Source organism: Anaerovibrio lipolyticus DSM 3074 (assembly GCF_900141865.1).
GTDB lineage: Bacteria > Bacillota > Negativicutes > Selenomonadales > Selenomonadaceae > Anaerovibrio > Anaerovibrio lipolyticus.
This window is the reverse complement of record NZ_FQYW01000012.1, coordinates 57,672-114,509: the sequence shown is the minus strand read 5'-3', so window position 1 is coordinate 114,509 and position 56,838 is coordinate 57,672. Positions and strand designations below refer to the sequence as shown.

Genomic DNA, 56,838 nt, shown 5'->3' with positions numbered 1-56,838 from the left:
GGCAATTGTACAAACTCGGTTTCTGTAGTTTGGGGCTGAGTAATGTATTCCCTGATTTTTCGCAGCCAATAGTAATAGGCGTGCCAACTGATATTTCTGTCTTCACAGAATTCAGCTACCGTCATGCCGGATTCCTTGCACTCTTTAATTATTGACTGCCATTGAGCCATGCGGACCCTGGTTCGTATTTCTAACGAATTATCCGCCAAAGAAAACACCTCCAATTTGAAGTTTTCCCGAAACACGAAGACATTCGGCAAAACTTTAATTTGTTAGTGTTATTATCCCACGAGAATGGGCTGGCGGGAAGACGACTTAAACTTTGACGCTTACCATATTATATCATAAATGGTAAATTTAATATAGGTTTTGCATGTATACATGTAATATTTAGGCAATTATATTCTAATTTTCCCACCAAAAAATCGGACTGCAATACGCAGCCCGATTCATGTAAATTAATTATTTCATTTTTTCCTTTAGCATATCAGCAGCCGCCAACAATCCCATAATCATGGCTGTTGGTCTTGGAGGACAGCCCGGTACATATAAATCAACCGGCACCACCTTATCAGCGGCTCCTACAACTGCGTATGTGTCACCATAGGTTTCGCCACCAGCTGCACAGGCACCACAGGCCATTACCAGCCTTGGCTCTGGAAGAGCCTCATAGGACATCTTAAGGGCCTGCTCCAGATTGCGGGTAACAACCCCCGTAACCATCAGCATATCTGCGTGACGTGGCGACGCCACAAAATGAACACCATAACGATGCAAATCGTAAACAGGATTGCTCATGGCACCCATTTCAAAGTCACAGGCATTACAAGAACCAGCATCTAAATGACGAACATGGAGAGAACGCCCCAGCTTCTCCTTTAAAACGTCCTGTAAAACCTCCTGGCCGCTTTCAAGCAATACTGGCAGAGCATCCTCATGCTTATGGTGAAGGCCGGACTCATTTATGGCCTTCTTGGCGCAGGCCTCCACACAACGACCACAGAAGATACATTTCTTGTAGTCAATGGTATAGCCGTCACCAGATACGGCAAAGGCCTTTACTGGACAAGCAGCGGCACATTCCTTAAGTACATCACCATCAGCACTGCCCTCTATTGGCCCTCTATATCTATCACTGCCTGCCAGAGAGATTTTCTCGGTAGCCAGCTTGTCTTTAAAAATACGTTCCAAAACCTTAAACATAGCTTTTACTCATCTCTCCTTATCTGTCAATGCAGGCATAGCAAAGCTCGAAGCTCTTGTTAATAAGCGGAAAATCAGGAATAATATCACCCTGAACCGCAATAGGCAGGGCTGGCCAGTTGGCATAGGAAGCACTGCGGACAAAGAGTCTGTCAATGCGGCCATCACCATCAAGAGCCACATACTGGAAATTACTGCCACGGGCAGATTCACTGATGCCCCAGCCAAAACCTTCATTATATTCCATTGCCACGGAAAGCTCCTGCTCCCCGCAGCTATTCAGCAATTCAATAAGCTTATCCACCATTTCAAAGGAAGCAGACAGCTCACCGATGCGAACCAGCAGACGAGCTGCCACATCCCCCATGGTCTTGGTATATGGCTTAAAGTCCAGCTCATCATAGACTCCATAAGTAAAGTCACTACGACTGTCATGGCTATAGCCACTGGCTCTGGCACCAACGCCCACCATGGCCAAATCCATGGCAGTCTGGTTGCGTACAATACCAGTGGTCTGAATACGATTCTGGAAATTCTCCTGCTCACGGAACATGGTGGCCATATCCTCCACTCCATCAGCCACCTCATCCATCACTTGATGAATATGGTCACAAAGCTCAGGAGTAATATCCATGGAAACACCGCCCGGGATAATCATGCCCCTGAGGAAACGATTCCCCGCCACGGCCTCGCAGAGACGCATCAGCTTTTCCTTCAGGCGGCCACCAAGGCTGATGGCTGGATTGAAGCCCACGCCTGCGGGAATATTGCCGATATCACCCACATGATTGGTGATACGTTCCAGCTCCATTAACAGGGTACGGATAATTTCAGCACGTCTTGGAACCTTAACATTTACAGCCTTTTCCACCGCCTGACAGAAGCTCCAGGTGTTGGAAACACTGCAGGCCCCGCAAATGCGCTCCACTATAGGCAGAGCCTCATAAGGAGTCTTGCCCTCCACTGCCTTTTCTATGCCACGATGGGTGTAAAAGAGCTTGGCATCCAGCTGAAGCATGGCTTCACCGGCCTGACTGAAGCGGAAATGCCCTGGCTCAATGATACCAGCATGAATTGGTCCAACCGGCACCTCAAAAAGTCCTTCACCCTTGGCAGTACGCACCTTAAACTGGCGTTCCCCCCGCACCTTGGCATTAACCTTTACGTTCTTACGGAGAGGGTAAAAATCCTCCGGGAAGGTTTCATGAAGCACCAATGGGCGAAGATCAGGATGACCCTTTGGCACCAAGCCAAACATATCCTTAATTTCCCTTTCATACCAAGCAGCCGCCGGGATAATATGAGTGATACTATCATACTCCAAAGAACCGTTTGGATTAAATACTACCTTAAATCCATCTACGGTCTTATTTTCGGGAATTTCAAAATAACAATATATAACATAGCCCACACCATTGGCTGTTTCATCCCGACCAAACATGGCTGTGAGAGGATGCTTGCCACCTGCGGACATCTTTTCAGCTGCCATAAGGATGGCCTCTGGCATAATAGTTGTCATCATTATGCGACACCTCCCAATACAATCTTGGCCGCAGCCTCCAACAGGCGGTTAAGGACAGTAATTTCACTTAACCCGGCACTGGCAATTCCACTAAAGATTAGCAATCCGGCAATGGTCAAGGAATCAATAACACCAAAAAGCTCTCCGGAGGATTTCTTTTTCGACTGACCACCCATCATGCGGAGAATATGATACAGGATACCAATCAGCATACCAGCCAACAATATCAGGGTGATAACGCCCAACCAAGGATGCTCGGCAGTAAAGAAGCCATAGATCATGTAAAATTTACTGAAAAATACACCAAATGGTGGCATACCAAGGATAGCAACAATACTTAGAAGTAAAAAGCAGGCTGTCCGAGGCACCTGAACCATCATGCCATGAATCCGCATCATATTTTTCGTGCCGTACTCCTCCATAATAGTACCAGCTGTATAAAACAGTGAATATTTTACCAGTGCATGGTTAAACATGTGCAGCAGCATGGCCTGAGCGGCAATTGGTACAAATAAACCAAGTCCTGCAACCATAAGGCCGAAGTTTTCCATGGAGGAATAGGCCAGCATGCGCTTGATGTCGCGCTGCACCACCACAAACGGTACAGCCACAGCAATGGTAAATATACCAAAAAACAGGCATAAGCCGCTGATGAAATCTATGCCAATAGATGGCATGAGAATAACGATGTTACGGATAAGCACATAAATGGCACAAATACATAATGAGCCGGATAACAGACCACTGGTCAAGGCCGGGGCCTCGGAGTGGGCATCAGGCAACCAGGCATGCATTGGTGCCAAACCAATCTTGGTACCATAGCCCACAAAGAGAAAGCAAAAGGCGAACTTAGCCATAACCGGATCAATATTTTTACTGTGCTCTACCATATATAGCCAGTTCAAAGGACTATCACTGCCCATGGTAGTAAGCTGAATATAGTAAACAATAATAGTACCCAAAAGAGCCAGACAGATACCTACTGTACATACCATTACATACTTCCATGTAGCCTCCAATGAAGTACGGGTAAACTTAAAGGCCACCAGCAAAGCGGAAACCAGGGTGGTCGCCTCTATGGTAACCCACATAAGACCAAGATTATTGACCAACACCACCAGGAACATTATCCACACAAATATATGGGACAGGGCATAGAAACGCCCCTCCAAATAGCCAAAGCGTCTAAGGTATCCATAGCGCTTATTGGTATCTCTATCCAAGTACGCCTTACTGGTCCAGGCAAAGGCAAAATACAGAGTACCAATTATCATAAGCATCCACATACTGAGGGCATCTAAATAGATGTATTGACCAGCAAATGGGATATTGGCATCAAAGGTCATCAGCAGCATAACAATAGCTGCCCCAACTCCGGTTGCCACCAAACGGTTCAACCAATGAAGTACATTCCTGCCCAGAAAATTTGCCGCCGAGATAGCGCTGAAAACCAATGGCAGGGCAAGTATTATATATATTAATTCTCGTATATCCAAATTCATAAATTACCCCTTCAATTTTTTCATTACGCTTGTATCAGTTGTCATAAAGGACAGACGCATTCTGGAGGTAAGTATAACCAGAACCACTACGGCAATCAGCACATCCAGGAAAACGCCAAGCTCCACCACCAGAGGCAAGCCTTCAGTCATGAGAAGGCCTAACAGATAGATGCCATTTTCCAAGGTTATAAGACCGCAAATCTGAATAATGGCACGCTTTCGGAGCACCATCAGTGAAAGGCCGGTCATAATCATCAAAATAGACGCTGCCACTATATCACGGCCAACAGAACCAGGCATAAGACGCTCAACCAAGGCATAGCCCATTACCAAAAAGAGGGCTGCCGCCATGGTGGAATAATTTACATTACTGGCAGAAACGATTTCCCGCTCGTTTTTCAATTTGTTTACCAGACGATATACAGCACCTGGAATGAAGATAACCTTTACAATAAGAGTCAATACACCAGGCATTACCGCATGGATATCATTGCCATGGGAAAAACCGATAACAAAGCAAGCAATTGCAATGATTACCGACTGACTAGCCAAACAGATAACTGCTCTTTTCAAGTCCGTAACTCTGGTTTGCAGGAAAACCACAAGAACTAAGAACACTACTAAATAATCCATATTTCTGTGACCTCCTTATTCTGCAATAATAGCCAGCAATAAGAGAACTATTGCGGCACCAAGATATACCCGGACCTTGAAAAGGCGCATTTTGTTATTGAGTGTTTCCACAATACCAATAAGTACTGCCCCCAACAGTACCTTCAGTGCCAAAGGAATTTCCACCGGCACATAAAGGGCACCAAACAAAGCCAGAAAAACGACAATTTTAAGATAGCTGCCCAAATGAATAAGGGACAACAGCTTTCCGGAATACTCCAGAGTCATGCACTCGTGAATCATGGTTAGCTCCAGATGGGTGTCCGGATTGTCCACCGGAAGACGGCTGTTTTCTGCCAGCATAACCAGGAAAAAGGCAACACAAGCCAAAACAGCAGACACGGTAAAGAACGCCTCATTGTAGTCAATTACCATGGCAGAAAGGGTCGTGGAATGATAGCGGATGCTGTTAATGAGAATAGCCAGCATAACCGCAGGCTCCACCAATACGGAAATGTAGATTTCACGGGAACCACCCATGCCGCCAAAGGAAGTGGCCGCATCCATTGAAGAAAGGGTCATAAAGAAACGGCCCAGGGCTAAAATATACACGAAAATGAAGGCATCACCCATGCTGAACTGACCAGTCAGAAAGCCTGGAACCATGGTGGCTGCCATAAAAGAGGTCATAAAATAAACCACTGGAGCCAGCACAAAGATAACCCCGGTATATGGAGTCAAAATTGTGGCCTTCTTCCACCACTTGCAGATATCAAAATACTCCTGAAAAATGCTGGCACCCTGACGCTTCTGGAGCCGTGCCTTAACCTTGTTAATTATACCAGCCACCAATGGGGCAATCAGCAATAACACAAATCCTTGTACCAAACTGAGGCCGATACTTGTCACTATATATTCCATTACAACAGTACCCCCCAAATCAATACAACAATCATGGCCACCATGGTGTAGCCAATATAAATACTAACACTTCCCTCCTGAATTCTGTGGAAGGATGAGGATGAATTTATCAGCATCTGCTGAAGTGGCTTGTACAGCTTATCATTAAAGAGGTCCGGAATAGACAGCTCATAATGGAGCTTACGACCGAAATAAGCATGCTCCTTGCGGAGATATGTGGTACGGCGCTTTGGATTGAGAATACCGTCAAAGGCGCGGCGCAGTGGCTTACTGAAGCCAGTGGCAGAATACTGTTGACGGGATGTAGGCACAGTACCGCAGTTCCATGTAACCTCCTTTGCCTGGAAGGTGCTGGAACGATAAACGGCAGCAACCATAAATACACCAATAAAAGCAAAGACAATAAAGATAAGAGCAGGACTATACAGTGCATAGTAGCCGCTTCCACCCCACATTATTCCCAGTGGATTGCCCATAAGGATAATGCCACTGCCGGAAACGACACGCTGCATAAGATTTACCAGAAAATCTGGCATTACACCAACAAAAACAATCAAAACAGCTTCAAGGGCCAGACCAGCCAGCATGAAGAACGGCATTTCGTGAGCTTTTTCCACAATATGGGTACGGGCACGGCCCAAAAAGGCAATGCCATACATGCGCACAAAGCACCCTAAAGCAGTGGCCCCGGTAAGTCCCAGCATAATAAAGGCAAATACCACCAGCAAACGTAATTCCGGTGATCCAGCCTGCTGAGCAAAGGTAATAAAGCTCTGTAAAGTAAGCCACTCCCCTACCAAGCCACTGGTGAATGGCATGGAAGACAGGGCCATAGAGCCAATCAGGGTAAATAAAGCGGTATAAGGCATTTTTCTTGCCAGTCCACCCATGTGTTCAATATTTTTACTGCCAGTAGCATGCATTACACATCCGGCACTCATAAAGAGCAGTCCCTTCATAAGGCTATGGCTGGCAGCATGCACCAGGGCCGCAGTAAAGGCAACCACGGAGAGCATAGGGAATTTCATGGAATAAAGCACCATACCACAACCAAAGGCTGAGAAAATAATACCCATATTTTCCACGGAGGAATAGGCCAAAATACGCTTCATGTCCACCTCCATAGTGGCATAAAGTACACCTAAAAAGGCGGAAATCAAGCCCACAACCATTACAATAAGTCCATACCAGAATACATCCATACCAATAAACTGGAAAGCAAAGCGACCAAAGCCATAAAGAGCCACCTTTAACATAACACCACTCATAAGAGCAGATACGTGACTAGGTGCTGCCGGGTGAGCATTTGGCAGCCATATATGAAGTGGCATAAGACCTGACTTTAAAGCGAAGCCGCCAAAGGCAAACAAAAAAGCCACATTTTTCATGTAACCGGATAAATTATTGTTGGCCATATCCATAAAGGAAAAGCTCTCTGCGGCACTGGCTACCAAGTAAAAGGCTACCATAATAGCCGCTGTTCCAATATGGGTCATCACCATATACTGATAAGCTGCACTAACAGTCTTTTTCTTTTCCGACTCATGATTTACCAGCAAGAAGGAAACCAAGGCCATGATTTCCCAGGCAATAATAAAGGTAAAGGCATCACCGGCAATTAGTACCAAAACGATTGACATAAGGAATAAATTCCATAGGCCACCCAATGCCCTAATTCGACTGCCTAAATATCCCTTGCCATAATCAATGGCATAAATACTGATGATTACACCAGCTACACCAGTAATCAAAAGAAAAGCCCCGCTCCAGCCATCGGCCTGCAGGGTATATTGCCCCCAAGCCATATCAATAAGCCATACGCTGTCAGAGGAAAGAAGATAGCTCAATGATGAAAAAGCCACCAATCCGCTGGCTGCAATGGAGCAAAGCATACCAAAATAATGTGCCACTAATTCAGCCTTTTTCGGCCAAATAAATGTCACAGCTCCCAACAGATAAACCAGAAGGGAAAGTACCATAAAATCCATTTTTTCAACTCCAAATCAACTAATATCTATTTGTATTCCCTTATCAAACTCTTTTCGCCAAAAGCTCCTGACGAATATCCTCAGGCACCATTCCACCACCGGTGGCCCAGATAATGTGGGTTGCGTTTTCCATATAACGATGAAGATTATTATCCTCCAGATAATCATCCATCTCCTTGGAATGGCTCCAGCAAACAGGACCATGAATGGCTGAACAGGAGCTAGGCTCTATGAAAATCTTTTCTGACTCCCACAAAATGCGCAAATAATCGAAAAGTCTTTTGTCCTTGACAGTAATAATTCCAGTCAAAAATGGCTTGATGAAATCACCGATAACCGCCGACGGTCTGCCCACTGCCAGCCCATCAGCATGGGTTTTCCCGGAAAGTCCAATATCTTGTACAGTAATATTATTGTACAGGCCAGTAACCATACCCAAAAGCACACAAGGAGCCTGGGTTGGCTCTATAAAAAAGCAGTGTACATTGTCGCCCAAAAACTGTCTAAGGCCAAAGGTAATGCCGCCAGGAGCACCACCTACACCACATGGAATATATACAAACAGAGGATGCTTATCATCCACTACTATGCCCTGCTGTCGCATCTGCTTTTTAAGCCTCTTGCCGGCAACAGCGTAGCCCAAAAACATTTCTTTGGAATCCTCATCATCAACAAAATGGCCATTGGCATCAACCTCTGATTCGGCCCTTGCCTTGGAAACAGCCTCAACGTAATCACCCTCATAGGCCTTTATGATTACCCCTTTACTGCGAAGCAGCTCTTTTTTCCATTCCGCTGCGTCAGAGGACATGTGCACAATTATTTCGTAACCTATGGCCTTTCCCATAAGACCTACACTAAGCCCCAAATTACCAGTGGAGCCTATATGCAATTTTTTTGTACTAAAAAAGGCCTTGGCGGCAGGACTGGCCAGCTTGCAATAATCATCCTCATAGCTTTCCAGTACACCGTTTTTCACAGCCAAATCCTCGGTATATTTCAGCACCTCATAGATGCCGCCTCTATCCTTTACGGAGCCTCCTATAGGTAACATACTGTCCATCTTCATATAGAGCTTACCTGCCAAATTGGCACCTATTTTTTCACGGTTAAGAGCTTTTCTTAGCTCTGGCACCTCCACCAATGGAGATTCAATTATTCCCTTTGACTCTACAGTTTCTGGAAATATCATCTTGATAAATGGTGCAAAGCGTCTCAAGCGTGCCTCAGCGGAATCAATATCTGACAAGTTGAGAACAGAACGAATAATAGCATCATTGTTGGGCAGCTTGGAATTGTTGATCCAGTTGACCTCAATGGCATTTTTTATATCAGTAAATAAAATCTCACGTTTTTCAAGCGAAGAAAGGCTATCCAGTTCCATATATTATAACTTCCTTTCCTTGGGTAAAATAACCATCCATATTTTTTTGCACACAAAAAATGTGGCGTAAAAACCACCTAGAATATTATACATATAATGCCATAACAGTTCAATAATAAATCACTACAATAAGAAAAGGCTGCCTGACAGATGAATAACTCACCTGGCAAGCAGCCTTTATGTGTTTAATGATGGGTTCTTTTATGTAAGCAAATGCTTATTTTTTGAAATCCTTGGCAGTATCAAAATCACGGGTAGGAGTCTTGGTTACGTTATAACCATAGATAGTCTTCCAGTCTTTGGCCATGGAAATTGGAGTAATGCCATACTTCTCACAGAAAGCCTTGAACTTGTCGCCCTTAGCCTGAGTACCCCAATCGCGAACGCTATCATCGCAGCATACGCCCATAGCGAAGCTCTTATACTTAGGGTTAGCAAGTGCATAGTTCAGCATGGAACCATCGGAAGTGGAGTTGCCAAGAGCAATAACTGGCTGAATACCGATTTCCTTGGCAATATTCTGAACCTTACCAGCCTTGTTATCAGTGAACTGGAATGGGCCACGCATTACCTTATCTTTAGCGCCATCTTCATTGAAGAGGAAATACTGAGAACCAGCCCAGCCCTGACGCTCCATAACAGGCAAGCTGTCAGTACCGATTACATGGTCAGCATTGATGGAAGGCATTGGAGCCTTCAGTGCCTGACGAACCAGCTGACGGTCAGTACCGGTTACAACGTAGAAGTTGAAGCCGTTGTTCTGGAGATAAGTAATAACCTCTACCATTGGCAGATAGTAAGCCTCTGCAAAGGTGCAGTTGGTAAGGCCATCCAGTGGAGCATTGGAGAAGTAGTTATCAACATACTTGTCGAAGTCCTCCATGGACATACCCTGGAAAGCATAGGACTGAGCACGGTCTTCACCTTCATCCATGTCAGCGGAAATCTTACCAGCCTTAGCTGCCTTCAAGCACTCCAAAGCATAAGCCTTTTCAGTTGGAGTTGGGTTGTAAGTTGGGTCATTGAACATACGATGGAAATACAGATACCACTCAGAATAAGTAGGTGCCAACTCACCATAGAAAGTACCATCCATGTCAGATACGCATACACGATCCTTTACAGGAATGAAGTTAGGGCTGCTAGGATTGGTAACATCCTCAACATAAGCCTTCAGTGCCTTGAAGGAAGCGGAATCCTGATTCCAATACTGGAAGTTGGAGCCATCCTTCTTTACGTTAATCTGAGCAATCTCGCTAACAGAAGCAGCCTCAGTAGTAGCCATGTCTGCCCCTACAGCACCAAAAGCCAGGCCCAAAGCGATCAATGCGGATGCTAATTTCTTACTTGTCTTCATAAATAAACTTACCCCTTTCGTTTCACATGCGCACCCCTCAGTGCACAATATTAAACTTTTAATTTGTTCAGGTATTCTGAACATAATTTAGTATTTCTACATGCACTCCATAATTCCTGCTAATATTAAAAAAAAATTAAAATTTTTTAATAAAGACAAAATGAACCCATCTCATACAGGCGAGATGGGTTCACTATTTTTTATGCTGATGACAACCAGCAATTATTCATTTATTTATTCAATGGTCTTTTCAGTACTGACATCATAATGCATCCTACTACTGCACCACCCAGAATTGCAGCAAGGTGCATACCAGCATTACCAATGGTAGGTACTACAAAAATACCACCATGAGGGGCTTGCAATGTGCAATCGAATGCCATGGACAGTGCCCCAGCAGTAGCCGCACCGACACATACTGAAGGAATTACCCGCAATGGATCACTGGCAGCAAATGGAATGGCACCTTCCGTGATAAAGGACATACCCATAACGTAGTTGGTGATACCAGCCTTCCGCTCGCTTTCAGTAAAGCGGTTAGGGAAGATAGTAGTACACAGGGCAATAGCAAGAGGTGGTACCATACCACCAGCCATTACAGCAGCCATAACATGATATTCGCCGGAGGCCAACAGTCCTGTACCAGTAACATAAGCCGCCTTGTTGATAGGACCACCCATGTCAATAGCCATCATACCACCCATAACAATACCCAAAAGAATTCGGGCATTTGGATCCATGTTTTTCAGCGTATCAACCAGCCAGGTGTTAATTGCACTTACAGGTGGTGCAATTATAAACATGCTGATAAAGCCAATAAGGAGAATTCCAAAGAAAGGATACAGAAGAACTGGTTTGATACCCTCCAGAGATTCAGGCAAGGCGGCGAAAACCTTCTTCAACAGGTTTACACTATAGCCTGCCACGAAGCCTGCCAGCAAAGCTCCCAAAAATCCGGAGCCAGTGGTACTAGCCAATGCACCACCTACAAAGCCTACGGCCAGACCTGGACGATCCGCAATGGACATTGCAATAAAGCCCGCAAGGATAGGAAGCATAAAGCCGAATGAAGCACCGCCAATATCCTTAAGGAACTTCGCCAATGGAGTATTGGAACCGAAGTTGCTTGGATTAATGGAATAATCATCAAAGAGGAAGGCCAAAGCGATTAGAATACCGCCACCTACTACAAATGGAAGCATGTGGCTGACACCATTCATCAAATGCTTGTAAATCTGACGACCCAGGCTTTCACCCTCCACATCAGCAGCCCCCTCTGTACCTTCGGCACCAGTGGCATGATATATTGGAGTATTGCCGGACAAGGCGCGGTCAATAAGGTCATCAGCCTTGTTAATACCATCGGCCACCTTGGCAATAATGACAGGCTTTCCATCAAAACGTGCCATGGCCACATTCTTATCAGCTGCCACGATAATGGCATCGGCCTTGCTGATTTCTTCTGCCGTCAGCACGTTCTTGGCACCGCTGGAGCCATTGGTCTCAACCTTTATGGTGATGCCACGCTTCTTGGCGTGTTGTTCCAGACTTTCCGCTGCCATAAAGGTATGGGCAATACCAGTAGGACAGGCAGTTACAGCCAAAATCTGAATGTAATCAGAAGGAGCCGCTACCCCATCTGAAGCAACAACGCACTTGTCATCTTCCTTTTCATCTATGATGCGCAAAAATTCTTCTTTGGTTTTGGCAGCCACCAGGGCTTCTTTGAAATCTGAATCCATAAGCATGGTAGCCAGCTTGGACAATATTTCCAAGTGGGCATCATAAGCCGATTCCGGAGCAGCAATCATGAAGAACAAACGGCTAGGCTCTCCATCCTCGGAATCAAAATCCACACCGTCAGGCACTGTCATGGCAGACAGGCCGGCTGTTTTTACGCCAACACTCTTGGCATGAGGTGTTGCAATGCCGTCACCCAGTCCTGTGGAGCTGGAAGCTTCACGGGCCAGCACATCCTTCACATACTGCGCCTTATCGGACAAATTGCCACTGGCCTCCATAAGGTCGGCCAACTGATTGATAGCGGCATTTTTATCCGCCGGCTGTGCACCCAATACAATGCTCTCTTGCTTGAGCAAATCCCTAATACGCATAATTTTCTCTCCCCTTATAAAAATTATATAAATAAAAATTATATAAATAATGCCTAAAGGCTATTACCCAATTCCTTTGAGCAGTTCTTCCACTTCCGGTCTGGTGGCAAGATTTTCACTGAAGGCCGAAGCCGACCCAGTGGCCACTCCCATGTGGAAGGCCCTCTCAAAATCCCCATTTGATTCCATGAAACCAGTGATAAACCCAGCCACCATGGAATCCCCTGCACCAACGGAATTTACCAGAGTTCCTTGAGGTGCCGGACACCTATAAGATACCCCTGCTGCCGTCAGCAGAATAGCTCCATCCCCAGCCATGGATATCAGGACATTTTGTGCCCCCTTGTCCTGCAGCTTCTTGGCATAGGTTATTATTTCATCATGGTCGGTGAGCTTCACGCCGAACATATCACCAAGCTCGTGATTATTTGGCTTGATGAGAAACGGATGATACTGCAAAACATTCAAAAGCAGCTTCTTTTCCGCATCAACCACGATTCGAATCCCCTTGCCTTCAAGTCGTGCCATAATGCGCTGATAAATATCATCCGGCAGTGCCTTTGGAATTGAACCGGCCAATACCAGGGTATCCCATGCCACCAATTTATCCAATTTTGAAAAAAGCTCCCCTTGTTTGTTTTCGCTAATGTCCGGTCCCTGTCCGTTTATCTCTGTTTCCTTGTCAGCCTTAACCTTCACATTGATACGGCTGAATCCCTGCTCCAGCTGAACAAAATCGCTTTTTACGCCAAACTCCTGCAGCTGCCTCTTGATTTCCTCACCAGTGAAGCCAGCCACAAAACCAAGGGCGGTACTATCATGGCCAAGATTTTTCAGCACAATGGATACATTTATTCCCTTGCCACCACCTAAAATCTGTTCATAGTTCACCCGATTTATTTCGCCGGCAGCAAAATGATCAAGTCGCAGAATATAATCCAGCGACGGATTAAAGGTTACGGTATAAATCATGTACTCACTCTCCTTCCAAGACGGTGGTGTAATCACGATACTTCTTATCCTCCAGCCGTCCTGTAATTATGGTGGCACTGGAAATTCCAGCAAAGGTAATGGGGGATATCTTGTTGAACTTTGAGCTGTCGGCCAGCACAAAGGCACTCTTACATCGCGCCATTGCCTCACTTTTGACAGCCCCCTCATCGGCATCCGGAGTAGAAAAGCCAGACTTGGGGCTTATTCCATTTGTACCGAAAAAGCCCTTGGTAAAATTGTAATTCTCCAGGCTTTTCAAGGCTTCTGTACCAACCACGGCTTCAGTTACGGCCTTTACCGCTCCACCGATAATGAAGACCTTGAAGCCCTTGGCTAACAGACGCACTGCGTGTTGCATACCGTTAGTTACGAAGGTAGCACCATTGTCCGTCAAAAAATCAATAAGGTGCAAGGTGGTGGAACCAGCATCAATGTAAACAAAATCCTCACCTGTTATAAGCTCTGCAGCTTTGCGGCCAATAGCAACCTTTTCCTCAGGATACAAATCCCACTTGGTCTGCATATCTTCCTCTGAGCTTGAATAATTGTTATCAATGGTAGTAGCACCGCCGTAAACCTTGTACAATCTGCCACTACGATGCAGAGCGGTCAAATCCCGGCGTACTGTGGACTCCGAAGTCTGTAACGCTTTGGTCAGCTCAAGAACCGTCACCGCCTTTTTTTCCGCTAAAATCTTCAATATAGCTGCGTACCTCTCCTCGGTAAGCACGGCTATCACTCTCCTAAAATTGATTTCTGTATTTATAATACAGCCAAACTCAGTCAAAGTCAACCAATATCAGTCATAAATAATCAAAATTAATCATAAATAAGAAAGAGCAATTACATAAAAAAAGCGGAGCACTGCCTCCAAGCAGTGTTCCGCCATTCCATCAGGCTTCAGTATAATCTTTGTTGTTTAGCTGGGTCTCCTCCTCATCATCCTCACGGCCCGGAGTCTTGAAATCAAACCTCTTGATAAGGAAATAGAAGGAAAAGTAATACAGGAAAAAGTAAATAATACCAACCGGGATAATCAGCATCCAGCTAGTCTTATCATTTCCCTGCATAATACCAAAGATTAACAATTCCAGAAAACCTCCGGAGAAGGTAAGACCAACTGCGATATTAAGTATATGAGCAATCATGTAGGCTGCACCGGCCAGAATAACCTGTACACCGAAAAGCAACGGAGCTACAAACAGGAAGGAAAACTCAATCGGTTCTGTAATACCGGTCAGCATGGAAGTCAGGGCTGCAGAGAGCAATAAACCGCCCACAGCCTTCTTCTTTTCAGGACGGGCGCAACGGTACATAGCTAAAGCGGCCCCTGGAAGACCAAAAATCATAAAAATAAACTCACCAGAAAAATAACGGGTAGCATCAGAACTGAAATGTTCAACATTAGTGGAAGCCACCTGAGCGAAGAAGATGTTCTGACCACCCTGGATAAGCTGGCCATCCACCATCATGGTTCCTCCCACGCCGGTCTGCCAAAATGGCAAATAAAATACGTGATGTAAACCGAATGGAATCAATGCGCGTTTTACGATACCGAAAATCAGGGTACCGATATAACCTGTTCCCGTAACCACATTGCCAAGACAAAAGATGATATCCTGGGCAAAGGGCCAGATAAAGGTCATTATAATACCTACAAACAGAAATACCACCGTTGATATAATCGGAATAAATCTGGAGCCCCCAAAGAAGGAAAGGGCAGACGGCAGAACAATCTTATAATAGCGATTGTGCAGCACGGAAACGCCAATTCCCACGATGATACCGCCAAATACCCCCATCTGCAGTGACATAATGCCACAGCTTGGTGCAATGGTTCCTTCCAGTACCCCAGGTGCAATAGAGCCGTCAGTCAGAATTCTCCCTGTTATTCGCAACATTGCGTTACATGAAACATGCATAACGAAAAAGGAAATCATGGCAGCCAGGGCCGCAACTTCCTTCTCAGCCTTTGCCATACCAATGGCCACACCTACGGCAAAGATAATAGGAAGGTTGCCGAAAATGGCTCCCCCTGCAGCACTCATAACCATCAACAGTGAATGCAGCACCGTGCCATCGCCAAGTATAGGTTCAAGTCCATAGCTCCTGATGGTGGTCGGATTTGTAAAAGATGCACCAATACCTAACAGAATACCAGCAATTGGCATAACTGCAACTGGAAGCATAAAACTTTGCCCAATCCGTCGCAACGTACTAAGAATTTTATTTTTCATTTTACACACACTCTCATAAAAAAGGAGCTGTATCACAAGAAACAGCTCCGAAAAAACAAATTGTCCCGAATAATATTAACTTATTCAGCCAAAGGCTTCATAGTTGGGAACAGCAGGACATCTCGAATAGATGCACTGTCTGTGAGGAACATTACCAGACGATCCACACCGATGCCCAAGCCGCCTGTTGGTGGCAGACCATATTCAAGGGCAGTAATGAAGTCACGGTCCATCATGTGAGCCTCATCATCACCATCTTCACGGGCCTTAAGCTGATCCATGAAGCGGCCCTCCTGGTCAATAGGGTCATTGAGCTCAGTAAAGCCATTAGCCAGCTCACGACCATATACGAAGCACTCAAAGCGGTCAGTAATACGAGGATCCTCAGGATTGCGCTTAGCCAGTGGGGAAATCTCAGTTGGATGACCAGTAATGAAGGTTGGCTGTATGAGGGTCTCCTCCACCTTTTCCTCAAAGGCTGCATTTAAAATACCGCCGATACCAAAACGCTTCTCGTAAGGAACACCGATTTCGTCAGCCATAGCACGGGCTTCCTCCACGGTTTCACAGCTAAGGAAGTCCTTGCCGGTAGCCTCCTTAACCGCATCATTCATGCTGATACGCTTGAAGCTGGAATAATCAATGGTGGTACCCTGATAATCCACCTGGAGGCTGCCACAAACAGCCATAGCTGCATCACGAACAATGCCCTCAGTAACATCCATCAAATCATTATAATCGGCATAGGCCTGATAAATCTCAATGGAAGTAAACTCCGGATTATGGCGTACATCCATGCCCTCGTTGCGGAATACACGGCCAATTTCGTATACGCGCTCCATACCGCCTACAACAAGGCGCTTCAGATTAAGCTCAGTTGCAATGCGGAGGTACATATCAAGATCAAGGGTATTATGATGGGTGATAAACGGACGTGCTGCTGCACCACCAGCAATCGTACCCAATACTGGAGTCTCAACCTCAAGGAAGTCACGGGAATCCAGATAATTACGGATAGATTTAATAATATTGGTACGAGCCACAAAGGTATTCATAACCTCAGGGTTCATAATAAGATCCACATAGCGCTGACGATAGCGAATTTCGGTATCAGTGAGGCCATGGAACTTCTCAGGAAGCGGACGGAGAGACTTGGAAAGAAGGTCAAAGTCATCTACACGAACGGTAAGCTCACCGCGACGGGTACGGAATACATGACCCTTTACGCCAATAATATCACCGATATCCAGGAGCTTAAACTGCTTGTACTTCTCCTCCCCCAGTACGTCAAGCTTGAAGTAAATCTGAATACGGCCGGTGCGGTCCATAATAACAGAGAAGCTGGCCTTGCCATGACCACGGATAGCCATAAGACGGCCGGCAATAGTCACTTCCTCTGCACTTTCATCCTCGCCTTCAAGATTTGCATACTGCTCCAAAATTGCAGCATTATGATGAGAAACCTCAAAACGATGGCCGAAAGGAGCTACACCCATTTCTCTGAAGGCTGCCAGCTTATCACGGCGTACCTTCAACAATTCATTCATATCCTGCTGAACAGGAGCATTTTCCTTATTTTCTGCCACTTTACATTCTCCTATTTATTAGTGCTTAATTTCCATGATTTCATAATTGATGATGTTCTCACCAACATGAACCTCTACGACCTCACCTACGGACTTGCCAATAATAGCCGCACCCACTGGGGACTCATTGGAAATCTTGCCCTCATCAGGGTCTGCCTCGGTGGAGCCTACCAGCAGATACTCATCAGTTTCATTAAACTCCAAATCCTTCAATACGATTTTGGAACCCATGGAAACTACATTGCTGTCAGCACTATTCTCGATGATCTTGGCATGGCGTATTTTTTCCTCCAGCTCAGCAATTTCGCCTTCCAGGAAAGCCTGCTCATTCTTGGCATCATCATACTCGGAGTTCTCGGAAAGGTCACCCAGAGCAATAGCAGCTTTCAGACGATCAGCTACCTCAAGTCGTTTTACACTTTTTAAATGATCAAGTTTCTCCTGTAGTTTTTTCAAACCGTCTGCGGTAAGAAGTACGCTCTTGTCTGCCATTACTAAAAACTCCTTTACTCAATAAATAATGAGTGCCGCATGGGGCACTCACATAAAATACAAAATTTACTAGAATATTATAAGTAAAAACCTGCTCTTTGTCAATCACAGCAGCAAGCTAAAAGAGACTGTTACTAGCGCAACAGCCTCAAAAAATACCAAATATTACAATGTAGCAGCTACAGACTTCATCTCGTTAATTTCAACACCATTTGGTGCATAAAGAACCATGGTATTGGAAATACGATGAACGAAACCATCCTGAACATAGCAAACACCATTCAGGAAATCACAAATACGCTGCTGCTCAGGAAGCTCCACACGCTCGTAATTAACGATAGCTGAATTCTTAGCCTTCAAAGCATCAGCAACCTCACGAACATCATCAAAACGCTGTGGCATGAAAATCTTAATTTTCATTTCAGCAGCACGATGGCTGTTATTGGTGTGCAAGGTAAGATTAGGTCTCTTTACAGGTGCTGGAGCTGGCTTAACAGCACTTGCAGCAGTGCTACCCCCTACAACCTTACGCTCAACCTGTTCCTCAACCACCTCTTCCTCATCAACAAACAGTTCATCTTCAACCTCAACCGGTGCGAAGAAGTCTTCCAGTTTTTTCAGAATACTCACAACGTCCGCCCTCCATTAATATAAGTCCAGAATCATTAAAATAAATAGAATGGAATAAATAAAAAATAAGTTCTTGATAATAAACCCAACTTGGGGTACTTTCTATTATATTCGCTAACAGCAGGTTTTGTCCTGCTGTTTTTGCAAATATTTTTATTTTTTTCAAAAATGAGTCTTTAGACCTATGAAGAAGCTGTCAGCAAAAGCCATTATCAGCTTTCTTTACGAGCATTTTTACTTGCTCTGCCGCGAACAACCTTATCAAGAATGGCCTTGCGAAGGCGAATGCTGTCTGGAGTTACCTCCACCAGCTCGTCATCGTTAATATACTCAAGGGCCTGCTCCAGGCTCAAAATACGAGGCGGAGTCAGTCTTATAGCTTCATCAGATGCAGAAGTACGCATGTTGGAAACATGCTTTGCCTTGCATGGATTAATATCCATATCGATATCGCGGGAGTTCTCACCAACAATCATGCCCTCATATACAGCCTGTCCCGGGGAAATGAACATGGTACCGCGATCCTGAAGGTTGTAGATACCATAACCGGTGGTCTCGCCCTGTTCAAAGGCTACCAGAGAACCATGGGTACGGCCCGGGATATCGCCCTTGTATGGTACATAGCCGGAGAATACATGGTTCATGATACCATTGCCCTTGGTATTGGTCAAAAGCTCACTGCGGAAGCCGATAAGTCCACGGGCAGGAATAAGGAATTCCATACGCATATAGCCGGAAACCTCAGTCATGTTGGCCAGCTCTGCCTTACGGGTTCCAAGGGACTCCATAACAGTGCCCATATACTCCTGAGGAACCTCAACAGTAAGATTCTCCATTGGCTCACACTTCTGTCCGTTAATCTCCTTATATACTACCTCAGGCTTACCAACCTGAAGCTCATAGCCCTCACGACGCATGGTCTCAATGAGGATGGAAAGATGGAGCTCACCACGGCCACTAACCTTAAAGACATCTGCGGAATCGGTATCCTCAACCCGAAGGGAAACATTGGTCTCCACTTCCTTATAAAGGCGATCGCGAAGATGACGGGAGGTAACGAACTGACCCTCACGACCTGCAAATGGGCTGGTATTTACACCAAAGGTCATGGACAGAGTTGGCTCGTCAATATTAATAGTAGGTAATGCCTCAGGATTTTCGGCATCTGCTACTGTATATCCAATACTTACATTGCCAAGGCCGGTGAGGCAAACAATCTCACCCATTTTAGCCTCTTCAACCTCTACACGGCTCAGGCCCTGATATGTATACACCTTACCAATCTTAGCCTTGGTCTGGGAATCCCCATTAAGCAAAACTACAGACTGGTTTGGCTTTACGCTGCCACGAATAATACGGCCTACTGCCAGCTTGCCAACATACTCATCAGACTCCAAGGTTGTAACCATCATCTGGAGAGGACCATCTGCATCACCCTGTGGGCAAGGAATTTCCTTAACAATGGTCTCCATGAGAGGAGTCAGATTATCGTTGTCATCCTCCATGCTGTACTTGGCAATACCATCACGGGCAGTGGCATAAATGCAAGGGAAATCCAGCTGATCATCATCAGCATCCAGCTCCATGAACAGCTCCAGAACCTCATCATAAACCTCATCTACACGCTGGTCCGGACGGTCAATCTTGTTGATAACAACGATAGGCTTAAGGCCCTGCTCCAGAGCCTTGCGAAGAACGTACTTGGTCTGTGGCATTGGGCCCTCAAAGGCATCAACCAACAGAACTACACCATCAACCATGTTCAGTACGCGCTGTACCTCACCACCGAAGTCAGCATGGCCCGGGGTATCAACGATATTAATCTTGGTACCCTCATACATAACTGCTGTATTCTTGGAAAGAATAGTAATACCACGCTCGCGCTCCAGATCACCAGAGTCCATTACGCGCTCTGCAACCTGCTCATTTTCACGGAAAATGTGGCTCTGCTGCAGCATTGCATCTACCAATGTAGTCTTACCATGGTCTACGTGAGCAATAATCGCGATATTTCTCAAATTTTCATTCTTACTCATAGTATTAAAATTCCTCCCATACATAGAAAAAGGAGTCCAACGCTCCCCTCACAATAACTTCATCTTAAATTTCAGCATACTAATATTATTATAGACGCTTTCTATTGTCAATTACTTTTTATATAGAAACCTTTTGATACTAACAGAAAATGAGGCACAATTTTTTGTGCCCCACTTAGTTAGTTAATCAGTATTCAAATATATCAGACACCAGCCTGAGCCTTCAGTGCATCAGCCTTGTCAGTGTGCTCCCAAGGAAGATCCACATCAGTGCGGCCGAAGTGGCCATAAGCTGCAGTCTGAGCATAGATTGGACGACGGAGGTCCAGCATCTTGATAATTCCAGCAGGACGCAAATCGAAGTTCTTCTGAACCAGCTCCTCCAGAGTACGGTCATCCACCTTGCCAGTACCAAAGGTATCAACCATAATGGATACAGGCTTGGCTACGCCGATGGCATAAGCCAGCTGAACCTCGGCTCTGTCAGCCAGACCGGCTGCAACGATATTCTTTGCCACATAGCGGGCTGCATAGGCACCAGAACGGTCAACCTTTGTTGGATCCTTACCAGAGAATGCACCACCGCCATGACGGGCCATTCCGCCATAGGTGTCAACGATAATCTTACGGCCAGTAAGACCGCAGTCACCCTGAGGACCGCCAATAACGAACTTGCCGGTTGGGTTAATGAAATACTTGGTATCGTCGCTGAGAAGCTCAGCTGGAATAACTGGCTTTACAACGTGCTCAATAAGATCCTTGCGAATCTGCTCCAGACTAACCTTTTCGTCATGCTGGGTAGAAATAACAATGGTATCAATAGCAACTGGCTTGCCATTCTCATAAGCAACAGTAACCTGGGTCTTGCCGTCAGGACGGAGATATGGCAGAGTACCATTCTTGCGAACCTCAGTCAAACGACGGGACAGACGATGTGCCAAAGCAATAGGAGTTGGCATAAACTCAGGGGTCTCATTGCAAGCATAGCCGAACATCATACCCTGATCGCCGGCACCAGTTGCCTCCTCCTCACTCATATCTCCCTCACGGGCCTCCAGAGCCTTGTCTACGCCCTGAGCGATATCAGGAGACTGCTCATCAAGGGAAATGAGAATACCACAGGTATCGGCATCAAAGCCAAACTTTGCACGGGTATAACCAATATTACGGATAGTCTCACGAACAATCTTGGAAATATCTACATAGCAGCTGGTGGAAATCTCACCGGCAATATGAGCCTGACCAGTGGTTACCATGGTCTCACAGGCAACACGACCCATTGGATCCTGCTCAAGAATAGCATCAAGAATGCTGTCGGAAATCTGGTCTGCAATTTTATCAGGATGGCCCTCAGTAACAGACTCAGAAGTAAACAATAAACGCTTAGCCATTTAAACGCCTCCTTAAAAATAAAGAATTCATTTCCTGAAATATGAAAACACCTTATTTTATGTGCAAAAGAAATTACAAAATAAAAAAAGCCCTCTTCAAAGAGAGAGCTTATAAAATCTCTCATCTTAAGGCCAACAGCCTTCAGGAATTAGCACCGTTTTGATATTCAAGCATATCAATGGTTGCCGCAGCTTCACAGGGCCAGTCCCTCCACTGCTCTTGATGAGTCCATATTCAGTTTACTCAATTATGATATTCTATCCCTATAAAAAAGTCAAGACATTTTAAGATTATAGGCCCATAATGGTTAATAGCTGTATTATTTCATAAATTTTTGATATAATGTAATAATCAAAGGGATAACTCAAAGGAGTCGTACAATGGAAATTGTAAACGCTTTTGCAATATTTTGGATTTTGTTCAACGGGTATACACTATATAAGGTTCTTATAAGCTCCAGTGATGAGGAACGGGATGATATTCACAACGAACTGGTGGATATGTGCCGTACAATGACTCCCACCGCAGTAGGCAAGACCATGGTCACTCTTTTTCTGGCAGTTATGGTATTGGATATCATCGGCTTTTATCTCACTTATACCTACGCCTATACCATGGAGGAGAATTTTTATACCAGAATTCTCCTGTTCTTGGCTTTTGTGCTGGTTTTCTTCATCGATCAGATTGTGTCCTTCAGACAGACCATGAAGATTGCAGCTGCTCTCAGGATACCAAATATAAGGGATGATGTTTTAAAGAGATTCATGCGCATGACCGAGAGGGATATGGATTTCATTAATACCATTTCCGCCGTGGCCAAGTTCGTAGCTGCCCTTCAGCTGGTACTGTATACCATTCTTACCAAATCATAATAATTATTAATCAAATTGCAAAAATATAGTCTGTGCCAGTCAGATGATTTACTCATCTTACCAGCACAGACTTTTTAATTTTAAAAATTACTCATCCCAATTAATGTTTTTTATTAGCTCCATCAGCTCCTCAACGGAAGCTGCTTCCAAGCGAACAGTCTTGGCAGGGGACTTTTCCTGCGCATCTTCCTGGGCTTTCTCCGTTTTAAGGAGATTCAACACATTTTCAGGTGCGTATGCACTATTGTCTGCCTTTTCTTTTATGGCCTCAGTAAGCTCCTGATGGGAAGGAACCCTTGGACGCTGAGGTGGAGCCTTGGTATGGTCACGATTAGCCGCCTTCTTATCCTCAGCCTTCTTTTCCATGGTTTTCTGGCGAATTTCTTCCGTCTTTTCAGTAAACTTCTCCAGCTCTGCAAAAAGCTTCATATTGCCTTCATCATCAAACGAAATCCCCAGACGACTGAACTGCACCCCTTCACCAAGCTCCCCGCTTTCCTGAAGCTCATTTAGGGTACTTACGCCGGAATCAACCTTGCCCATTACTTCATTGGCATAGCTCTCATCCTCTGCCATACGTTCTATTTCCGCAGTAGAAAACATCACAAAATAACTTTTGTCACTTGGTCCGGCAATATCTAACGGGTTGTCCACATTATCAGCAATGAGGAACTCATAATCACCGTACTTTTCCCGAAGCTTTGCCAAAAATTCCTGGGCCTTCGGAGAAAGCTTTTCTTCTTCAGGGGTTACATTCCACTTCTTTTCAGCAACCTCCTGAATAGGTGCATCCTTCTTTTGCTTTGCTTCCTGTGCTGCCAAAAGCTTGCCATCAGTGGTGAAAGAAACATCAAAATCCTTACTCACCTTATTTTGAATATCACTGCCTTTGCCCTTTGCCTTTTGCTTGCCAATATCCCCCATATTCTTCAGGGGAGAGAAGCCAAGTGACCGATTAATCATATTTGCCATCGTCATTTCCTCCTTTGACCGATACGAAATCCTTTTCTTATTGGAGTACTCATCTTACATCTTTTATCGACAGCACTTTCGTTATACTTAATTAGTCATGACTGTATCCACAATCTTTGATATTTTTCCAGTTGCCTCATAACATGATAAATAATATTTTTTGCTAAAAGAGGCGACTTCTTAAGGGTAGACATCAAATTTACCAAAGGCACAACCAGTATTGTAGCCTGCTCAGTAATTACCTCTGCTGAAATCTTCACCTTATGCTTTGGCAGCATTACGTTTTCATTTATCCAGCTGTTTCCCTTTAGTATATCCAAAGTGTTATACCAGCCATCACCACATTCTATACTGCGGGCCACTTTTCCTGACAATACGAATACCAGCTGGTTTTCAACCTCATGCTCAGATATGCGGTCCCCCTCAAATTTGGTATATAGCTTTGCCCCAAGAACAAACAGCTGAATAATTCCCTGTTCGCATTCCTGGAATAGGGCAATTCTGGACAGGGCATCCTGTATAATGGACCGAGAGTCCTCCTGAGATTCATCCAGCTCCTGAAATTTAACCTCCCAACGCTTTTTCAGCCGTTCTATGAAGTATTCAACGGGCTCATTCCAGTCCGTCAGCATCTGCTGCAATACCAGCAGATAATGCTTTAGCAAAATAGCGATATCATTTTGCAGATAAGCCTCTCCATTGTAATCAACGGAAATTATCACCTGATTCCCTTCATTGCGGAAGGAAACATCCAAAATAACATCCCGCACATCCCAGTGCTTCTGGCTGACAATGGTACCATCCCCGGTTCCCTTCACCTTGGAATATGGCTTAGGCTCCGCCAGAAAATCATAGAAATTCAGAAAATGGTCAAAGGGCTCACTATGCTTGCCCAGCAGATTAATAATATCCTCCCGCCCCAAGGAAGCATAGGGCTGGGAAACTACAAACTGCTTAAATGCATTATTTACCATTGTCTTTACAGTAGGATTATCCTCTGCTTTAAGCAAAAACGGTACCAGACTTTGTGCCCCTGGAATGCTTTTCTTCTTTTGAGGCACCAAAAGACAATAGCTCACATTGTTGACGGAATTGCTTTGCTGCAGCAATAAGCCCCAGGCTGTCTGCAGCATGGACATCAACAATAATTTATTTGACTCTGCTTTACTTCGCAAATCTGACAATATATCACGAGGAACATAGACCAAATACGCTTCCTCACTGTACTTCCCCTTTGCTGGCTGCGGATTCAAATGGGGAATTTTAGGCATGGGCGGTAAATCACTGAGCATCTTTTCCCAGTAGTTTTTTACCGGTGAAGTCATTACTCCATTGCCTCCCACCACGGCATCCACAATTTTGTATATATCCTCTGGCTGAGGCAGCTTTAATGCTGCCCTGAAAATTCTGTGAAAATCCAGCTTAAGGGCCACTGCCTCAACAGTGGTAACGATTATGGCATATTCATCCTCCCCTGTATTAAATACAGAAAAGCGCACCAGCTGTCCATTGGTCAAATCAAAGCCAAGACGTTTATCAGCCGCAATATTTCTTTGCAGCTCAACATCCAACTCATCATCACTCAAATCCTTCAGATTATGATAAACGATTTCAAGAGGAGGATTCCGCTTCTCCTTGACCACCGCCATCATCATGCCATTAATCAGGACATAGTTGGTCCTCAATATGTCTTCCTGTACAAACGCTCTGTCCACTGCCACATTAAAATGTAACGGCAAAAGCTTACCGCTTATTTTATAGATTATTTGCAGCACCGAGCCAACAGGAGCTGACCCACCTTTTGTACTGAAAACTCCTTTTTCCTCAGTTGAAAGCTCCCGCAGATATTTGATATTGTGCGCCAAAACATTTTCCTGCTGGTTGTACAGCTCAACTAAAGAAGCCTTGTATTCCGTGGGCAGGCTTGAAAATAACATTTTTTCTGCCATAAAAACCCCATCCCCTTATGAAATCACGCCATTTCATGTCCGTTATAGACAAGAGCCAGCATAGTAATATCATCAGACTGTTCCGCATGGCCAACATAATTCTTTAGTACCTGCTCTAATTTCAAAAGAAGCTTCTGGGCACTATTTTCACTTTTAGTTGTTTTATTAAGCGTATCCAGTAATCTTTCTTCACCGAAAAGCTCCTTGGAATAATTAAGGGCTTCTGTAACACCATCAGTATACAGCACCAGCCTGTCTCCCTTGCAGAGAGTCAGTTCCTGGCTTTTATACTCGATATTGTCCATACCACCCATGACAAAATTCCGCGCCACAGGCATAAAATCAAATCTGTTTTCATTAGCTTTATATAATACTGGTGGATTATGTCCAGCATTAATATAGTTAAACTTTCCTGTAGTAAGGTTCAATATGCCCATAAATGCAGTTACAAACATCATGGCATCATTGTTCTGGCAAAGCTGATCATTGGTTCTGGCCATTATAGCAGCCAAATCCCTTTCACCCTCCATGGACAGAACAGAGTTTTTCAGCATTGTCTTGGCAATAACCATAAACAATGCAGCCGGTACTCCTTTCCCGGAAACATCTGCAATAGTAACGAGCAAATGCTCGTCATCCACCATATAAAAATCATAGAAATCGCCACCGACTTCCTTAGCTGCCTGCATAGTGGCATAAATATCAAATTCCGTATGCTCTGGTGCAAAGGGGAATGTGTGGGGCAGCATACTTTCCTGAATATTGGTGGCTACTGCCAGCTCAGTGGCTATATGCTCCTTTTCCATGGTTACCCTGGTTAGATTCGACATATAGTTTTGCAACTTATCTGTCATATTATTAAAGGCATTGGCCAGGGTCTCCAGCTCATCTCTGGTAGGTATGGCAATCTTCTTTTCCAGATTACCGGCGGCAATTTCCCTTACTCCATCAGTAAGTTCCTTAATTGGCTCAACAAATCTGTTGGTAAGCCAAGAGGTTATATTAAAAAGCATTACAAGCGCAGACCATATACTAATTATAGCCACCAGCGCAAATTTCACCATCTGACTATTCATCATATCCTTAAAGCTGCCGACTTGGTCAACAATATGCTGGCGGGCAGTCTGCACAGGAGTCATAACCTCATTTATGGCTATAATAGTACCAAAGCTCCACTTTAACTTTTTCATAGGAGCATAGGCGAGAAAATAGTTTTGACCATCCATTTCCACAATCTGCCAACCACTGGCCCCGGACATCATTTTTTCTACTGCATCACCCAGACTATCACTACTGTCTTTTTGTAAATCCTTCCCATCAACATCATTCATGAGCCCCTCATGATTTGTGGAAAGCATTATCTTTCCCTTGTCACTTAACACAAAGCTGATACCGGATTTGCCCATAAGGGAATTATCGAGTATATCTGAAATGGATTTTACAGAGCAGGCAATAGCCACTACCCCCGCAAAGCCGTCATTATCTTCGTATGGTGCTGAACAGGTAAAGCTGGGATAGCCATCGGCACCCACATATATATCATTAAAAGTAATAGTGCCACGTTCTTTTGTATTCTTATACCAGCCACGCTCCGTAGGCTCATAGGTAGTCAGAAATTCCTCCGTCATATTGATATACTCTTTGCCCGGTGCATTATCCGCTGCAATAATATATCCGTTCTTGGAGCCTATAAATATAGACGATTCAAACTGATTATATTGTTTGGCCATAGGCGCAATATAAGAAAGAGCATTGGACATTATGCCAATTTCATGCCGCAAGGAAGGAGAAACACCCGAAGCCTGCAACTTGGCACCTCGATGGATATACACCTCTCCCGGTCGTATCTTCTGAAATCTTGGATCAGGCAAACTGCGTTCCGCAAAATATTCAGGATTTTTAATTACACTTTCAACTCCGTATGCCAAATAATTTGTATCATTGGTTATACCCGAAAGCTCTGTTTCAATAGCAAGAGCACGGGTCTGAGCCACATCCGTAAGGCGACCGGTTATCTGCTGACTGGTTACGTTTTCTATATAGCCTGCAGAAGTAACAGTAAGCTGGTCACTTTGAGTCATAAAAACACTGTCCATGGTATAGAGCCCATAAGCCACCAAAAGCCCCATAACCACCAATATGGTCATACTGCCCAAAAGTATAAGACGAAATACCCTATTTCGTATACTGCCCTTTTTTAAGAACCATAAAGAGTATATCTTCTCATTCATATAAAATCACCTTTAGTGTTTTTAATAAAACACCGCATCTCAAACGGAAGTTTTATACACACAAATAATATATCTAAATAATTTAGTCTACAATATCCAGGAAATTTGAAAATCCTGTCATCTCCAAAACATCCATTACATCTTCGTTAACATGGAAAATTTTCATAGTACCCTGCTTGTTCATGCGTTTCTGAGCCACCAACAATACGCGAAGTCCTGCAGAGGCTACGAAATCAAGAGCAGCAAAATCAAAAGTCAGTTCATCAATACCGTTAAGGTCGTTTTGAATAACCTTGTCCAAATCCCCTGCAGACACCGCATCCAGACGGCCCTCCAGTGAAATCTTTAATTTATTGCCAGTTAATTCCTTTTTGATTTCCATAAAACTATTTCCCCTTTCAACTATATCAGCACTATTCCTGTCTACATCATTGTACTACTGTTAAATTACTTTAACAATTGTAAGAATATTTTGTCCATCTTCATGCTGATATGATATATCGTCAACATTATTTTTTACCAAAAATATTCCCAACCCGCCAACGGGTCTTTCGTTAGCCCCTGCCGTTATATCAGGATCCGGCTGCTTCAGCGGATTGTAAGGTACTCCATGATCCATAAATTTCAATCTGAATTTAGCAGCATCGTCTTCAAGACAGCCTTCAATAGTAACATTTCCAGCATCATCACCATAGGCATAGTTGGCTATATTGGTGAAAATCTCCTCCACCACAACCTCCAGCTGCATTCTGACTTTAGGGGAGCACTCCTTCTCCTTTAAAAATTCCTCCACAAAATCATTAACTTTACTTAAATTTTCCAGTGTCGCCTCAATAACAAGTTTCTTGTTATCCTGTGAGTCCATAAAATCCCCTCCGCAATAAATCATTCACCAAATTTGGATTTTATATATGACTTTATGCTATTTTTCAGTCTTTCCAAACCATCCATCAATACTGACCTAGGACAGGCAATATTCATCCGCAAAAATTGTCTGCCCACAGCACCATATTCTGCCCCCTCAGACAAATACAAACCGCTCTCCTTCCGTATGAACTCCATCAGCTCCACAGAATCTTCACAGAAACTGGAGCAATCAAGCCATAAAAGGTAAGTAGCATCCGAAGGAACCATATATACATCAGGAATATTCTTCTCCATATACTCCTGACATACCTTCTTGTTTTCATAGATATATTCCCGAAGTTGATCAAGCCATTCCGCCCCATGATTAAAGGCAGCTATAGTGGCCTCAACGGCTATAATATTAGGTTCAGCCACCTCGTCAGTATTCAGCCTCCGCCACATTTTATGACGCAAATAATCATTTGGTACCATAACCGCCGCTGAATTTACCCCCGCAATATTAAAGGTTTTGGTTGGAGCCATACAGGTTACGCTGATATCCCGGCAGGTATCGGATACAGAGGCGAACGGAGTGTATTCCTTTCCCGGATCCGTGAGATCACAGTGGATTTCGTCCGCAATCACCGTCACATTATATTTGGCACAAAGCTCCCCCACCTTAAACAGCTCATAGCTGCTCCACAAGTGTCCGGAAGGATTTTGCGGATTGCATAAAATCATGAGACTCACCTGAGGATCGGATAAATCCTCCTCCAGCCGTTCAAAGTCCATGGAATAGTTTTTTCCGTTGTATTTAAGAGGACTTTCTACCACAAAGCGTCCATTATTCACAATAGAGTTAAAAAAGTTATTATAAACAGGTGTCTGAATCAGCACCTTTTCCGCTGGACTGGTGAGCTTTCTCACCGCCGAAGAAATTGCAGGCAATACCCCTGTTGTAAATACCAGCCATTCTGATTGAATACGGAAATTATGGCGTTCTCTCCACCATGTAACGTAGGCCTCATTCCACGCCTCCGGTATTATGGAATACCCCAAGGCACCCACCTGCAGCTTCTCCTGAATTGCCTCCATAATTGGAGCTGCCGCAGGAAAATCCATATCCGCCACCCACATCGGCAGCTCATTTTCCTCCACATCCCACTTTAGAGAATTAGTGTTACGCCGATTAATTACCTTGTCAAAATCGTACTTCACTCCATTGCCCCCCTATTTTCCCATTTTTGTTTATAGATTCTAACCAGGAAAAGTAACCCTCTAAAACATATTTCAAGGCACATAGCGGTCCATGCGCCATGCAGTCCGTAAATACCAACCAAATATAATGCGATAGGGATGCGAACACCCCATACGCTTACCAGATTCATAACACTGGAAAACAGGGTATCCCTTACTCCACGCAAGGCACCTGCTCCCACTATAGATACAGCAAAAAGTGGCTCAGCCAACAGCTGAATACGCAATACCTCAGTCCCCAAATCCTGGACATTTTTCACCGGTGTCAAGAATGCAAATACCTCCGGAGCCAACACATACATAATAACAGCCAAGGTTCCCATGGTAAACATGCCGGTTCCCAAGGAAAACCAGGCAAAGCCCTTTGCAAATTTCTTTTTTTGAGCACCAATACTTTGCCCCACCAAGGTGGTTGCTGCAATGGCTATACCATATCCCGGCATATAGCAAAAGGATTCTGCCGTTATAGCAAAGGAGTTTGCGGCAATGGCCACAGTGCCCAAAGGCGCAACAATAATCATCATGGCAATCATGGCTCCCGTGAGAACTCCCTGTTCAAGAGCTATAGGACAGCTAATTTTCAAAGCATCCCTCAGACATGCCCAGGTAAGCTTCCATTTCATACCATCCTTCTGACGGGTATATTTTCTCCTAAGCATCGCCAAATATAACAAAATACAGGCTGTGACCCCCTCAGCAGTAATTGTACCCAAAGCAGCTCCCTTAACACCAAGGCCAAAGCCGGGCCACCACACATCTATCCCCAATATGGCAACATAACCGGAGGAAAAGATAAACAGGGCATTAAAGCCTATGTCCAGCACACACATTATACTGTTAAAGAAGCTGGCTGATTTCATACTGCCGGAGCTTTGCAGCATGGCAGTAGACAAAATACGCAGCATAACAATTGGCATACCAAACATATACACCTGAAAGTAATCATACGCCCCCACATAAATTTCAGGAGTAGCTCCAAGCCATCCCGGCAAATACGGGCTTATATATACACCTATTACGGATATAAGTACAGCAAAAGCCGTGACACATATCAGCCCCTGTCTAAAGGTGTCACGGGAATAAAGTAGCTTCTTGGCTCCAATAAACTGGGCCACCTGAACGGAAAAGCCCTGAACAGTTGCCATTCCTATACCATATAAAAACCACAATACAGGTGCCACCAAGCCTATGGAGGCAGAGGCTGCTGCCCCAAGGCTTCCCACCATGGCAGCATCTATGTATTCCATAACAATATATGTTGTTTGAGCCAGCATTGCTGGAATACTGAGGCTCCATACGCACTTTAGCATTTGCCGCCAATGCAGTTCTTTTTCATTATGGATTACACTTATTATATTCATTAAAACATTCCTTGGTAAACTATTTCTCTATATTATTTATTATCTGTAAAAACCAGTTCAGTGGCATCCTTGTCAATGGCAGGATCATCAAAGATAAGCTCCTCCACACCTACAGCCTTAATTCGGCCGGAAATTGGATTCTTGATGCTGACCACCTTGGTGGTAATTTCTGCATCAATATCAGAAACATATTCGAAGGCCAAATCCGTATTAAGTAATCGACAATTTTTCAGGGTAACATTCTTCATATAACATAACCCCTGATTACTTTCTATAGTGCAATTAACAAAGGTTACGTTCTCAGAATTCCAGCCAATATACTCACCGCAAATATAGCTGTCATAAACGGTTACATTTCGGCAATTCCAAAAGGCATCCTTTGATATCATCTTGGCATTGCGTATATCCACATTTTCACAGCCATCAAAGGAATAATTCCCCGCCAGATTAAATCCATCAATCTTTATGTTTTTACTGTCCATGGCAAAATAGTTACCCTTGGCAGAAACATTATTCATCTCAATATTATTGCAATGCCACAGGGTTTCGTCAGCATTTAGGAAATTCACATGATTTAGCTTAATGCCATCACAACGTCTGAAGCCCTTTGGGGCCTCAAAGAGCACATCCTCAAAGGAAACATTGTCAGTATACCAAATACCGGCCCGGCCCATTTCAAAGACAGCACTGTTTTTTACAGTAACGTCCTTACTATACCACAGAGGGTACTTCCATTGAAAGCTGGAATTTTCAATATGAATATTTTGGCTCTCCTTTAATGGTGACTCTCCATCAGCAAAAATACAGTTCTTTATTTCCAAATCCTTACCCATGAACAATGCTCTCTCACCGGTAAGTCTCTGCTCATTAATTTTTTTCATCTCTTTGCCTCCATTTACATATATGAATCTCTTTTAAGAATTCTTTTTAATTCCGAGTAAAACACTCTGGATTATCTAACCAAATCAGAATGAAAATTACATGAAAATCCCACTTATCGGTTTTCTACATCCGGTAGTAAAATTCCTTTATTTTATCCAATTAAAAAGCCGTCCATGGATATGTATCCAAAATTCTGAACACATATACTATTCGGACGGCTAAATCTACTATTTTATTCCTTTTCCTGACGGAGTACCACCTGGTCGGTGTCGTCTATCTCCACAACCTTTACATTAACAGATTCCTTAGAGGAGGTAGGGACATTTTTGCCCACATAATCTGCTCTTATAGGCAGCTCACGATGACCACGGTCAATAAGAACGGCTAGCTGAATTGATTTTGGACGGCCCATATCAATTATGGCATTCAGGGCAGAACGAATGGTGCGGCCAGTGTACAGCACATCATCCACCAAGACAATAATTTTGTTGTCAATATCCACCGGCATGGTGGTTGGCCTGACAATAGGCTGATAGGACAGAATAGACAAATCATCCCGATAAAGGGTAATATCCAACACGCCTACAGGCGGACGCTTGCCCTCAATATTTTCAATGGCATCGGCTACCCGTTCAGCCAAGGGCACACCACGGGAACGAATACCAACCAACACAATATTGTCTACCCCTTTATTTTTTTCAAGAATTTCGTGGGCTATACGAACCAAGGCACGATGCATGGCCTGCTCATCCATAAGAACCGTCTTGTCAATAAAAGTTGTCATCCTATTCATCCCCTTAATATTTAATATATCAATGACTACGCAGCTTTTTTAATATTTTCTCCATGTCCTCAGGCAATGGAGAAGTAAAGGTCATACGTTCACCAGTGGTGGGGTGGGTAAGCTCCAAACTAATGGAATGAAGGGCCTGCCCCTGAATTGAAAAATTCCCTTTCACCTTGCCATGTCTGGTGGCACCATATTTAGGATCCCCTACTACCGGATGGCCAATATGAGTCATGTGAACCCTTATCTGATGGGTTCGCCCTGTTTCCAGTCGACATTCGATAAAGGTACAATCCCCAAAACGCTCAAGCACCTTAAAATGGGTTGTAGCAGGCTTGCCGTTTTCCTGCACAATAGCCATCTTTTTGCGGTCAGTCGGGTGACGTCCAATATCGCCGCGGATAATCCCCGCTTCCTCCTTGATATTTCCCCAAACAATGGCATTATACACACGATGGGCAGTCTTCTCCTGAATCTGCTCTGCCAGGCTTATATGGGCCCTATCATTTTTGGCAGCCACCATTACGCCAGAGGTATCCTTGTCCAGACGATGCACAATTCCCGGACGGATTTCCCCATTTATTCCCGAAAGATCCTGGCAATGATACATAAGGGCATTTACAAGGGTCCCGGAATTTATCCCCGCAGCAGGATGAACCACCATGCCACGGGCCTTGTTGATTACAATAATATCATTATCCTCATAAAGAATATCCAAAGGAATATCCTCTGGCAGAATCTCCACTGCTTCTGCTTCAGGAACTGACAGCTCCACTTCATCATCCAAATGCAGACGATAATTACCCTTTCTGACTTTACCATTAACAACAGCACAGCCATCTGCCACCAGCTTTTGTACATGGGAACGGGAAAAATCCGGCTGCATTCTGGTGAGAAACACATCCAGGCGTTCATTGTCGGTATCAGCCTTGAAGGTCAGTGTCATTCTCTTTCCTCCTGGAGAAAATATCCATAACTATAAGGGCAGCCCCTACACATATTGCGATGTCTGCAATATTGAATACAGGCCACACCCTAAAATCGAAAAAGTCTACCACTAAGCCGCTTTGCAATCTATCATAAAGATTTCCCACGGCACCACCTGCCAACAGACTGACACCGTATTTCATCATCATGGATTCCCTGGCCAGCTGCTTACGGAAATAAAATACTACAGCACAGAGAACTACTGCCACTATAATAAACATCATTCGCTGGTTGGCAAACATTCCAAAGGCTGCTCCCGGATTAAGAACATAAGTGATATAAAAATAATCCTTAATAACCGGAATAGACTGTCCTAATTCCATGTAAGCAGTAACATAACTCTTAACCAGCTGATCTATAATAAAAACAATTAAACCTAATCCTACAGGTATCAATCTTGCCTCCAAAAACCTCTTACTCATTTTCCTCTGAAGCAACCTCTTCAGATGCTTCCAACTCCTGAACATCATCTGTCTTTGTGCCAATCTCGATGTTTACATTCTTCAATACCTGAGACTCCTGCTTATCCGGGAACTGCTGCTCCGCATCCTCGAGAAGTGACAGCTCGGTCTTTAAGGTGTTGCGCATCTTGGCAATAAACTGACGCTTTTCGCTTACGATACGCTCATATTCTGTAACGGCCTCACGCACCTTCTGGGCTGCATCCTCCAGACGACGCTTTGCCTCGATTTCAGCAGCACGGATAATGTTATCACTGGCCTGCTTTGCCGCTGCCCGGATTTCCTCGGAACGGGTATTGGCCGTATTGGTAACCTCATCAGCAGTGCGCTGGGCCACCAAAAGAGTGTCCTGAAGGTTCTTTTCCAGCTGATGATACTGGGTAAGAGCCTTCTCATTAAGCTCAATTTCCTTTTTCAGCTGGCTGTTTTCACGGAACAGCTTCTCATAGTCATTAACTACCTGATCAAGAAAATCATCTATTTCATCTATATCGTAGCCACGGAAGCTGCGTTTAAATTCCTGATTATGTATATCTACCGGTGTAAGCATCTTTATCCCCCTAAAAACAATAATTAATAATAAAACCACCGTATATTTTAGCATATTTTTTAACATTAAAATAGGGGCATTAGACTAAAATGCCCCTAAATTTTTACATCAAAATATTGTTTTTTGACAATTCATTTTTCAAAAATCAATATCACACTCAAACAAGCGGTTCCATGGATTTGTTATGCGCAGATTTTTGAGAGATAAATTTGCCGGCAAATTAATATTTTGCTGAGCGAATTCCTTCATCCATTCTGTTCCCTGCTGAGAGACAAAATCACGGGCACCATCCAGATTACCCGTGCTTTGGCTGTAACCAGGATGAGCCCAAACAGCAGCACCAAGCTTTTGGCGGATATTGGATTGATAACACCACTCATCAAGATAGCGGATAAGCATCAATTCTTCCCGTGACTGTTTATCCATCCATTTGGTCAGAAGGCCTGTACCAATGAGGAATCCAGTAGTATTTGTAGCCGTATTCCAGCCGCCATAGGCCCACAGCCTGAACTGTAAATCTTCCTTGTGCAGTTCGTTCATTAAGGCGTTGTCTGCACCATTTCCATAAGCAATATCAGCCACTGCAACAGGATATCCCTTATTTACCAGGTCCTTTACCAAATTAACGAAGTGCATAGTTCCCTTCCGTGGCTTAGTTGTGTTAATCGTGCTGTTGGCCTCCAGAGTATTGCCATCAGGATTGGTATTTACAGCCATTACAAGCTCAGCCCGTTCCGGGGCTGGCACCTGCATACCGCCGGCAGCCACAATGGTATTGTCCACATCATTGCCAATTTCTTCATTACAATATTTAGGGATGGTATTGCGGCCCTTCCCCATATTATAGGTGGTATAAATAAATGGAATATCCCTCTTATCATCACAAATGGCCCGGCACATCATAACCATACCAAGCTCATCTGACCCGGAGGTTATTTGTAATTTCGTCTTGCCAACATTTTTTCCATGTTCCCGTAAATGCCGGGTTTCGTAATGGGTCTGGGAATAAAGAGCAGAATCGTCACCACCTAAAAACAGGAAGGAGAAAACATTTTGGCCAGTTAAATCTATCAGTGCCTTGTTGGCATTGTAATTTAGTCCGTGACGATGGGTCCAATCCTCCATGGCTGCCGGCAAAATATCCTTTGTAAGCTTGTCAAGCTCCCGCTTTTCCTTTTTGGTAGCCTGTCCCATTTCCACTTTATCACGAAGGGCGCTGTAATCACGAAGCATTACAGCATTTTGCTGATAAATAGCAGGCTCCATTCCATTGCCGGAATGGGTGGCAGACAGCAAGGTACGCAAAATAGTACCAAATCCGTATATAGGCAAGCCCGGATGTTTTTCGTGGAAAGAACGGAAACGCTCCACCCGTTCATTTATGGTATCCTGAGTTAATTCGTGATTTCTGGAAGCCACAAGACTGCCATAAATCATGGCATCAGTTGATACCACAACAGCCTTTGCTCCAGGGGCATTTTTATTCAGCCACTGCCAAAGGCCATCCGGGTTGCCCGGCTGCTCTCTAGTTCCCAATAAAGTATCCGGTGGAACCACCACATCATACCCCAGCTTTTCTGCCACCTGACGGGTTTCCTTATCCGTTATTGGACGGTTATCCAAAGGCACAAACAGAATTTTACCACTGTCCACAGCAGAAGCTGCTGCCGGGGTAAAGCCCGATACCACTGAAAGCACCATTGTTAGTGCCAACAGCATAATAATTTTCAAATTTATTTTCATAATAAAATCCCCTGTTAATCCAAATCTGAAGCCTTCCTCCAATTTATATAAGGCTTATTATCTACATTATCTTTTCCAGCTGCAGGCACCGCCCTGGCATTCATCGCTTTGACTATACCCAGCATTTGAATTGTCATTTTCTGAAGGAGCATCATCTGCTGCCAATACCGGCATCGTCAATAGCAACAAGCTGACTGTCAACAGCAATAAAATTTTCTTTAACATCAACAACATCTCTCCTTGTTTTCCCTGCCCAAATACAAAGCATTATGAGGGCAGGCCTCTATACATTTACCGCACATTATACATTCAGCAGAAGAAGTCTGCCGGGCAGGATTAATATCCATAGGACAGCTCCCACGGCATATACCACATGCTGTACAACGCTGCTCTGCCAAGCGCAGCCGATAAAGACTAATTGGATTCATTAAGCCATAAATAGCCCCCAATGGACAAAGGGCCTTGCAAAAAAAGCGGTAGGTCGTCATACAGCCGATTACCACACCAATTAAAAGCAGAAATTTCCAGGCAAACAGCATTCCGGCAGCCTGTCTAAATTCCGGGTGAGTCAGCAAAAGCGGAACAGCACCTTCCAAAGTCCCCGCTGGACAAATATACTCACAAAAAGCTGGTATCCCTTTATTGTCATAAGCACCGCCCCATAAGGGAACCAGTAAAACAAAAAACATCAAAATAATATATTTGCCATATATCAATGGTGGAAACAATTTCTTCTTAGGCAAGGGAAGCTTATGCAGCAATTCCTGGAAAAAACCAAATGGGCAGAGAAATCCGCACACAAACCGTCCCATCACCACTCCCAGCAACAAAAGAAAGCCGCTGACATAAAAGCTTATGCCAAAGCCTGAGGTTCCTCCCACAGTCTGCAAGGCACCAATTGGACAAGAAAGTGTTGCCGAGGGACAGGAGTAACAGTTCAGCCCCGGAGCACAGAGATTTTTCCCCGGCCCTTTGTAGATTTTCCCAGAAAGCAGGTTGGTTAGTTCCCAGTTGGTGAGACATGTCGTCATTATCTGCACGAATCTGCGGCGGAAGCCAAAGGTGAAGCCCATACCCTCACCCCAATCCTATACATTCCATGCAAACGCGAATGGCCTTTTGAAAAATCAAGGACACTTCGCCTCGCCACACACCGAAAAATATGCTGGTCACGGCTACCAATAAAAGGATCAGCCGTTTTTTTACCACCGTCATCACTTAAGATACCTCTTCAAAAGCTCCTTATATTTGGCTACGTCTGCCCCTACCACAGTCTCGCCAATGATATTACCATCGGAATCCACAAAAATAGTTGTTGGTACCGCATCAACACTATCAAGATAACTCATGATGCCCTCATCCGGTACAATATTCACAAATTTGGCATTAGCATTGGCAGTAATTTTTTTGGCCTCGTCTATGGTTTCTTTATCATTTTTGTCTCTAGCATCGCAGACGATACCAATAATTTGAGCATCTGCCGGCATTTGTCCAGCCCACTTCCCCAGCTCCGGCATTTCGCCAATGCATGGTGGACAGAAGGTTCCCCAAATATTGACTACAGTTACTTTTTTTGACTTAAAGATATCCTGGGTAACAACATTTCCTGCCAAATCAACCGTTTTAAAGTCAGGAAACTTATTTAGCTTGGCAGCTCCCTGATTTGAAGATGTGGCATTTTCAGCCAGGCAGCCCGCAGACAGCAGCAGCATTGCCAACACAATCATGGCCATACTCGTTAGTTTGAAGAATTTTTGCATATTAGCATCCTCCCGTATATTAAAACAATATATAACTTTCACTACTCAATCCAAATCTGAAGCCTTGCCCTTATACTGTGGTGGCCGTTTCTCCAGGAAGGAGTTAATTCCCTCCTTGTAATCATCACCACTATATACCTTCTGACGATAATAGTTAATACGTTCAAAGTTTTCTGCACTGATTACAGTTGCTGCCCTTGATAAAATACGGAACTGGCGCTTAATAGCACTGACGGAAAGGATGCTGTTGCGGCGCAGCGGTGCCAAAAAATGCTCCTCCAAAAGTTTTTCCAGAGCTTCGCTATCATCTGCCACATGATTTATAAGACCTACATTCAAAGCATCCTCTGCCTCAATTGGAGTCCCCAGAAAGAACATTTCACGGGCCTTGTTCATACCCAACTGATTAATAAAGTGAATTAAACCCGATGCGTTATATGGAATACCAATCTTGGCCGGGGTAATGGCAAAGGTGGAAGCCTTGGAGCTGACAATCATGTCACAGGAAAGGCACAAATCACAGGCACCTCCCCAAACTGTGCCATCCACACAGGCGATAACGGGAATAGGCACATCCTGCACCTCTCGCAGCAGCTCCTCCATAGGCACATTAAAGGCCAATGGGTCACTGCCGTCTACAGGCAGCTCCTTGATGTCGTGGCCTGCACTCCACACATTACGATTCACTTCTGCTTTTATGACAATACCAACACATTTCAAGGAATAGCTTTTTTTATGGCCTCAATCAATTCCAGGCACATTTCTTCACTAAGACAATTATAATGCTTCCCATTCTGCATTTTAATATAAGCAATACGATCCTTTATTTCGGTACTTACCAGCATCTAATATTCCACCTTTCAAATATGATACTTGCTTTGATATAAACATTTTACGTTATGTACTTCGTCAAAAAAAATTAATCTCCTGCAAACTATGTAATAAAAAAGCCACCCGAAGGTGGCTGAAAAATCTCAAATATATCGTTTTAACAATACACCAATGCGACCTTTTTTGGTGGTTCCACGAACCTCAACCACCTCAAGGCGTCCACGGCCACGCATGGAGAGAACATCCCCCTCCTTAACGGACTGGGAAGCATTCTTTACCTGTTGCCAATTAAGCTTCAGCTTATCTGCCGCAATATCAGAAGCGGCACGACTACGGGATGAGCCATAGCCTGCGGCGGCAATGGAATCAACTCTAAGGGAGGCAACTGTAGCCCGAATTTCCTTGCAGTTCTCTTCCTTTGGTGTAATATTGGCCAGATCATCTTCAACACAGGATACTCCGGTGCGACCAATCTGGGTAAGATTATCTATGAGATAAGCCCCCATGGTTTTATCTGCCAAAATACGGGCTGTGGCACCACCCATGAGAATATCGCCAATACGATCCCGTTCAATGCCCTGCCCCATAATAGAGCCTAGAACATCGCGGTGGCCAATATGCTCATATTCACCATTCCAGGTGGCCTTGATAACCACAATATCAAATCCGGGACTCCCGCCGAAACTTTCATCAATAAACATGGCCCGCTGGCGTTCAGCTCCCTGATAGCCGCCATTAAATTCCAATCTGATACCTGGATAGTTGGCCACAACAGTTTCAGCAATCTCCTGGCCATAAAGGTCCAAAAAACCGCTAATACGGAACTTCTGACTGCGCATTACCTGCTCGGCCATATCTACCAGCTTTACAGCAGTATCAGCGCCTTCAGTTCCTTTATAATATCTAATAATCTTTTCTTTTTGTTCAGAACCTGCCATACCTTAAATTATTTCCCCAATTCCTTTGAGCGTTCAGTAGCAGCAAGTACCGCATCAATAAGGGCACCACGTACCCCCTGCTGTTCCATTACACGAACGCCTGCAATAGTTGTTCCTGCTGGGCTGGTAACCTGGTCACGCAGCACATCAGGATGCTTTCCGGTTTCCACCACCATCTTTGCAGCTCCAAGCAATGTCTGAGCTGCCAACAAAATAGCTGTCTGACGTGGAAGACCTGCTGCCACGCCGCCATCTGCCATAGCATCAATCATAAGGAAGCCATAAGCGGGACCACTGCCGGAAAGTCCAGTAACCGCATCCATCATGCTTTCCTTAACCTCAACAGCCTGACCACAAGCATAGAGAATATCTCTAATGGCCTTGACAGTTGCTTTGCCGAAGGCACGCTCATTTCTGGCATAAGCGGACATACCCTCGCCAACTGCCAATGGTGTATTAGGCATGATGCGCACAATAGGATTAGATGGAAAATACTTCTCCAAGGTCTTAATAGGAAGACCTGCCACAATGGAGCCCACCAAAACATCATCTGACACCTTGCCCTTCAATGATGTCATTACATCGGTAGCTACCTGAGGCTTAACAGCCAAAATCAATATGTCAAGCCCTGCATTTTTGACAAAATCATTGTCAGTGACAGCATTGACGCCATGCTTATCCTTTAGCTCCTGACATCTGTCTTCCCTGATTTCTGAAACAAATACGTCCTTTGGAGCCAACGAACCATTAGACAATACTCCGGACAGGAGAGCCTCTCCCATTGCTCCGCCACCGATAAATCCAATTTTCATGTCAGACACCAGCCCTTCTTAGTTTAAATTTATTAAAATATTCATCATTTATTATTGTTATTTGGCTCCCATGGCATATTATTCAGGCCATGGTTCTGCTGACTTACAGCAATATTTACATTCTTTGGCGCAAAGAGCCATACATTGCGACTGATTTTATTTACAGCACCATCAATGGCATAGATTGTTCCACTTATAAAATCAATAATGCGGACAGCTGTAGGCTCCTCAACATTTTCCAAATTGATCACAACAGGCCGCTTTTCCTTTAGGCAGTTGGCAATCTGCTGACAATCATCAATATTCTTTGGATTAATAACAACTACCTTCATCATGGTATTGGCCATAGTGGCAGCTGCACCTCCTTCACGGATGGATACAGAATCAGACCCCATATTTATCACCTTTCTATCATGCATACTACGGCGGGAACCAAAGCTGACAGGTTCAGCAGGCTTGGCTCTCGGAGGCACCGGTCTGTCCACTTCTTCCTCCTCAACAGTATCCAAAAGCACTTCCTCCCCATCTGTGTCCTTAATGCCAATCTTTTCCAAAAAAGAATCTATCTTACCCACAGGATGTTCCTCCTCAATTAAATATCAAGCTACACCTCAGTACTGTCTTGGCCCAAAAATTCCGGTTCCAACCCGAACCATGTTTGAGCCCTCCTCAACAGCAATCTGATAATCATGAGTCATACCCATTGACAAATATATTATATTCGCTGTCCGGAAGTTCATTTCCTTCACGCGATTATAAATTTCGTACATTTTTGCAAATAAAGGACGACAATCCTCCACATTCTCATAGTTTGGAGCAATACACATCAGTCCCATGAGCTGAAGGTTCGGCATTTCATCCACTTTATAAAGCAGCTCCTCCATATCCTCGGCATATATTCCAGACTTGGAAGCCTCCTTGGCGAGATTCACCTGGACCAAAACCTTTTGAATTTTACCAATATTGGCAGCAGCATTATTTATGGCTTCTGCCAAATGCAACGAGTCCACAGAATGAATTATATCAAAAATTTTAACTGCCTGCTTGGCCTTGTTAGTCTGGAGATGACCTATAAGATGCCAGGTCACATCCCTGTCCAGAGTTTCAAACTTCTCCTTGGCTTCCTGGATACGGTTTTCTCCAATATCAGTAATTCCAGCATCTATGGCTTCACGCATAGCATAAATGTCATGATTTTTGGTAACGGCAATCAGAAGAACCTCCTGAGCCTTGTCAAAGCTCCTTTTGGCCTTGGCTGCCTCAATATTATCCTTAACCTCTCTCAACTTCTCCGATATCATCTAATCACCCTTTATAAGCACCTCATCCACCGCTCCAAGCTACATGAGCGGTCCCCCTTCCCCTCCAGGGGAAGGCAATTATTTTATGGACAGCACCGCTGCTATCCGCCCTGTCCTGCCCTTGTCGGCACGATAGGAGAAAAACTGACGATGATTGCAGGCGGTGCACACACCGGCTACATCAATATTTTCCGGTTTGAGTCCAGCCTTTATTAGCTGAAGCTCGTTGGCCTTCCACAAATCAAGATGCTGTCCACCCTTTTCATCAATGATTATTTTATCATAAAAATCAGGAAAAGCATCCCTAAATTGCTTTATAACTTCCGTTCCCACTTCATAACAGCAAGGCCCGATGGCTGGTCCAATACCCGCCAGAAGCTTCTCCGGCTTTGAACCATACTCCTTTACCATCAGCTCCACGGTTCTGGCAGCTATGGAAGCCACTGTACCTCGCCAGCCCCCATGAGCCACACCAATAGCCTTTTGTACGGGGTCTGCTATAAGAATCGGCGTACAGTCCGCAAAGAAAAGCATCAACGGAACACGCGGCTCATCAGTAATGAGGCCATCCGCATCCTTTATGGATTCCTCAAAATTATACATTCCGCTGCCCGCCTGGGCTTTGGTAATTTTAACCACCTTGCTTCCATGAACCTGCTGACAGGTGGTCCCCTGTCCCTTAGGAAGCTCCAGTCCTTCAAAGAATATATCCCGATTTCGTCTTACATCGTTAAGCTCATCCTCCACATGAAGACCTAGATTCAGAGCTTCAAAGGCACCTTTGCTGACACCTCCATGTCTTGTGGAAATACCATGAACAAACAAATCCTCCGAAAAAATGGAGAATTTTCCTATCCACAGATTCTTCAATTTGCCTGATACAAGGGAAAAACTCATATAATATCACACCGCTTTTGCGTAAATCTATTTGCAGACGCCACAGCGTTTACAACCATCAAAGCACTGAATTGTGTGCTTTGGCTTTTCCTGCTGTGACTCTATTAATTCTTTTTTAAGATAATCCTTGGTAAAGCCCATATCAAGTATATCCCATGGAAGGATATTGTCAAAGGATACGGGATGACTTACCAAATCCTCCATAGACAGCTTATGGCTTTTCAATACAGATTTCATAGCCTTGCTGCCACCATTTTCATAGGCTTCCAAAAGATATTGGCCAGTTTTTCTGTTTCCCCTGGCCAAGACCGCCTGAACATAAGCATCCCGTGGGGACTCAGCAATGACCTCAACATTATGCCGCTTTCTCAGAGCATTGGTGATTTCCTTTAGAGCACCCTGAATATATTTTATTGGTGCCATAGGAGACCATTGAAAGGGAGTAAAGGGCTTGGGAATAAATGGGTTTATGCTTAGGGTAAGACGGCCTGTGGCCCCCTTTGCTTCCATAAAATCCTTCAGCTTTACGGCCATATCTATGATGCCCTGAATATCCGATGGTTCTTCTCCGGGAAGACCAATCATAATATACAGTCTAAAATTTCGTATACCAGCCTTGATTCCCATGCTCATGGCATTCAAGAGATGTTCCTCCTCAATGCCCTTATTTATAACAGCCCTCATGCGGGTACTGCCGGCCTCTGGAGCCATGGTCAAGGTTTTCAAGCCACTGGCAGCAAGTGAGTCCACCAGCTCCTGGGTAACGGAATCTGCCCTAAATGAAGCCACCGACATACTGAGTCCATCCCCAAGGATTTCCCTACAAAGCTGATCAATTTCAGGATAATCAGAAATTGCTGCTCCCATCAGTCCTACACGGCGCCCCTTTTCCTTGGCCGCCACCAGCATTTTCTCAATGGCTTCCAATGAGCGATTGCGGGGTCTTCTAAAGCAATAGCCAGCCATACAGAATCGGCAATGACGGCCGCAGCCTCTGGCAATTTCCACCAAATGAAGGTTAAATTCCGTATTTTCTGTGTAAATTGCCGTCTCACCAGGATATTCATCGAGGTTTTCCTGCCACTGACGGCATATCCTTTCCGGAGCATCAGCTACTGGTTTTATCTGAGTATCATACCCATCCTGTCCATAGCTTACTTCATAGCGTGAAGGCACATACACTCCTGGTATTTTTGCCAAAATCGAAAGGATTTCTTCCTTGGAAAAGCCCTCACCTCTTGCCCTGTTATATGTATCCATAAAGGTGGGCATAACAGCCTCGCCTTCACCGATAATAAAGGCATCCACAAAGGGACTCATAGGCTCGGGATTAAAGGTGGCACAAGGACCACCAGCAATTACCAAGGGATCCATTTCCCCACGCTCTGTGGCCAACAGCTTTATCTTCCCCAGCTCCAGCATCCTTAAAATGTTGAAATAATCCATTTCAAAGGACATAACAAAGGCCACAATATCAAAGGTGGAAACCGCACTTTGGGTTTCCATGGTCATAAGCTGGACCCTATGCTTTATATACTCATCCTGCTGACGTTTTTCCGGCAGGAACCCCCGCTCACAGGCAGTATCGTCACGCTGATTTAGTAATCTGTATACGATATGAAGGCCCAGATTGGACATACCCACAAAATAGGAATTTGGATACAACAAAGCCACCCTGGTTCTGCCACCAGCGTGATAAATATAGTATCCAGATTCTTCTGCCAGCATATTTTTGAGCTGTTCCTTCAATCTCCAGGACAAGTATTTTCCTCCATCTTAATCATTTAATCATTTTTATCATCGTCTGCCAAAAGCACATCCAGCTCATGGCGGAAGCTGTTTATATCAGAGAATTTCCTATATACGGAGGCGAATCTGATATAGGCTACCTGGTCAAAATTCTTTAGATGCTTCAACGTAATTTCACCAATAGCCTTGGATGGAACCTCCTGCTCAAATTCCCGATGTATGTCCTGCTCAATATCATGAGCAAGAATCATCACACTTTCCAGTGATTTATCCCGCTTGTCACAGGAACGGATAAGACCGTTCAACAGCTTGTTACGGTCAAAGACCTGACGACTGCCATCATGCTTTACAACCATCAGGGGCAGCTGCTCCACTGTCTCGAAGGTAGTAAATCTTTTGCCACAATGAGGGCAGCCACGGCGCCTTCTGATAGCACGACCATCATCCACTGCTCTGGAATCTATTACCCTGCTATCCTCTTTATTACAAAATGGGCAAAGCATTACTGCACCTTCCTTCTAACCTTACGTGAATTACCATTTTTATTGCTTGTTTTATTGCTGTTCCTATTTCTGTTCTCTTTATGAAATGTGCCTTTATGGATTGTATCCTTATGAGATACAGCTTTACCGCCCTTTTCAGGACGAATAAGACAATCTGGGCCATAGCCAATGAGGTCAAACCGCTTTGCCCTTTCCAAGGCCTTCTTGACAAGGTCATAATTTCTTGGAAGCCAGTATTGCATCAATGCCCGCTGCATAGCCTTGTCCTCAGGCTTTTTAGCACTATACACCCTTTCTCCGGTCATAGGATTTATGCCGCTGTACCACATACAGGTAGAAAGGGTGCCAGGAGTTGGAATAAAGTCCTGAACCTGCTCCGGATGATATCCCATTTCCTTGATAAACACCGCCAGCTCAATGGCATCCTCCAGTGTACAGCCAGGGTGACTGGACATGAAATAGGGCACCAAAAACTGTTTTTTACCCAGTTTTTTATTCATGCGATTAAAACGCTCCACAAACCGCACATAGATATTGCGGGAGGATTTCCCCATAATACGGGTAACTCTGTCAGATATATGTTCAGGAGCAATCTTTAGCTGACCACTTATATGATGTTCGCAGAGCTCCTGCAAAAAATCATCCTTGGCCAGCATCAAATAGTCAAAGCGTATCCCAGAGCGGATAAATACCTTCTTGATACCCGGAATTTCCCTGACTTTACGAAGCAGCTCCATATATCCACTATGATCCACAATAAGGTTATGGCACACATCAGGGGACAGGCACTGCTTTCCATGACAGGTGCCCCGCTCCAGCTGCATATCACAGGAGGTGCGATGAAAATTGGCGGTAGGACCACCTAAATCATGGATATATCCCTTGAAATCCGGCAATTTTGTAAGTATTTCAGCCTCGCGAATAATGGATTCATCACTGCGACGCTGAATAATTCTGCCCTGATGGGAAATAATAGCACAGAAATTGCAGCCACCAAAACACCCCCTATGGGCCGTAATGCTGAATTTAACCTCTGCATAGGCTGGAACTCCCCCGTCCTTGTCGTAAATAGGGTGCCATCTGCGCTCATAGGGCAAATCATATATTTCGTCCATTTCCTCCACAGAAAGAGGCATGGCTGGTGGATTCTGAACAATACACCAATCACCATTCTGCTGGGCCAGCTTTTTGCCTCTAAAAGCATCCTGCTCCAAATACTCGGTTTTAAATGCCTCAGCAAACTTCTCCTTGCTTTCTCTAACCTCGTCATAGGAAGGAATTGGCGTAAAATCCCAAATATAGTCAAAATTGGGCACCCTAAAGCAGGTACCCTGAACATCCTGAATATTCTGTATTTCAACGCCTTGATGGAGCTGTGCAGCTATATCTATAAGCTGTTTTTCACCCATGCCATATACCAGAATGTCAGCACCGCTCTCCGCCAAAATTGACTGGCAAATCTGATCCCCCCAGTAATCATAATGGGCAAAACGCCTAAGGCTGGCTTCAATGCCACCAATAATAATCGGAACCTCATTTCCCCAGCACCTTCTCAGCATCTGGGTATACACCACCACAGCCCTTTCCGGGCGATGACCAGCCTTACCTCCAGGAGAATAGGCATCCTGATGGCGAACCTTTTTGGCCGCAGTAAATCTATTCAGCTGTGAATCCAGGTTTCCACTTGAAACAAGAAAGCCCAGCCTAGGTTTCCCAAGGCGGGCAAAATCTTTGATATTGTGCCAATCCGGCTGTGGGATAATCCCCACCTTATATCCATGCTTTTCCAACAGACGACATAATATGGCCGGGCCAAAGCTGGGATCATCCACATAGGCATCACCAGATACAAAGACAAAATCCAGCTGTTGCCAGCCCCGAATTTCCATATCCTCTTTTGATATTGGTAAAAAGCTCATTAAATCACACCATCAACAACTTGAATTATTTGGCACTCTTATTTGACTTAGAAGTATCAGCCTTGGCACCATCACTCTCCTTGGTCATAAGGCGCTCCACGACCTGTCCCTTGCTACCAAGAACACCCAGACTCTTTCCGTTCCAAGTAAGCTCGATAGCTCCGGCATTACCAGCAATAAGCTCAACCTTGTCATTACCCTTCCAGGACATCTCCTTGCCACTATCCACAGTGCCTTCAAATACTTCCTTGCCGTCAATCTTAACTGAAATCCAGCATGGATCGGTAAACTTGGCAGAAACCTCAACGGAATCATACTTCTTTTCAACAACAGGTGGTTGCTCCTGCTTCTTGTCCACAACCTTTTCTGTCTTTACAGTAGGCTTTGACTTCTCCTGAGCCGGGTCGTCACTGAAGGCATAATATACACCGCCCAAGAACACAACCATCATAGCCAGAAGAATCATGAATTTTCTGGAGCCACCCTTTTCCTCGGTGCGCTCACGATAATCATTGCCGGAAGAAAATAGATTGCCCCCCTCGCTGCCAGAAGCAGAATATGAAGAAGATTTTACAGTAATGGTGCGCTGTGGCACATCATCATAGTAAGTCTCCTGAGGGCGCTGGTCAACTGGCTGAACAGGAACATCAATATTTCTCTCGGAATTAAACTGCTGTAATAATGGAGCACTGTCCATATTCAGGGCCTTGGCATAATTGCGTATAAAGCCCTTTGTATATACATCACTTGGCAGGTGATCATAGTCACCCTTCTCTATTGCTTCAATATATAAAGACCTGATACTGGTCTCATTCTCGATATCTTTAATCGTTAGTCCTTGCTTTTCTCGTTCTCTCCTAAGAATATCTCCCAGCATGTTCTAACCTCCTACACAAAAACTCTACTATATTATACATGGTTAAGTTTTTATACTCAATAGCAACAATTCTATTTTTTGAAAATAAACAAAAATAAAGAAACGGACCCGCATTGACAATGCGAGTCCCAATTGTAATATTTACCCATTGCTTTCCCTTACAAGGTCAGCCAAAGTTATGGAGTTAAGCACATCATTTACCTTATCACTTATATGCGACCAAACATTTCTGCGACCACAGCCCTCTGCCTTTTCACAGGGAGCCAGCATACAGTCGGCAAAAATAACAGGCCCCTCCATAGTGACAATAATCTCACCTATGGTTATATCCTCTGGAGCCTTGGCCAGCATATAGCCACCCTGGGCACCACGAACGCTTTTTACAAAGCCAGCTTTCTTCAATGCCCCCATAAGCTGTTCCAGGTAATTGTCAGAGATGCCCTGATTCTCGGCAATAGTCTTAACCGTAATGGAGCCCTTACCATACGCCATAGCTAATTCGTGCATAGCAATTACACCATAACGGCCCTTACTCGATAATCTCATATAATCACCTCAAACATACTTAAAATTGGATGAGCCTAAACTCTTTAATCAGCTGAAGCAGAATAGCAGCTGTTCTATCCACACCGTATTTACTGGACTTGATTGTAATATCATAGCTGGCGCCAATACCATATTGAGCATCAGAAAATTTACGACAATGTTCCTCTCTCAGCTTGGCGTGCTTCTTTATCTGTTCCACTGCCTGCTGATGATCAATTTTTGCCTTGCGCATAACACGTTTGGTCCGTTCAATCTCGTCAGCAGTAATGAAAATGTGCAAAGAATTTTTATGATTCTGCAACACATAGTTGGCCAGGCGCCCCACAATAACGCATGAATCCTTGGAAGCAATTTCCTGGATAACCTGGGCCTCAATTTTATACACCTGCTCCTGTGTAAGCTCCTCATCCTTGTCATAGGCAGAGGTATACCATTCGTACAAGCTGTATAGGGCATTGGAAGTAACCTTGTCACCGTGTTCCTCCAGATATTTATATGCAAATTCACTATCCTCTGCAGCCATCTGGATAATATCACTATCATAATAAGGAAGATTTAGCTCGTGAGCAATACGTCTTGCTATAGAATGCCCACCACTGCCATATTCATGGGATACAGTCAGTACAAAATGCTTCTCGTTAATATCATCATCAATAACAGAGGAAATATCATCTACACGATTCTCCGGCAACAAAATGTAAGTAAACCAACGCAGATATTTCATGAGCAGCTTTAGAATAACGCCAGTGAATACGGCCACGATAAGGGTTCCTTCACGGACGCCTCCAAGATTACCCAAAAACACAAGGCCCAAAACAGCGGAGAACAGAGACAGGGTTATGTCAGAAATCCATCTCATGGTGGAAAATTTCTTATGGTAAATTGCCCCCAAAAGTCTCAGCAGAGAATCTATCGGCAGTAAGGCCACACTGGATATTACGCAGCAATAAAGGCTGCTGGCCATCAGTACACTGCTGAAAAAGCAGGTAACAGCTCTGCTGGAATGGGACATAGGATTAAAGCCAGCCAGGGTATTTAGGGCCATATCCGTAAATATTCCCAGAGCCAAAGCCGTGATAATTTGCATTATCACTGCCTTTTTCTTTACCCGCCCTCTGCGAATAATAAGCTGACCCATAAGACCGGCAAAATTAAACAGACCTATCCAGGCTCCTACTGTAAATACATCTGCAATTAACCATATAGTATAAGGCATGGTAACCATAGGGGCCACGCCCATTTCCGCCTTAATCAGAACAGCTATACCGCAAGCCATCAGAATAATACCCAAAGTATAAAGCAAGTATCTTCGTAACAGCTCGGAAACTGTCTTCTTTCTTTCTCTCATATCTAAAACTCCAAAAAATAAGATAATGCCCGCCTCACCAAAAGCAAAGCGGGCATAAATATTTTACAGGAGAACCTTATGGGATACGTTTACACGGCCCTTCTGGTCAATCTCAGTTACCTTAACTTCCAGCTCATCGCCAACGTTGACAACATCTTCAACCTTCTCAACGCGCTTCTTGTCAAGCTGAGAAATGTGGCACAGGCCCTCACGGCCTGGCAACAGCTCTACAAAGGCACCGAAATTCATAATACGGGTAACCTTACCCTTATATACCTCGCCTACCTCTACTTCCTTGACGATTTCGTTGATGCAGGCAATAGCTGCCTCAGAAGCCTCAACGCTGGTAGCAGAAATGCGAACGGTACCGTCATCATCAATATCAATCTGAACACCGCAGTCCTCGATAATCTTCTTGATTACCTTTCCGCCAGGTCCAATAACCTCACGAATCTTGTCTGGCTTAATCTGCATAGTGGTTACGCGAGGAGCATACTTGCTCAGCTCCTTGTTAGGCTCAGCAATGCACTCCAGCATCTTGCCGAGAATAAAGGCACGACCGCGCTTTGCCTGTGCAAGAGCAGCGGAAAGAATCTCACGGGAGATGCCCTTAATCTTGATATCCATCTGAATTGCAGTTACGCCCTCAGTAGTACCAGCAACCTTAAAGTCCATATCGCCCAGAGCATCTTCCATACCCTGAATATCGGTGAGAATAGTGTAATCATCCCCATCCTTAACCAGACCCATAGCCACACCGGATACAGGACGCTTAATAGGAACACCTGCGTGCATCAGAGAAAGGGTGCTGCCGCAAACGGAACCCATAGAGCTGGAGCCGTTGGACTCCAAAATCTCGGATACCATGCGAATAGTATATGGGAATTCCTCAATGGAAGGAATAACCGGAACCAAAGCTCTCTCAGCCAAAGCGCCATGACCGATTTCACGACGTCCAGGACCACGAACAGGACGAGCCTCACCTACAGAATAGCCAGGGAAGTTGTACTGATGAATGTAGTGCTTGGAAGTCTCAACGCCGAGGCCGTCAAGAACCTGCTCATCACCAAGAGAACCCAAGGTAGTAACTGTGAGAACCTGGGTCTGACCACGGGTAAAGAGGCCAGAACCATGTGGACGAGGCAAAATGCCAACTTCACAGCTTACAGGACGAACCTCCTCAACCTCACGACCGTCTGGACGAATCTTCTCCTTGGTAATCATACGGCGTACGATTTCCTTAACGATTTTGTGAAGCATATATGGAATTTCCTTGATGGCATCAGGATAAAGCTCAAGGAAATGCTCCATAGCTTCAGCCTTAACATTGGAAATATCCTCATCACGAGCCAGCTTATCAGGGTTACGGACAGCCTGATCCAGCTTATCAGTAGCGTACTCACGAATAGCCGTTTCCAGCTCCTCCGGAACAGCAAAGAGCTTAACCTCACGCTTCTCCTTGCCACAAGCCTTCTGAATCTCATCCTGGAAAGCAACGATCTTCTTGATTTCCTCATGACCAAAGAGGATAGCCTCCAAAATAACTTCTTCCGGAAGCTCATTGGCACCAGCCTCAACCATCATTACCGCATCACGGGAGCCGGCAATGGTCAGATTAAGGTCAGAAACCTCACGCTGCTCAACATTAGGGTTGATAATAAACTGTCCATCAACGCGACCAACACGAACACCAGCTATTGGACCAAGGAAAGGAATATCGGAAATTGTCAGAGCACAGGATGCACCAATCATAGCCGCAATCTCTGGAGCGTTGTCATGCTCTACAGACATAACTGTAGCTACAATCTGAACATCATTACGATAGCCCTCTGGGAACAGAGGACGGATAGGACGGTCAATGAGACGGCTGCAAAGAATAGCAGACTCCCCTGGACGCCCCTCTCTCTTTATAAAACCGCCTGGAATCTTACCAACGGCGTACATCTTTTCTTCATAATCTACAGTCAGAGGGAAGAAATCAACACCCTCTCTTGGCTCATCAGAAGCCGTAGCTGTAACCAAAACAACAGTCTCACCATAGCGCACCAAAACAGCACCATTTGCCTGCTTAGCCATTTTTCCGGTCTCAACAGTAAATGTGCGGCCGCCTAACTGCATCTCAAAACTCTGCATTAAGTTTTTCCTCCTATAATCTTCTTTATACCTTTTAACCTTGATAGTATAACATATTGTTGACAAAAATAGCTACTTAATTTTTAGTTTTTCCCTAAGCAAAAAGGGACCCCAAAATGGAGTCCCTCAGGTCCGAAACTAATATTAAATTACTTACGGAGACCAAGCTTGGATACGATTGCACGATAACGCTCGATATCCTTCTTGTTCAGGTATGCCAGCAGGCGACGACGATGACCAACCATCTTCAGAAGACCGCGACGGGAATGATGATCCTTCTTGTGCTCCTTGAGATGCTCAGTGAGGTAAGAAATACGAGCAGTGAGAACAGCAATCTGAACCTCTGGGGATCCAGTGTCGCCCTCATGAACTGCATACTTCTGCATGATTTCCTGCTTTGCTTCGTTAGTTAACATTGAAAATTCCTCCTATTGTTTAAAAGTTCCACAAGCTGAGGCAAGGTCGGAGTCGTCCATGTCTTAGCAAGGGATAAATATTATGTCCTTAGCGAACACTTTTAGAATTATACTATAGGCCTATTACTTTGTAAAGGATAATTTATTCATCCTCTGGTAAATCCAGCCCCATATTTTTCATTACCCGCTTACGCACCTGTGGCAGCATAGCGTAAAGCATATCTCCCGGGCAGGAGGTGGAATTGACATCCCTATGCCCAATTACTCCCATTTCATCAGGAATAAGATTATATACACCACAAAGAGTTGTTAAGAGATTCGTTAAAGATCTTATCTGGGCGTCCGTTGGTGAACCAACGTTGAAATTGCCGGCTACACAAATTCCCACAGAATCGCTGTTATTGCCACTGGCATGGGCACCTATCATATTCCATCCGCGGCCCCGTTCAATGGTGCCATTTTTTCTGATGACGTAATGATATCCTATACCAGCCCAGCCAAAGCTGTCACGGTGCAAGCGATGGATTTGCTCCGCTGACATATCACGATCCTGGGATGTTCCTGTATGATGAACAATTATTCTATTGGTTTCTCTTCTTCTGGATGGTTCCTCAGCGAACCAAAAATCATTTTCCTCTATACGAAAACGGGTCTTCCCCCACTTGGTGGCCGCCGAAGCCTTGGAGGCCAACTCGGGCAGGGACAGTAAGCTAAGCCCCAGTGCCAGACCCACTGACTTCTTTATAAAACTACGTCTGTCCATTATATGTAAAAGCACTACCTTTTTAAAGAATCTGTCTTGCCTTTTCTTCGTCTGCACGAAGCTGTTTTACCAAGGCCTCAATGCCGCTAAATTTTTTCTCATCCCGCAGCTTTTTTACAAACTGCACTGTGAGAGGCTTGTTGTATAAATCTCCCTTAAAATCCAGCACATGAACCTCCAAACGGCGATTACACCCTTCAAAGGTCGGGTTGTTTCCCACATTGGCAATACCCTTGTGCTTTTCACCATTCATCAGCACATACACTCCATAAGCCCCGTTAGGGAGCATGGCCCGCTTGTCGGGAATGGCAAGATTAGCTGTAGGAAAGCCAATGGTTCGTCCACGCTGATCGCCGTGAATAACACGGCCACCAAAGCTAAATGGTCGGCCAAGGTATTCATTGGTTAGCTCCAAATCCCCTTCTTCAATAAGGCCCCGAATTCGGGTGGAGCTTACCATGCGGCCATTAAGCTGGATGGCCTCACCAATCTCAGCCTTAAATCCATAGGAGCTGGCCACTCGGCCCAGCATACGGGTATTTCCCTTGCCCTTGTACCCAAAGGTAAAGTTAGGACCCGTAACCACGAATTTGGCATTACAGCAATCCTTCAGACGTTCCAAAAATTCTTCCGGAGTCTGCCTGGATAGCTTCTCGGAAAAAGCCACATTAAGCAATAAATCCACGCCCATTTCCTCAAGAAATGCCGCCTTGGAGATATTATCGCCTATCTGCACCGGCACCCTTTCAGGAGCCACCACGGACAATGGATGATTACTAAAGGTAAACACCACACTAAGAAGGCCATGCTTCTTGGCCAGCCCCATGGCCTGACGGATAATACTCTGATGTCCAATGTGAACCCCGTCAAAAGTCCCAAGAGCAATAGCTGTCCTCTGGCCCTTCAGGAAGGTCTTTATATCACTAAATTTACTGAAAATCTGCATTAAAAAAATCACCTAAATCATATTACTCAACAGACTTATTATACCTTTTGAAGCCTCCAAAGGCAAATTTACCCCCTGGCGTATTCTTCCCGCTGGGCCTGAAGCTGCTTTATGGACAGATTTCTCAAATATGATTTATGCTTCTGGTCATTCTGGTACACAAATCCTACATGGGACACATAAGGCTCTATTGTACCAATTTTTAGCAATGGAGTTACCACCAACAGCTGTAAATCCATTTTACGGAAAAGCTCCAACCCAAATCTGGCTGATTCATCAGAGCTCTTTAAAAAAGCCTCATCAATCACCACAAAACGGAAGCTGTTTATTTTCTTGTGCTTGCTTTCAAGGCCGAAGTTATAAACAAGACTGGCAGCCAATATGGTATAGGCCAGTTTTTCCTTCTGACCGCCGGATTTGCCGCCGGAATCGGTATAGTGTTCATATTCTTCTCCAGTTTCCCGCCAGCGCTCTGAAGCTGCAAAGCTAAACCAGTTTCTTACATCTGTAACTCTGGCAGTCCATCGCTTATCAGCCTCAGCACACTCAGGCCGCCCCCTAAAGCGTTCAATAATCTTTTCCACCTGACGGAATTTTTCTTCCGAATATGCTTCATTCTCATCCCCCTCTGAATAACCACTGACACAGGAGCGAAGCTGATTACGGAAATCCTTTATATCATTGTCTGCCACATTGTCGCATTCAATCTGAATATAACGCCCCTCGCTGTAATCAATTTCCGCCAGAGAATGATTAATCATCTCGATGCGTTCCTTTATTACATCGCACACATTGTTCAGCTTTTCCCTAAAGAGGGCAATTCTGTTAATGGTATTTTCACGAAGAAGCTGACGGAATTTGTCTTCAAAGCGTGGCAATGCATCAGTCTGGAGCTTTGTAAGAAGCTGACGATAATCATTAAGGCCTTCAGTGGCTGCTGCCAGCTCATCCCCAAATTCAGGGAAAGCTGCCTTAAATCGCTGCATCATAACTACCAGCTGCTGTCCTTTTTCCTCCTTGGAACGAACAGACATCTCCCGTTCAGCCCGCAGATTTGCCCCCAGCTTTTCCTTCAGCTCACTCTGGTTATCAAGGGAAAGATGCTTTTCTCCAAATACCTGGGCTGCTCTTTCAGAAATTCTTGGGAATATACGCAGCTGTTCTTCCTCGCTGATTTGCTCCAAACGGGCCTCATCTGCCTCTATCCCCTGTTTATTGCTTTTAATGCCATAATTTATGTTATTTAACGAAACAACAATCCGCTGTAGCTGTAAATCAATATCCTTCCGCTCAGCCTTTAGCTGGGAAAGCTGCTTTTCCAGCCTCATGTAAACGGCATTTTCCTCCTGAAGCCCAGACAAAAGCTGCTTTTTTTCAGCCACTTCCTTTTCAAGGGTTACCCTGTCCAAAAGAGTGAAATCCTTAAACAGCTGAAGGTTATTTATATAAAGCTGTTTCTTGCGACACTCCCCGTTTTGACGCTTCAACCGTCCTTCAGTGCGCCTTGCTTCCTTTACAGCCTCCTGCAAATCCTCCAGCTCAGATTCCAGGGCCTGAATTTTCTTCAAGTTGGAAAAGCCCAGCACATAACGGCGACGATCATTTAAATCGTAGCGGTCATCTTTTTCGTGACGCCGCCCCTGGGTCTTTATCTGCCCCTTTATGGTAATGGCAAATTTTTCCCGTTGAAAATCCTTGAAGGTTTCACAGCAAGTATGGCTATACCGCTGATAAAGCTCCCTCATAAGCCATTTTTTAAACGGGGAATCCTGACGAATGTCCAGCTTGGCACAGGCCGCATCCTCAGACAAATCCTCAAAATTAACAGGATCCACATATTCCTCACAGCTGTAGTACACCACCCGCTGCTTGACCTTATGCTTCTCCATCCACTGAATGATTTCACCATAATGAAGCTTAGGCACCAATAAGGACATACCGAAGCCGTGAAGAAGACGCTCCAGGGCACCCTCCCACTGTTCCTCGCCTTCGGCCACCTGCATAAGCTCTCCTGCAAATGGAAGCTCGCTTTCTGCCAAATCCAAGTCCTGACAGATCTGCTGCCGAAGGTCTATGTAATCGGCAGAAATACTGGATTTGCGGGAACGCAGGGAACTCAGCTCATTTTCCACCATTGCTATGGAATTATTAAGGGCCTTAATCTCGCTGTCATTGTCGCTTTGGGCATCAGCAATATCCAGCTCCCGTTGCTTCTCCTCTTTATCCAGAGCT

General features: G+C 44.6%; 53 protein-coding genes, 1 pseudogene and 1 riboswitch (1 of these 55 cut by a window edge). Of the genes and pseudogenes, 1 reads left to right on the top strand and 53 read right to left on the bottom strand.

Annotated features, from left to right (window positions below; genetic code table 11):
• From tnpA to metK, 18 genes and pseudogenes are all read right to left on the bottom strand, one after another.
• Positions 1 to 209, bottom strand: a 209-nt coding sequence (gene tnpA / locus B6K08_RS08065) for an IS66 family insertion sequence element accessory protein TnpA (RefSeq protein ID WP_143254872.1), incomplete at its 3' end; no start/stop codon positions are given.
• A gap of 253 nt (positions 210 to 462) precedes the next feature.
• The gene (nuoB, locus tag B6K08_RS08060) at positions 463 to 1,203 is read right to left on the bottom strand and encodes an NADH-quinone oxidoreductase subunit NuoB (RefSeq protein ID WP_080325882.1); all 741 of its coding nucleotides are present in this window, start codon (positions 1,201 to 1,203) and stop codon (positions 463 to 465) included.
• A 19-nt stretch (positions 1,204 to 1,222) separates the two neighbouring features.
• Entirely contained in the window at positions 1,223 to 2,725 is a 1,503-nt protein-coding gene (locus B6K08_RS08055; RefSeq protein ID WP_080325881.1) for a hydrogenase large subunit, read from the bottom strand.
• Positions 2,725 to 4,227 carry a proton-conducting transporter transmembrane domain-containing protein gene (locus B6K08_RS08050; RefSeq protein ID WP_080325880.1) on the bottom strand — a complete coding sequence of 501 codons (1,503 nt, stop codon included), beginning with the start codon at positions 4,225 to 4,227 and terminating at the stop codon, positions 2,725 to 2,727. The genes B6K08_RS08055 and B6K08_RS08050 overlap by 1 nt, the downstream gene beginning before the upstream one ends.
• A 3-nt stretch (positions 4,228 to 4,230) precedes the next feature.
• Entirely contained in the window at positions 4,231 to 4,860 is a 630-nt protein-coding gene (locus B6K08_RS08045; RefSeq protein ID WP_080325879.1) for a hydrogenase, read from the bottom strand.
• Between the two features lie 15 nt (positions 4,861 to 4,875).
• Positions 4,876 to 5,760: a respiratory chain complex I subunit 1 family protein gene (locus B6K08_RS08040; RefSeq protein WP_027397029.1), complete on the bottom strand. Its 885-nt coding sequence runs from the start codon at positions 5,758 to 5,760 to the stop codon at positions 4,876 to 4,878.
• Positions 5,760 to 7,748 carry a proton-conducting transporter transmembrane domain-containing protein gene (locus B6K08_RS08035; protein WP_080325878.1) on the bottom strand — a complete coding sequence of 663 codons (1,989 nt, stop codon included), beginning with the start codon at positions 7,746 to 7,748 and terminating at the stop codon, positions 5,760 to 5,762. Before B6K08_RS08035 ends, B6K08_RS08040 begins: the two co-directional genes overlap by 1 nt.
• A 43-nt stretch (positions 7,749 to 7,791) precedes the next feature.
• Positions 7,792 to 9,132, bottom strand: a complete 1,341-nt coding sequence (locus B6K08_RS08030) for a D-serine ammonia-lyase (protein ID WP_052212519.1) — start codon at positions 9,130 to 9,132, stop codon at positions 7,792 to 7,794.
• Positions 9,133 to 9,349: 217 nt separating this feature from the next.
• Complete coding sequence (locus B6K08_RS08025; protein WP_159446735.1) at positions 9,350 to 10,489, bottom strand: HAD family hydrolase; 1,140 nt, start codon at positions 10,487 to 10,489, stop codon at positions 9,350 to 9,352.
• A 230-nt stretch (positions 10,490 to 10,719) separates the two neighbouring features.
• On the bottom strand, positions 10,720 to 12,603 hold the full coding sequence (locus tag B6K08_RS08020; RefSeq protein ID WP_080325876.1) for a PTS fructose transporter subunit IIABC: 1,884 nt from the start codon (positions 12,601 to 12,603) through the stop codon (positions 10,720 to 10,722).
• 63 nt (positions 12,604 to 12,666) lie between these two features.
• The gene (gene pfkB, locus B6K08_RS08015; RefSeq protein ID WP_080325875.1) at positions 12,667 to 13,575 is read right to left on the bottom strand and encodes a 1-phosphofructokinase; all 909 of its coding nucleotides are present in this window, start codon (positions 13,573 to 13,575) and stop codon (positions 12,667 to 12,669) included.
• A gap of 4 nt (positions 13,576 to 13,579) precedes the next feature.
• Positions 13,580 to 14,326 carry a DeoR/GlpR family DNA-binding transcription regulator gene (locus B6K08_RS08010; RefSeq protein ID WP_080325874.1) on the bottom strand — a complete coding sequence of 249 codons (747 nt, stop codon included), beginning with the start codon at positions 14,324 to 14,326 and terminating at the stop codon, positions 13,580 to 13,582.
• 175 nt (positions 14,327 to 14,501) lie between these two features.
• Positions 14,502 to 15,833: pseudogene (locus tag B6K08_RS08005) on the bottom strand (PTS transporter subunit EIIC); the annotation flags it as partial.
• Positions 15,834 to 15,913: 80 nt separating this feature from the next.
• Positions 15,914 to 17,380: a lysine--tRNA ligase gene (lysS, locus tag B6K08_RS08000; protein WP_143254875.1), complete on the bottom strand. Its 1,467-nt coding sequence runs from the start codon at positions 17,378 to 17,380 to the stop codon at positions 15,914 to 15,916.
• Between the two features lie 57 nt (positions 17,381 to 17,437).
• Positions 17,438 to 17,911 (bottom strand): transcription elongation factor GreA, encoded by a 474-nt coding sequence (gene greA, locus B6K08_RS07995; RefSeq protein WP_039206048.1) that lies wholly within the window; start codon positions 17,909 to 17,911, stop codon positions 17,438 to 17,440.
• A 165-nt stretch (positions 17,912 to 18,076) separates the two neighbouring features.
• Positions 18,077 to 18,541: a cell division protein SepF gene (locus B6K08_RS07990; RefSeq protein WP_027397020.1), complete on the bottom strand. Its 465-nt coding sequence runs from the start codon at positions 18,539 to 18,541 to the stop codon at positions 18,077 to 18,079.
• Between the two features lie 212 nt (positions 18,542 to 18,753).
• Complete coding sequence (gene typA, locus B6K08_RS07985; RefSeq protein ID WP_039206049.1) at positions 18,754 to 20,577, bottom strand: translational GTPase TypA; 1,824 nt, start codon at positions 20,575 to 20,577, stop codon at positions 18,754 to 18,756.
• A 203-nt stretch (positions 20,578 to 20,780) separates the two neighbouring features.
• On the bottom strand, positions 20,781 to 21,968 hold the full coding sequence (gene metK / locus B6K08_RS07980; RefSeq protein ID WP_039206050.1) for a methionine adenosyltransferase: 1,188 nt from the start codon (positions 21,966 to 21,968) through the stop codon (positions 20,781 to 20,783).
• Positions 21,969 to 22,086: 118 nt separating this feature from the next.
• A riboswitch (SAM riboswitch) is annotated at positions 22,087 to 22,198 on the bottom strand.
• Positions 22,199 to 22,349: 151 nt separating this feature from the next.
• On the opposite strand from metK, the gene B6K08_RS07975 reads away from it, so the two are divergent.
• A complete protein-coding gene (locus tag B6K08_RS07975; RefSeq protein ID WP_080325873.1) occupies positions 22,350 to 22,841 on the top strand; it encodes a hypothetical protein in 492 nt (163 codons plus the stop codon).
• Between the two features lie 87 nt (positions 22,842 to 22,928).
• On the opposite strand, the gene B6K08_RS07970 is transcribed toward B6K08_RS07975, so the two are convergent.
• From B6K08_RS07970 to B6K08_RS07810, 35 genes are all read right to left on the bottom strand, one after another.
• On the bottom strand, positions 22,929 to 23,813 hold the full coding sequence (locus B6K08_RS07970; RefSeq protein WP_080325872.1) for a DUF6033 family protein: 885 nt from the start codon (positions 23,811 to 23,813) through the stop codon (positions 22,929 to 22,931).
• 95 nt (positions 23,814 to 23,908) lie between these two features.
• Complete coding sequence (locus tag B6K08_RS07965) at positions 23,909 to 25,762, bottom strand: condensation domain-containing protein (protein ID WP_080325871.1); 1,854 nt, start codon at positions 25,760 to 25,762, stop codon at positions 23,909 to 23,911.
• Between the two features lie 23 nt (positions 25,763 to 25,785).
• Positions 25,786 to 27,993 (bottom strand): SpoIIE family protein phosphatase, encoded by a 2,208-nt coding sequence (locus tag B6K08_RS07960; RefSeq protein WP_080325870.1) that lies wholly within the window; start codon positions 27,991 to 27,993, stop codon positions 25,786 to 25,788.
• A gap of 82 nt (positions 27,994 to 28,075) precedes the next feature.
• Positions 28,076 to 28,375, bottom strand: a complete 300-nt coding sequence (locus tag B6K08_RS07955) for an STAS domain-containing protein (RefSeq protein WP_080325869.1) — start codon at positions 28,373 to 28,375, stop codon at positions 28,076 to 28,078.
• 60 nt (positions 28,376 to 28,435) lie between these two features.
• Positions 28,436 to 28,858 (bottom strand): ATP-binding protein, encoded by a 423-nt coding sequence (locus tag B6K08_RS07950; RefSeq protein ID WP_143254871.1) that lies wholly within the window; start codon positions 28,856 to 28,858, stop codon positions 28,436 to 28,438.
• 20 nt (positions 28,859 to 28,878) lie between these two features.
• Positions 28,879 to 30,057: a MalY/PatB family protein gene (locus tag B6K08_RS07945; RefSeq protein ID WP_080325867.1), complete on the bottom strand. Its 1,179-nt coding sequence runs from the start codon at positions 30,055 to 30,057 to the stop codon at positions 28,879 to 28,881.
• A complete protein-coding gene (locus B6K08_RS07940; RefSeq protein WP_080325866.1) occupies positions 30,054 to 31,457 on the bottom strand; it encodes an MATE family efflux transporter in 1,404 nt (467 codons plus the stop codon). The genes B6K08_RS07945 and B6K08_RS07940 overlap by 4 nt, the downstream gene beginning before the upstream one ends.
• 32 nt (positions 31,458 to 31,489) lie before the next feature.
• Positions 31,490 to 32,338: a DUF3737 family protein gene (locus tag B6K08_RS07935; protein WP_039206058.1), complete on the bottom strand. Its 849-nt coding sequence runs from the start codon at positions 32,336 to 32,338 to the stop codon at positions 31,490 to 31,492.
• A gap of 233 nt (positions 32,339 to 32,571) precedes the next feature.
• Complete coding sequence (pyrR, locus tag B6K08_RS07930; protein WP_039206059.1) at positions 32,572 to 33,123, bottom strand: bifunctional pyr operon transcriptional regulator/uracil phosphoribosyltransferase PyrR; 552 nt, start codon at positions 33,121 to 33,123, stop codon at positions 32,572 to 32,574.
• A gap of 28 nt (positions 33,124 to 33,151) precedes the next feature.
• Positions 33,152 to 34,072, bottom strand: coding sequence for an RluA family pseudouridine synthase (locus B6K08_RS07925; protein ID WP_039206060.1), 921 nt, complete (start codon positions 34,070 to 34,072; stop codon positions 33,152 to 33,154).
• Complete coding sequence (gene lspA, locus B6K08_RS07920; RefSeq protein ID WP_052211762.1) at positions 34,050 to 34,535, bottom strand: signal peptidase II; 486 nt, start codon at positions 34,533 to 34,535, stop codon at positions 34,050 to 34,052. Before lspA ends, B6K08_RS07925 begins: the two co-directional genes overlap by 23 nt.
• Positions 34,528 to 35,124, bottom strand: coding sequence for a DivIVA domain-containing protein (locus B6K08_RS07915; protein ID WP_159446734.1), 597 nt, complete (start codon positions 35,122 to 35,124; stop codon positions 34,528 to 34,530). The genes lspA and B6K08_RS07915 overlap by 8 nt, the downstream gene beginning before the upstream one ends.
• A gap of 138 nt (positions 35,125 to 35,262) precedes the next feature.
• Positions 35,263 to 36,867 (bottom strand): DUF4127 family protein, encoded by a 1,605-nt coding sequence (locus tag B6K08_RS07910; protein ID WP_080325864.1) that lies wholly within the window; start codon positions 36,865 to 36,867, stop codon positions 35,263 to 35,265.
• 66 nt (positions 36,868 to 36,933) lie between these two features.
• Positions 36,934 to 37,092, bottom strand: a complete 159-nt coding sequence (locus B6K08_RS13760; RefSeq protein WP_159446733.1) for a hypothetical protein — start codon at positions 37,090 to 37,092, stop codon at positions 36,934 to 36,936.
• Positions 37,092 to 37,940: a 4Fe-4S binding protein gene (locus tag B6K08_RS07905; protein ID WP_039211535.1), complete on the bottom strand. Its 849-nt coding sequence runs from the start codon at positions 37,938 to 37,940 to the stop codon at positions 37,092 to 37,094. Before B6K08_RS07905 ends, B6K08_RS13760 begins: the two co-directional genes overlap by 1 nt.
• 4 nt (positions 37,941 to 37,944) lie before the next feature.
• Complete coding sequence (locus B6K08_RS14205; RefSeq protein WP_072033506.1) at positions 37,945 to 38,082, bottom strand: CD1871A family CXXC motif-containing protein; 138 nt, start codon at positions 38,080 to 38,082, stop codon at positions 37,945 to 37,947.
• A complete protein-coding gene (locus B6K08_RS07895; RefSeq protein ID WP_052212532.1) occupies positions 38,082 to 38,627 on the bottom strand; it encodes a TlpA family protein disulfide reductase in 546 nt (181 codons plus the stop codon). Before B6K08_RS07895 ends, B6K08_RS14205 begins: the two co-directional genes overlap by 1 nt.
• A gap of 45 nt (positions 38,628 to 38,672) precedes the next feature.
• Positions 38,673 to 39,347 (bottom strand): methylmalonyl-CoA decarboxylase, encoded by a 675-nt coding sequence (gene scpB / locus B6K08_RS07890; protein WP_080325863.1) that lies wholly within the window; start codon positions 39,345 to 39,347, stop codon positions 38,673 to 38,675.
• Positions 39,344 to 39,472, bottom strand: coding sequence for a hypothetical protein (locus B6K08_RS14200; RefSeq protein WP_268761941.1), 129 nt, complete (start codon positions 39,470 to 39,472; stop codon positions 39,344 to 39,346). The genes scpB and B6K08_RS14200 overlap by 4 nt, the downstream gene beginning before the upstream one ends.
• Positions 39,473 to 39,601: 129 nt before the next feature.
• Positions 39,602 to 40,396 (bottom strand): YlmH family RNA-binding protein, encoded by a 795-nt coding sequence (locus tag B6K08_RS07885; RefSeq protein ID WP_080325862.1) that lies wholly within the window; start codon positions 40,394 to 40,396, stop codon positions 39,602 to 39,604.
• A gap of 8 nt (positions 40,397 to 40,404) precedes the next feature.
• Positions 40,405 to 41,208 carry a pyrroline-5-carboxylate reductase gene (gene proC, locus B6K08_RS07880; protein ID WP_080325861.1) on the bottom strand — a complete coding sequence of 268 codons (804 nt, stop codon included), beginning with the start codon at positions 41,206 to 41,208 and terminating at the stop codon, positions 40,405 to 40,407.
• A 44-nt stretch (positions 41,209 to 41,252) separates the two neighbouring features.
• A complete protein-coding gene (locus B6K08_RS07875) occupies positions 41,253 to 41,783 on the bottom strand; it encodes a cell division protein SepF (protein ID WP_080325860.1) in 531 nt (176 codons plus the stop codon).
• 36 nt (positions 41,784 to 41,819) lie between these two features.
• A complete protein-coding gene (locus B6K08_RS07870; RefSeq protein ID WP_080325859.1) occupies positions 41,820 to 42,509 on the bottom strand; it encodes a YggS family pyridoxal phosphate-dependent enzyme in 690 nt (229 codons plus the stop codon).
• A 78-nt stretch (positions 42,510 to 42,587) separates the two neighbouring features.
• On the bottom strand, positions 42,588 to 43,406 hold the full coding sequence (pgeF, locus tag B6K08_RS07865; RefSeq protein WP_080325858.1) for a peptidoglycan editing factor PgeF: 819 nt from the start codon (positions 43,404 to 43,406) through the stop codon (positions 42,588 to 42,590).
• 27 nt (positions 43,407 to 43,433) lie between these two features.
• Positions 43,434 to 45,167, bottom strand: coding sequence for a radical SAM protein (locus B6K08_RS07860; protein ID WP_080325857.1), 1,734 nt, complete (start codon positions 45,165 to 45,167; stop codon positions 43,434 to 43,436).
• Positions 45,168 to 45,190: 23 nt separating this feature from the next.
• Positions 45,191 to 45,658 carry a transcriptional regulator NrdR gene (gene nrdR, locus B6K08_RS07855; protein ID WP_080325856.1) on the bottom strand — a complete coding sequence of 156 codons (468 nt, stop codon included), beginning with the start codon at positions 45,656 to 45,658 and terminating at the stop codon, positions 45,191 to 45,193.
• Complete coding sequence (locus B6K08_RS07850) at positions 45,658 to 47,577, bottom strand: YgiQ family radical SAM protein (RefSeq protein ID WP_080325855.1); 1,920 nt, start codon at positions 47,575 to 47,577, stop codon at positions 45,658 to 45,660. Before B6K08_RS07850 ends, nrdR begins: the two co-directional genes overlap by 1 nt.
• 25 nt (positions 47,578 to 47,602) lie before the next feature.
• Positions 47,603 to 48,454: a helix-turn-helix domain-containing protein gene (locus B6K08_RS07845; protein ID WP_080325854.1), complete on the bottom strand. Its 852-nt coding sequence runs from the start codon at positions 48,452 to 48,454 to the stop codon at positions 47,603 to 47,605.
• Between the two features lie 141 nt (positions 48,455 to 48,595).
• Positions 48,596 to 49,000 carry an RrF2 family transcriptional regulator gene (locus B6K08_RS07840; RefSeq protein WP_080325853.1) on the bottom strand — a complete coding sequence of 135 codons (405 nt, stop codon included), beginning with the start codon at positions 48,998 to 49,000 and terminating at the stop codon, positions 48,596 to 48,598.
• A gap of 19 nt (positions 49,001 to 49,019) precedes the next feature.
• Positions 49,020 to 50,348 (bottom strand): cytidylate kinase family protein, encoded by a 1,329-nt coding sequence (locus B6K08_RS07835; protein ID WP_080325852.1) that lies wholly within the window; start codon positions 50,346 to 50,348, stop codon positions 49,020 to 49,022.
• A gap of 63 nt (positions 50,349 to 50,411) precedes the next feature.
• Positions 50,412 to 52,481 (bottom strand): polyribonucleotide nucleotidyltransferase, encoded by a 2,070-nt coding sequence (locus B6K08_RS07830; protein WP_039210012.1) that lies wholly within the window; start codon positions 52,479 to 52,481, stop codon positions 50,412 to 50,414.
• Between the two features lie 149 nt (positions 52,482 to 52,630).
• On the bottom strand, positions 52,631 to 52,897 hold the full coding sequence (rpsO, locus tag B6K08_RS07825) for a 30S ribosomal protein S15 (protein ID WP_039210015.1): 267 nt from the start codon (positions 52,895 to 52,897) through the stop codon (positions 52,631 to 52,633).
• A gap of 142 nt (positions 52,898 to 53,039) precedes the next feature.
• Positions 53,040 to 53,660, bottom strand: a complete 621-nt coding sequence (locus tag B6K08_RS07820) for a peptidoglycan recognition protein family protein (RefSeq protein ID WP_072033486.1) — start codon at positions 53,658 to 53,660, stop codon at positions 53,040 to 53,042.
• A gap of 22 nt (positions 53,661 to 53,682) precedes the next feature.
• Complete coding sequence (locus tag B6K08_RS07815) at positions 53,683 to 54,606, bottom strand: bifunctional riboflavin kinase/FAD synthetase (RefSeq protein ID WP_039210019.1); 924 nt, start codon at positions 54,604 to 54,606, stop codon at positions 53,683 to 53,685.
• A 68-nt stretch (positions 54,607 to 54,674) separates the two neighbouring features.
• A protein-coding gene (locus B6K08_RS07810) for an ATP-binding protein (protein ID WP_039210022.1) crosses the window boundary here: on the bottom strand, positions 54,675 to 56,838 show its 3' portion. 1,211 nt of this gene lie beyond the right edge of the window; only the last 2,164 of its 3,375 coding nucleotides appear in the window; the start codon falls outside the window, past its right edge — the gene reads right to left on this strand; it ends in the stop codon at positions 54,675 to 54,677.

What these genes read in the sequence shown, in the direction of transcription:
- nuoB (WP_080325882.1), bottom strand. Translation starts at nt 1,203, where the DNA reads ATGTTTAAGGTTTTGGAACGTATTTTTAAAGACAAGCTGGCTACCGAG.
- B6K08_RS08055 (WP_080325881.1), bottom strand. Translation starts at nt 2,725, where the DNA reads ATGATGACAACTATTATGCCAGAGGCCATCCTTATGGCAGCTGAAAAG.
- B6K08_RS08050 (WP_080325880.1), bottom strand. Translation starts at nt 4,227, where the DNA reads ATGAATTTGGATATACGAGAATTAATATATATAATACTTGCCCTGCCA.
- B6K08_RS08045 (WP_080325879.1), bottom strand. Translation starts at nt 4,860, where the DNA reads ATGGATTATTTAGTAGTGTTCTTAGTTCTTGTGGTTTTCCTGCAAACC.
- B6K08_RS08040 (WP_027397029.1), bottom strand. Translation starts at nt 5,760, where the DNA reads ATGGAATATATAGTGACAAGTATCGGCCTCAGTTTGGTACAAGGATTT.
- B6K08_RS08035 (WP_080325878.1), bottom strand. Translation starts at nt 7,748, where the DNA reads ATGGATTTTATGGTACTTTCCCTTCTGGTTTATCTGTTGGGAGCTGTG.
- B6K08_RS08030 (WP_052212519.1), bottom strand. Translation starts at nt 9,132, where the DNA reads ATGGAACTGGATAGCCTTTCTTCGCTTGAAAAACGTGAGATTTTATTT.
- B6K08_RS08025 (WP_159446735.1), bottom strand. Translation starts at nt 10,489, where the DNA reads ATGAAGACAAGTAAGAAATTAGCATCCGCATTGATCGCTTTGGGCCTG.
- B6K08_RS08020 (WP_080325876.1), bottom strand. Translation starts at nt 12,603, where the DNA reads ATGCGTATTAGGGATTTGCTCAAGCAAGAGAGCATTGTATTGGGTGCA.
- pfkB (WP_080325875.1), bottom strand. Translation starts at nt 13,575, where the DNA reads ATGATTTATACCGTAACCTTTAATCCGTCGCTGGATTATATTCTGCGA.
- lysS (WP_143254875.1), bottom strand. Translation starts at nt 17,380, where the DNA reads ATGAATGAATTGTTGAAGGTACGCCGTGATAAGCTGGCAGCCTTCAGA.
- greA (WP_039206048.1), bottom strand. Translation starts at nt 17,911, where the DNA reads ATGGCAGACAAGAGCGTACTTCTTACCGCAGACGGTTTGAAAAAACTA.
- typA (WP_039206049.1), bottom strand. Translation starts at nt 20,577, where the DNA reads ATGAGTAAGAATGAAAATTTGAGAAATATCGCGATTATTGCTCACGTA.
- metK (WP_039206050.1), bottom strand. Translation starts at nt 21,968, where the DNA reads ATGGCTAAGCGTTTATTGTTTACTTCTGAGTCTGTTACTGAGGGCCAT.
- B6K08_RS07975 (WP_080325873.1), top strand. Translation starts at nt 22,350, where the DNA reads ATGGAAATTGTAAACGCTTTTGCAATATTTTGGATTTTGTTCAACGGG.
- B6K08_RS07970 (WP_080325872.1), bottom strand. Translation starts at nt 23,813, where the DNA reads ATGGCAAATATGATTAATCGGTCACTTGGCTTCTCTCCCCTGAAGAAT.
- B6K08_RS07965 (WP_080325871.1), bottom strand. Translation starts at nt 25,762, where the DNA reads ATGGCAGAAAAAATGTTATTTTCAAGCCTGCCCACGGAATACAAGGCT.
- B6K08_RS07960 (WP_080325870.1), bottom strand. Translation starts at nt 27,993, where the DNA reads ATGAATGAGAAGATATACTCTTTATGGTTCTTAAAAAAGGGCAGTATA.
- B6K08_RS07955 (WP_080325869.1), bottom strand. Translation starts at nt 28,375, where the DNA reads ATGGAAATCAAAAAGGAATTAACTGGCAATAAATTAAAGATTTCACTG.
- B6K08_RS07950 (WP_143254871.1), bottom strand. Translation starts at nt 28,858, where the DNA reads ATGGACTCACAGGATAACAAGAAACTTGTTATTGAGGCGACACTGGAA.
- B6K08_RS07940 (WP_080325866.1), bottom strand. Translation starts at nt 31,457, where the DNA reads ATGAATATAATAAGTGTAATCCATAATGAAAAAGAACTGCATTGGCGG.
- B6K08_RS07935 (WP_039206058.1), bottom strand. Translation starts at nt 32,338, where the DNA reads ATGAAAAAAATTAATGAGCAGAGACTTACCGGTGAGAGAGCATTGTTC.
- pyrR (WP_039206059.1), bottom strand. Translation starts at nt 33,123, where the DNA reads ATGACAACTTTTATTGACAAGACGGTTCTTATGGATGAGCAGGCCATG.
- B6K08_RS07925 (WP_039206060.1), bottom strand. Translation starts at nt 34,072, where the DNA reads ATGACACTGACCTTCAAGGCTGATACCGACAATGAACGCCTGGATGTG.
- lspA (WP_052211762.1), bottom strand. Translation starts at nt 34,535, where the DNA reads ATGAGTAAGAGGTTTTTGGAGGCAAGATTGATACCTGTAGGATTAGGT.
- B6K08_RS07915 (WP_159446734.1), bottom strand. Translation starts at nt 35,124, where the DNA reads ATGCTTACACCGGTAGATATACATAATCAGGAATTTAAACGCAGCTTC.
- B6K08_RS07910 (WP_080325864.1), bottom strand. Translation starts at nt 36,867, where the DNA reads ATGAAAATAAATTTGAAAATTATTATGCTGTTGGCACTAACAATGGTG.
- B6K08_RS13760 (WP_159446733.1), bottom strand. Translation starts at nt 37,092, where the DNA reads ATGTTAAAGAAAATTTTATTGCTGTTGACAGTCAGCTTGTTGCTATTG.
- B6K08_RS07905 (WP_039211535.1), bottom strand. Translation starts at nt 37,940, where the DNA reads ATGGGCTTCACCTTTGGCTTCCGCCGCAGATTCGTGCAGATAATGACG.
- B6K08_RS14205 (WP_072033506.1), bottom strand. Translation starts at nt 38,082, where the DNA reads ATGACGGTGGTAAAAAAACGGCTGATCCTTTTATTGGTAGCCGTGACC.
- B6K08_RS07895 (WP_052212532.1), bottom strand. Translation starts at nt 38,627, where the DNA reads ATGCAAAAATTCTTCAAACTAACGAGTATGGCCATGATTGTGTTGGCA.
- B6K08_RS14200 (WP_268761941.1), bottom strand. Translation starts at nt 39,472, where the DNA reads ATGCTGGTAAGTACCGAAATAAAGGATCGTATTGCTTATATTAAAATG.
- B6K08_RS07885 (WP_080325862.1), bottom strand. Translation starts at nt 40,396, where the DNA reads ATGGCAGGTTCTGAACAAAAAGAAAAGATTATTAGATATTATAAAGGA.
- proC (WP_080325861.1), bottom strand. Translation starts at nt 41,208, where the DNA reads ATGAAAATTGGATTTATCGGTGGCGGAGCAATGGGAGAGGCTCTCCTG.
- B6K08_RS07870 (WP_080325859.1), bottom strand. Translation starts at nt 42,509, where the DNA reads ATGATATCGGAGAAGTTGAGAGAGGTTAAGGATAATATTGAGGCAGCC.
- pgeF (WP_080325858.1), bottom strand. Translation starts at nt 43,406, where the DNA reads ATGAGTTTTTCCCTTGTATCAGGCAAATTGAAGAATCTGTGGATAGGA.
- nrdR (WP_080325856.1), bottom strand. Translation starts at nt 45,658, where the DNA reads ATGCTTTGCCCATTTTGTAATAAAGAGGATAGCAGGGTAATAGATTCC.
- B6K08_RS07850 (WP_080325855.1), bottom strand. Translation starts at nt 47,577, where the DNA reads ATGAGCTTTTTACCAATATCAAAAGAGGATATGGAAATTCGGGGCTGG.
- B6K08_RS07845 (WP_080325854.1), bottom strand. Translation starts at nt 48,454, where the DNA reads ATGCTGGGAGATATTCTTAGGAGAGAACGAGAAAAGCAAGGACTAACG.
- B6K08_RS07840 (WP_080325853.1), bottom strand. Translation starts at nt 49,000, where the DNA reads ATGAGATTATCGAGTAAGGGCCGTTATGGTGTAATTGCTATGCACGAA.
- B6K08_RS07835 (WP_080325852.1), bottom strand. Translation starts at nt 50,348, where the DNA reads ATGAGAGAAAGAAAGAAGACAGTTTCCGAGCTGTTACGAAGATACTTG.
- B6K08_RS07830 (WP_039210012.1), bottom strand. Translation starts at nt 52,481, where the DNA reads ATGCAGAGTTTTGAGATGCAGTTAGGCGGCCGCACATTTACTGTTGAG.
- rpsO (WP_039210015.1), bottom strand. Translation starts at nt 52,897, where the DNA reads ATGTTAACTAACGAAGCAAAGCAGGAAATCATGCAGAAGTATGCAGTT.
- B6K08_RS07820 (WP_072033486.1), bottom strand. Translation starts at nt 53,660, where the DNA reads ATGGACAGACGTAGTTTTATAAAGAAGTCAGTGGGTCTGGCACTGGGG.
- B6K08_RS07815 (WP_039210019.1), bottom strand. Translation starts at nt 54,606, where the DNA reads ATGCAGATTTTCAGTAAATTTAGTGATATAAAGACCTTCCTGAAGGGC.